Raw genomic sequence first — 57,671 nt, forward strand, 5'->3', positions numbered from 1 at the left:
CGGAAAAGAACTGCGCCTTCTGCTCCGGCGTATATTTCCTCCGGCCGACAGCTTCTTTCGTTAAAAACGACACGGTCGTTGCAACTCCCAAAAATTCTGGGTGTTGCAACGACCGCTAGAACCCGCCCTGTGAACGGGCCCTTCTGCTTGTCCCCGCTGTTCCTCCGCTTTCCGGCCGCACCTGAGTGCCTGGCGGGGTCCGGCGCACAGGTTTCGTCCAGAAAAGTCCGGAAGACTGGAAAGTTGCGGGCCTGGCGCCTGCCATCAGATTCATGTCAACAGACGAGGGCCGGTTCCTGCCTTGGTTCAGCCGAAGCGGGGAATCGGCCAGACGAAAGCCCCGGAGGTTATGTGACGTTGCTCATTGGTGGAACCGTGGAGACGGCCGCCCGGCAGACTACCGTGCGCCAAAGGCTGGACGGCCTGGATGTCCTCCGCGGGGCCGCCGTTGGCGCCGTTCTTTTGGGGCATTCCTGGCCCGGAGTCTTCCAGGGCGCCGGCATCGTCGGGGTGATTGTGTTCTTTGTGCTGAGCGGCTACCTGATCACCGGCGTGCTGATGAGGGATATCGAGCGGCACCGCAAGGTCCGGTACGGCCGTTTTTATGCGCATCGGGCCTTCCGCCTGCTGCCGGCCCTCATCGCATTCCTGGTCGTGTACGCCATCGTGGAGCTGACAGCTGACGTCCTCGGGGACCGGTCCAAGGGAATCATCGGGTATACGCTCCTTGCCGGTTTCGGCTACCTGAAAGACCTGCCGCTGCCGTTCGATGTCAGCATGGCCATCGGGCCGCTCTGGACGCTGGCGGTGGAAGAGCAGTTCTACCTGATCTGGCCGGCGCTGCTGGTGCTCGCCCTGCGGAAGAACCGGCAGGGACGGCTGGTTGGCTGGTCTGCCGCCGTCGTGGTGTCACTTATGACGGCGAGCGTCCTCGCGATGCTGATTCTTGCCCCGCACCTCCATTCGCTGGTTTATGCACTGCCGACCACGTGGGGACTGGCGCTGATCATCGGCTCTGCACTGCGCCTGTACCGGGTCCGGATGTTCAGCTGGTTCTCCGGTCCCAGGACCAGGCGTGCTGCCCTGCTTGGTGCCGCTGCGGTCCTGGCCTCGCTGATGTTCTTTCCCAAAGCCAACGAGACTCCCGCATTCTTCTTCATTGGCGGCCCGCTGGCCATGACTGCGGCCGCTGTCCTGGTGGTCCTGGCCGCCTCCGGGTCAGGCAGGATGCCGCAGTGGACGCGGCCATTGCAGCTGCTGGGCACGGTTTCCTACGCGGCATACCTCTGGAACTATCCGGTCATTCTTTGGCTCAACCACGGATCGACTGCCGACCTGCCGCCGCTTGTGGCTGTGTCCGCGATACTGCTGACACTGCTCCTGGCAGTGGTCAGCTGGCACACGGTCGAGAGGCTGGGCCGGATGGGACGGGAACGTTTCGACAAGTACTGCGCGGCTAGGGACTGGTGAGCCCGGTCGATGGCTTGGGCGAGGCGTTGGCTTCATCGGCCACGGCTGCCTGCCTCCGGCTGGCCAGCAGGAACGGAATGGCCAGCATCTCGATGACGCCGCCGATGGCCAGGGAGGCGGGGTAGCCGTACAGATCAGCTCCGCGGCCGAGCAGCGGCTGCACCACCACACCGCCGCTTGATCCCATGAGTGAATCGAAGCTGAGAACTGTGGCCCGCTGCTTCGACGGGATCATGTCGTTGATGTAGGCCTGCCGCACCGGTGCTGCCGCGGAGCCGATCAGTGCCCACACCGTCAGCAGCACCAGAGCCAGCCAGAACACGTTGGTAAACCCGAGCGCAAAGAGAATCACAGCGCCCAGGATGCCACTGACAATCAGCAACGACGTTCGCTTGCGGAACAGGCCGCGGGCATAGGGGGCGAGCCAGCCGCCGATCACCTGCGCGACGGCGACGATTGCCGCTGCCAGCCCCGCCACGGAGTACGCATGGGGGTCGCCGAAAAGCTCCAGAAGATAGGGCTGCAGGGCGTAAAAGACGTAGATTCCGACGCCGGCACTGAACGGCGCGGCCAGCATCACGTATCGCACAGGGGGATTTTTCAGACCGCCTTCGATGGACGCGGTAAGAACGGCCCGCGTCGCCCGGAGGGGATGCGTGGAGCGTTCCGGGGTGAACCCGACGTCGCGCATGAGTCCAAAAGCCACGCCGAACATCGCAAGCAGCACGCCCACCCGCAGCAGGAACGGCACGCCCAGGTTGGTGGCCTGGGCGATCACCCCGCCGGCCGACGAGCCGATGAACATGGCCACCCCGGACACCATCAGCCCGCGCCCGAATACTGCCTCCAGGCCGCCGTCGTACCCCGAGAACCGCAACGCATCCACCAGCCAGGCCTCGACCGCTCCGGAGAAGAACGTAAAGCCCAGGCCGAGCAGGACCGACACCACTGCCCAGGCCCAGAACGGGGCGTGCAGCTGCCAGAGTACATAGTAAAAGTAGGTTGAAACGGCAAGGGTCACGGTCCCGAGCAGGAACGATGCGCGGCGGCCCCAGCCGTCGGCCACCACGCCGGTGGGTACTTCGAACAGCACCATACCGACTGTGAAGAAGGCGTTGGCGGCGAAGGCCTCGAAGTTGCTGAGGCCGGCGTCCAGCAGGAACAGTGTGTTGACCCCCCAGATGAAGGAAGCCGCGAGGGTATTGCCCAGCGTCAAGGTGAGGTAGATGCGTTGGATTTTTCGGGCGGCAGCGTTCATCGTTTCGCCGTCCCCGCCACGGCGAGTTGTGACCACGAGGCCATTCTCGTCCTGTTCAGCGCCGTGTGCCAGAGCGCCGGACAGCCGGGCCGTCCGGGGGCAGCGTGGACACGTCTCCCGCTACGCTTCGTGGCTCATGGGAATTTCCCGCGACGCTGCCCATTCGCCCACGTCCCGGCGTTCAATGGCCGCCGCCATCAGATCCGGAAACAGGTCCGGTGTGCAGGCGAAGGCAGGTACGCCGATCCCGGCAAGGGCTGCAGCGTGGTTGGCGTCGAACGACGGATGGCCGCTGTCGCTCAACGCCAGGAGCGCGATCATGGTGGTCCCGGACCCCACGATCGTGGCCGCCCGCCGCAGCATTTCCTCCGCAATCCCGCCCTCGTAGAGGTCGCTGATCAGCACCAGGATCGTCTCGGCAGGCTGGGTGATCTGGTCCTGGCAATACGCCAGGGCACGGTTGATGTCCGTGCCGCCGCCGAGCTGTACACCAAACAGCACGTCGACCGGATCGTCCAGCTCGTCCGTCAGGTCAACCACCTCGGTGTCGAAAACCACCAGCCGGGTGCGCACCGACCTCAGCGAGCTGAGCACCGCCCCGAACACGCTGGAATACACCACGGATTCCGCCATCGAACCCGACTGGTCGATGCACAGGATGATCTCCCGCTGGATCTCGGTGCTGCGCCGGGCATGGCCCACCAGCCGCTCCGGCACGATCGTCCGGTATTCGGGCTGGTAGTGCCTGAGGTTGGCGGCAATCGTCCTGTTCCAGTCAATGTCCCGGTGCCGGGGCCGCCGCGTCCGTGCCGCCCGGTTCAACGCTCCAGAGACGGCCTGGACCGTCCGGGCGCGCAGGCGGTCCTCCAACTCGTTGGTGACCTGGCGGATGACCGCCCTCGCCGTCTCGCGTGAATGCTCGGGGATCACCCGGCCGAGGCCCACCAGCGTACTGACGAGGCCGACGTCGGGCTGTACAGTTCGCAGCATCTCCGGCTCAAGCAGCAACTGCCGCAGCCCGAGCCGGTCCATGGCGTCCGCCTGCATCACCTGCACCACCGTGGACGGAAAATAGCCGCGGATGTCACCCAGCCAGCGGGCCACCCGCGGACTGGACGCGCCCAGGCCGCCGCGGCCGTTCTTCTCCGCCCCGTACAGGTCCTCCAGGGCCTGGTCGCGGCGCGCGTCATCGGCAGCGAGCTCCACGCTGTGGCCGTCCGCTGTGGTGATGCCGTCGGCATCCTGCCCGCCGAGCACCAGGCGCCAGCGGCCCAGCCGTCCGCGGCGGTTGTTGCCATCAGGGTCCGTGTCCTTCATACCATCGCCTCCCAACCGAGGTAGCGGGCCATGGTCCGGACGGCGGGGCCCGCGGCCGCCAGGTCCAGTGTTGCTTCGCCGGCTATCTGGACGATGCCGCCTCTGCGGCTCACCTGCTCGCCGATTTCCCGCCGCTCCGGCCGGCTGAACGCCGAAAATGTCCTGCGCAGGAGCGGCAGCACGTCGTCGAAGATTTCGTCGTCCACGGCGGCGACCCAGTCGTCAACGATCTGCAACAGGCGCGGGTCGTAGATGAGCAGCGTTGCGTCGCCGGAGAGGAGTCCGTCGAGCCAGGCCGCCGCCTCGCGCGCCGGAGTGGCGACTGAGAGCCGGCGGCTGAGCCTGGCGGCGGCGTCGTTCCCGTCCACCAGGCCCGCGTCAAGGAGCAGCCTGGTGGCGCGCCCCGCCACGGCGCCATGGATCCGGTCCGAACCTGCGACGGCGGCGAGCGCCCGGTGCCAGTCGTCCAGCGGCAGGTCGGGCAGCAGGGACAGGCCCTGCTGGGCGGAGTCGACGGCGCGCCGCATAACGGCGGCGGCGTCGTCGTCCAACCCGGCGCAGGCCGTAGGCAGTCCCACGCAGGCCCGCACCACCGTGGTGTCCAGAATCTTCCGGACCCCGGTGACGTCAACGCCGCGCACGTTGCCGTACCGGCAGGTCCGGGCAAGCGGCGAAATGGTTTCCAGCAGCGGCGCCACGTCCTGCTGCAGGGCCGTCCGCTCGGCAAGTACCTGCACGACTCCGCCAATGCCGTCCGGCAGGTCGGCGAGCAGGCAGCCGGCGAGCAGGTTGCTGAGTTCCGTCAGGCTGCCGGCGTCCTGGGCGCGTTCGGACACGTAGGCTGCGGCGGCCGAGGCAACCGTAGTGCCGTAGCGGCTCGCTTCCACAAGTGCTATGGCCAGTTCCGGCTGCCACTGGAGTGTCCATACTTCCTTGAAGGTGCCCGTGGTCCGGCCCGTTTCGGCCTGGATGCCCCACTCGACGCCGAGCAGTGCCAGCCGGTGGAGCAGGACCGAGCGGGCCAGTTGGTTGGGCTTGCGCAGGTCAAGGGTGAGGACCTCCTCCATGGCGCCTGGTTTCCAGCGGAGCCTGCGCTGGGTGGCGGCGAGGTCGGCGGCCAGCGGGAGGGTCGGCGCGGACTCCGGCACGGTCCCCAGTTCGAGTCCGACGGTGAGTTCGCGGTGCACCAGGGCCAGCGGCAGGGGTGAACCGTCGCACAACACCGCCTGCGCAGCGTCGTCCAGTTCTGCCAGTCCGGGGCTCGGCCGCCCGCGGACGGCGGCCAGGGCGTTCGCCATCCGGGCTGCCTCGACGACGGATGCCGTCGATGCGTCGAGGTTTTCGCGGCGCAGGGCGTGGGCTACCCGGACCAGCCAGGTGGTGGACACCTCCGTGCCCGGATCCTGCGCCATCCAGTGGGTGAAGAGGTGCTGGTACCAGCCGGGCGCCGTGACGCCGGCCCCGTACCCGCTGCGCCGGCTGAGCCGGTTCGAGGTCCACGGCACCCAGGTGACGGCGACCTTGGCCTTCGGCAGGCCGGCGAGCACCTTGTTGTCGGCTGCCACGGGCGGAAAACCGGCGGGCATCAGCGCCGGGGCATGGTAGGCGCCGCACACGACGGCGATCCGCGCGTGCCCCTCCCGCATGGCGGCCCTGATCAGGCGCCGCATCGAGGCCTCCCGGCGGTTGTTCTCCATCACGTCCGGATGGTCGCCCGGCCTGTCGTCGGCCGCGCGGATCTCCGCAATGGCTTCGGTGAGCGCCGCGAACCGGTCGACGGGGTCCGTGTTCCGGTGCTCGACGGCGTCCTCCCACCAGCGCTCGGCGTCGCTGTATCCGGCGGCGTCTGCCAGCATCGCAATCGCGTCGGGGCGGTAGGGCTGCTGGGGCTGCGCGGGAGGTTCCCCGCCCCCGGTGGAGGGACCGCCGTCGGCCGCAGTGTCCTCCCCCTCCCCGTTCGACGGCGGCCCGGCAGCTTCCTCCGCCACGCGGAGCGCGAAGGTGTGCGCCGCCGGGAGGTCGATGGCCCGCACCTGGGCGCCGGTGGACAGCGCCCAGCGGATCGCCACCCATTCCGGCGAGAAGCTGGCCATCGGGTAGAAGGAAGCCAGCCGGGGCTCGTCGGCCGCGTAGATCAGCCCGGCGACAGGCGGCACCATGTCCGGATCGGACAGCAGGGGGATCACCTGGTCAAGTTCCGGCGGGCCCTCCACCAGCACCAAATCAGGGCGGAGTGCTGCCAGTGCTTCGGCGACCGAGTGTGCCGAACCGGGGCCATGGTGCCGGATCCCCAGGATGTGGACGTCTGTCATGGTTCAGTTGCCACAGATCAGTTCGGCGATTCAAGGTCGCGGCAGGCCCGGTACAGGTCCTTCCACTCCGGGCGGTTCCGGACCACGGTTTCCAGGTACTCCTGCCAGATGACCCGGTCCTGCACGGGGTCCTTGACCACCGCGCCCACCAGACTGGCGGCCACATCCTGGGCCCGGACCGTTCCGTCACCGAAGTGGGCGGCGAGCGAAAGCCCGTTGGTCATCACCGAGATGGCCTCCGCGGTGGACAGCGTGGCGGAAGGTGACTTGATGGTGGTGCGCTGGTCCTGGGTCACGCCCGAGCGCAGTTCCCGCATGACCGTGACCACCCGGCGGACCTCGGAGAGCGCAGCCAGGTCGGCCGGAAGCTCCAGGGCGGCGCCCAGGCTGCGGACCCGGCTGGTGACAATCTCCACCTCCTGCTCGATGCTGTCAGGCAGCGGCAGCACCACGGTGTTGAAGCGGCGGCGCAGTGCCGAGGACAGATCGTTGACTCCCTTGTCCCGGTTGTTGGCCGTCGCGATGATGTTGAAGCCCTTGCGCGCCTGCACCTCCTCGTTGAGTTCCGGGATCGGCAGGGTCTTCTCGCTGAGGATCGTGATCAGGGAATCCTGCACATCGGAGGGGATCCTGGTGAGTTCTTCCACCCGGACCAGGCTTCCGGTTTCCATCGCGCGCATCACGGGCCCCGGGACCATAGCCGCCCGGGACGGGCCGTCGGCGAGCAGCCGCGCGTAGTTCCAGCCGTACCGCAGCGCCTCTTCCGGTGTGCCGGCAGTGCCCTGCACCACGAGGGTGGAGGAGCCCGAAACGGCCGCGGCGAGGTGCTCTCCCAGCCAGGTTTTCGCGGTGCCGGGAACACCAAGCAGCAGGAGGGCGCGGTCAGTGGCCAGGGAGGCGACGGCGATTTCCACCAGCCGCTCCGACCCCAGGTATTTCGGCGTGATCTGCACTCCGTCCGGCAGTGTGCCGCCGAGGATGTACGTGGTCACCGCCCAGGGAGACAGCCGCCAGCTGGGCGGCCGGGGCCGGTCGTCGAAGGCGGACAGTGCGCTGAGCTCGTCGGCGTAGGCGTTCTCGGCGTGGGCGCGAAGAACGTCTGTACCGGTCTGGGCATCGGTCATTGAAAGGCCTCCGTCATTGAAAAGCGTCCGTCAGGGATTGTCGGAACGATTGGTACTGCACGGCATCACGAAGCACGCGGCGCCGGGCGGCGTCGTCGTCGGACCGCTCGAGGAGGCGCCGGGCCTGTCCGGCCGCCTCCGGCGGGAGCGCCGCCGGAAGGATGTCGGCCAGCAGGGCCGCCAGCTGGCCGCCGTTCTTGGCGGCGATCTGCCCGAGCACGGCGTCCGCCAGGTCAGGTCCCCAGGGTTTTGGCAGTTCACGCAGAGGTGTGGCCAGCGCGAACGGGTTGGACGTGCCGGCCCGTATGTGCCGCACGAGCGTATCTTCACGCTCGTCCGAGGGGAGGATACTGAGCAGCCGCAGGTCCGTGCGGACCTCCAGCAGCGCACGCACCCAGCCAAGGTCGGCCCGCTGGGCTGCCGTGGTGAGGATGGTTTCGAAGACGCGGGTTTCGCCCTTGAGCAGTGCCACGGTCGCTGCCGGGCCGCGGCCGGACACTGTCGTCCAGACATCGAGCGGGGCGCCGCGCACGACGGCGTCGAGCCGGCCCAGGCGGTCGGGTTCACCACTGCGGGGGTCTGGCTGGATCCCGTCCCGCAGGGCGGCCGCATCGGGCCCGGGCGGGAGGTCGATCTCGAACTGTTTGCGCAGCACGCCCTTGATGCGGAGCAGCGGAAGCAGCCGTGCGGCCATCCGTCCCGCGCGGGCACTGGCCGGAAGCCGGTCCAGCAGGCCGGCAGCGACCTCCCGCACGGTCTTGGCCTTGTCATCGAGTGCCAGCTCGAGCAGCTCCTCGTCGTCGTCCTGGAGGTTTGTGCCGAAGGTGGCCAGGTGGGCGGCGCGCTCCCGGGCCCCGAGGATCTCCCAATGCGTGCCCAGTTGCCCGCGGGCGGCGGCCGGGTCGGTGCGGCGGAGCCGTTCCAGCTCCGTGGTGGCGTCGGCGCTTTTCAATACGGTCCAGTCTTCCGCCATTCCCTGCCCGGGTTTGGAGGTGCCGGCCTTGAGGTCCTGAAGCCAGCGGCCCCGCGTTCCGATGGCGGGGTTCAGGTGCTTCGCCACGCCGGGTTTGGTGTCTGCCAGGGACAGCAGCAGGGGGAGCAGCCGGTGCGGGACACGCCGTCCGTACGCTCCGGCGGCCTGGAGCCAGTCCGTCACCAGTTGGCTGCGGAGCTCCAGTCCGACAGGCGGCTGGGTGAGCAGCAGGTCCAGCAGCCTGGATGCCTCACCGGATGCTTCGGGCGCATCGTCCGGCGGCGCGGGCTCCGGCAAGTCGGCAGCGTCCAGGGTGCTGCACGCACGGGCGGCGCGGGTGACGGAGTCGGCCAGGGCTGCCTGGTCCAGCAGGGACTCCTCACTGGACTGGCCTTCCGGCGGACGGACAGCCAGTTCCACGGGCGGGGGCGGTGCCGGGTGCCGGGCGGTGCCAACAAGCGCCGCCGTTCGAAGGTCCGGCAGCCATGTCATGGCGTCACCACCGCTCCACCGACGACTGCAGACAACGGCCGTACGCGGCCCTCTTCCAGCTCGCCGAACAGGTCCACGGCATGGCCGCCGGTCAGGGCCAGCAGGGAGTCCAGCGGTGCATCGACCAGGGGGAGGGCGTTCCCGGATCCGTCCCGCAGCCAGCCGTCGTCGCCGGGGGAGACACGCACCCCGGCGAGCAGCACGGGGTGGCGCCCACGCCACGGGGAAAGGGCCACGGCAGCCGATTCGGCTGCCAGCGCCTGCGGAATGCTGCCGCCCCCGCCAAGGCTGGTTGCCGTCCCCAGCGGGGCCACGGGACTGGTGAACATGGCGCGCTGCGGTGCGGAGCCGGGGTACCGTGCCACAGTGGCGTCCAGCAGCGCGCCCGCGAGCTGCGGGGTCGCCAGCGACTCGCTCTGCGCTGCAAAGTCGAGGACGACGACGACCGTTCCGTCGGGTGCGCGAAGCCAGGTCCGCTGCTGCTGGAGCCGTCCGTCGTCGCTGCGGTGGGCGCCCAGCACCAGCCACGGACCGGGCAGGGCCTCCGTGCCCTGGACGTCCGCCGTCGGAACCGCCCAGCCAACGGCCACCCGGAGATCGGCCAGCTCGTCCGGCATCAAAGTGTCCTTCATGCGCCAGGCCTTGGTGACGGCCCACCAGCGGCCGGCGCGGAGGAGCAGGTGGTCGGCCCAGTCGGTCCGGGCGTGCACGTCCGAACCCATGGCGCGCACCTGTTCGGCCAGACCCGGAAGCTGCGCATCAACCAGCCGGGCCGCCACGCCGTCCCACCAGGAATACGGCTGGGTGCGGGCGGATGCCAGGCCCGTGCGGACCAGATCCGTCAGCCAGCGGGCGAAGTCGTCGATCCCGGCATCCATCAGGGCCATCCGGTCGGCCAGCCGCTTGGCCTGTGCCGCCGGATCCGCAGGCAGGTCAGACGGGGGGCGTTCGCGCACGGTGGCCCGTTCCGCCCGCTGTGCCGCCCATTCCTGGGCGAAATCGGCGGTCTCCGTGCCGGCGTCGGCCGCTTCCCCGCGGGACCACAGAAGAAGCAGCGCCAGTGCGTGCTTGCACGGGAATTTCCGGCTGGGGCACGAACACCGGTAGGCGGGGGCGGCAGTATCCACGCTTACCTGGTAGGGAACCTTGCCGCTGCCCTGGCACTTGCCCCAGACCAGCACGTCGTTGCTGCCGGTATCGGACCAGGGGCCCGGATGTGCCAGCTTACGGGCGGCCGCCAGGGAGGATGCGTCGGGCGCGGCGCTGACCACCTGCTCCTCGCTCCATCGCCCCATGAAGCACATTGTGCCCGATGTCACAGGCGGCGCAAAGACAGGCAGCACGGAGTGAGCCGCAAGTTCTGCACAAGATTGCCTGAAATTGCTTCCTCGCATTGGCGTCTGCAGGTCAGGCCGGAGGGGGGATAGACGGCCTTCGTCGGTGTGGCTGGTTCCTGCGTACCCCGCGGAAGCGCCGTGCGCAAGGCGGTCCTGAACGCTGAGGGCTTAATTCCAAGGTCTTGCGTGCACGCCTTCGGCTAAGCGAGACTCATGAGGAACTTAATGCACCGATCAATGGGATTGCACAACAAGACCAACGGTAAGGGACGCAGTGTCGCGTCCCGTCAGCTCAGCGGCAAAGCCGCCGCAGGGTTTGGTCGCGGAGACTTTGAGGAGCGCCATGGCTGGCATGTTTGAACTTTATGTGGACCCGGAGTCCTGTTTCAGGTTTCGCCTCACAGCGCCGGATGGAACGGTAATGGCCGTTTCCAAGGCCTTCGACACCAAGACCGCCGCGGTTGCCGGCATCGCCGAAGTGCGTGAGTACGCCGGTATGGGACACATCACCGACCTCTGCCCGGCGGCCAGGAAAGCGGCGCAGCCGGAAATTCGCGACGTTCCGGTTACCCAGGGCCACGAAGTCCGGCGCATTCCGGCCGCCGACCTCCACGGCCGTGCCAGGCCACTCCGTCAGCCCGCCATCGGGCCCCGGTGGGCCGGTGTGGGCTAACGCGGCCGGGTGTCTTCGTGTCAGGATCAGTTATGCCAGATCGCCTGATGCTGCTCGATACCGCGTCCCTGTACTTTCGCGCCTTCTACGGCCTGCCGGACACCATCCGCCGGCCCGACGGCACGCCGGTGAACGCAGTCCGCGGCCTGCTGGACATGATTGCCAGGCTCACCACCGACTACGGCGCGACTCACCTGATTGCGTGCTGGGACGACGACTGGCGTCCGCAGTGGCGCGTGGATCTGATCCCGACCTACAAGTCGCACAGGGTCGCTGAGGTGGTGGCGGATGCCGCCGACGTCGAGGTTGTCCCGGATGCCCTCGAAGCCCAGATTCCGCTGATCCGGCACGTTCTCGACCTGGCCGGTATCGCCGTCGTCGGCGCTGCCGAACACGAGGCCGACGACGTCGTAGGCACCTACGCCAGCCACGCAGAACTTCCCGTCGACGTGGTGACCGGGGACCGGGATCTTTTCCAGGTCGTGGACGACGCCCGTCAGGTGCAGGTGATCTACACGGCGCGGGGGATGAGGAACCTCGAAGCCGTGACGGACGCTGTCGTCGTCGGAAAATACCGCGTGCTGCCGGAGCAATATGCCGACTACGCGACGCTCCGCGGCGACGCATCTGACGGGCTGCCCGGCGTCGCCGGCATCGGCGAGAAGACCGCGGCCTCGCTGCTGGGCGAGTACGGCACGCTCGAAAGCCTGCTCGCAGCGGCAGCCGACAGGGACGGCGGTGTCTCCGCCTCCGTGCGGTCAAAGCTCGCGGCGGCGGCCGACTACCTTTCGGTCGCGCCCACCGTGGTGAAGATTGTGCGCGATCTCAAGCTGCCCAGCCTGGAGGAGGCTGGGGCCCGGCTGCACCCCGTGGACGGCGCTGCGCGTGCTGAACTTGAGCGTCTCGCGGTCGAATGGAATCTGGGCAGCTCAGTCAAGAGGCTCCTCACTGCGTTTGACCAGCGTTAACGGATCGCGCTGTCGGTAGTTTGTGAACATGCCCAGTCCGGGATTGGGTCTTCGGGTAGGGAAGAGTCGTCGTAGGGTGGGCACTCCCCGGATCAGGGTCTGGTTCGTCGATGGGCCACGGCAGCCGGACCCACTCCGGCAGCGGATCTTCGGGCAGCGGATCTTCGGGCAGGAGATCTTCCGGCAGGGGATCTTCCGGCAGCAGTTCGCCGGGCAGGGGATCTTCCGGCAGCAGTTCGCCGGGCAGGATGTGTTCGGGCACGACTGGGCCACGTTCCCGGCGGCTGAGTTGGTCCAGGATGTGGGGTGGCCATTGTGGTGTTTCCCAGTCCTGGTGTTCGCTTTGGTAGTGGCGGCCGGTGGGTGAAATCCAGCCGGGCGGATCGTCTTTGGTGGCCGAGCAGGGCGTCCAGGCTGTGGTGTGTTTCAGCCTATGGTGTTTGCGGCACAGTGACTCGAGGTTGGTGATGCCGGTGTTCCCGCCGTCGGCCCAGGCGAGGATGTGGTCGGCTTCGTTGTCCAGGGACTGGTTGTTGCAGCCGGGGAAGGAACATTTCCCGTCGCGCATGCGCAGCCATTGCCGCATCGCTGCGGGGATGCGGTAGCTGGCCCGTCCGATTTCCGTTGGCGCCCCGTTGCGGGGGTCGGTGAGGACCCGGCGGAACGAGGACGCGCCGTCGGCTACGAGTTGGCGGGCCATGGAGGCGGGGATGGGTCCGTAGCCGTCGAGGTCGGCGGGTTCGTCGGTGAGGCCCATCAGGGCAAAGACCGGGACGGTCACCAGGACCTGCGCCGCCGGCGAAGGTACCCGGCCCGAATCGACCCCGCCAGGGGCAGGAACCAGACCGGGCACAGCATCATCGACCCCGTCAGGGGCCGGAACGCCTCCAGGCCCACCATCATTGCTGGTGCTGGTGCTGGTGCTGGTGCTGGTGCTGGTGCTGGTGCTGGTGCTGCCGGCTGTTAAGGCTGTGTTGGCGGCGGTTGGGTCTGTGCTGCCGGCCGTTGGGTTGCTGGTGGTGAAGCCGGCGCTGAGGAGTACTTTGGCGGCGACGTCTGCCCGGAGCTGGGTCATGGTCCGGTCCTCGGTGGGGCCTTGGAGTGCCCGGGCGGTGGCGGTGATGCCGTTCCAGATCCCGGCGGCCTGGTCCGCGGGGAGGTAGGCGGAGAGCCAGGCCATTCCGTCCCGGTCCGGGGCGTACTCCAGCCGCCGGTCCAGGAAGCTTTTGGCGTGGCGTTTTTCGATGCTGACAGGGTGGTGGCGTTCCCGCCACGTCCGGGCTTTGTGCCGGAACCGCGCCGGGACCATGTCCCCGGCCGGGCACCACCGGGCCGGGTGCGGCACGTCCGGGTCCAGGAAATGCGCCTCCAACGCCGCGGCAACGGTCGGATCAACGCTGGTGGTTTCGTCGACCATCACGCGGGCGTGCTGCCACGACAGGTCCCCGGCCTGCAATGCGGCGAACGTCAGCGGCAGGGTGGTAGTGAGTTCCTGGGATTGGGCCAGCAGGGCGGAGGCCGAGCGTTCGCTGACCGTCCGGGCACAGGCGACCTCGGCGACGACGCCCATTTCGCGGGCCAGGCGCTGATGCGGCTGCTCATCCGGCGCTGCCATGGCCTCGGACTTCTCGGCGAACCCGGAAGCCAGGCGCACCGTCAAGCCGGCCAGCATGGCATCAACCCGCGCCGATGCGCCGAGCCCGTCCAGGCACGCATCCGCCTGCTCCCGCAGCGGATCCGAACCGCCAGAGCCAGAAACCCCAGTACCAGGACTGCCTACCCCGCGTCGCACACAGTCAGCCAACTCCGCAGCGGACGCCAAAAAGGCCTCCACGGCCTCGTCCACTGCCACGTTTTCCATACCCAAATCATCCCGCGAAGGACCGACAAAAACGGGGAAGCAGAAGACCTATGTGGATAACTTCTTACCAGCAGAGATTCAACGCAGCGATGTTTGCCCGGCCGCTCTTCTCCGACGCCGTCGCTGCCCGTATCGTGGTGGGCGTCCCCCATAGAACGGACCGATTATGCGTGAACTGAACTTCATCAGCACCGGCAAGTTGGAGTGGATCGAACGGAACGACCCGAAACTGATCACGGGTGATGATGCGATTGTGCGTCCGATCGTTGTGGGCCGCTGCGACAGCGACACGGTGCCAATCCACCACCGTGTCACGCGGGTCATGCAGGCCGGTTTGAAGGCCGGGCTGATCGACCCCGCCGTCGGGAGCATCTGTGGACCGATGCCATTCCAGGGGCCGTTCGCGATCGGGCACGAAGCGATCGCGGAGGTGGTCGAAACGGGGCCATACGTGAAGAACCTCAGCGTTGGGGACAAAGTGGTGGTCCCCTGGTCCGTCTCGTGCGGGCGGTGCGGAATGTGCCGGCGGGGCCTGACCTCCAAGTGCAGCATTGCCCGTGACGGACGCGCCATTGCCGCGTACGGATTCGGACCGGCGTGCGGCCCCTATGGCGGAATGGTTGCGGACCTGGTCCGGGTCCCGTTTGCCGAGTACATGCTTGTCCCGCTTCCCGATGGTCTCGATCCGCTGCGCGTCGCCGCTGCCAGCGACAATCTCGCGGACGGTTGGCGCACTGTGGTGCCGCAGCTCCGGGCGCGGCCCGGCGCTAAGGTCCTGGTCCTCGGGGGCGGCGGCAAATCCATCGGCCTGTATGCGGCCGGCCTGGCCGTCGCCCACGGCGCCTCGACGGTCGATTATGTTGACACCAGCCACCGGCGCCTCGATGTCGCCCATTCCCTCGGAGCCGATGCGCACCAGCGGTCCGGGAAGGCACTGAGTCCCGGGACAGGTTACGACATCGTGGTGGAGGCTTCCAGCACGACCGCCGGGATCCGCCAAGCCATCCGCGCCACGGCACCAGGCGGGACCTGCACGGCCATTGGCTACTACCCCGGCACCAACACCGGTATCCCCCTGATGCACATGTACGCCAACGACATCACCTTGCGTGTGGGCGTCTCCCACCCCCGCGCCGTCCTGCCCGAACTCCTGGACTGGGTGCACACCAACAACTTCCCGGCGGAGAAGGTGACCAGCCACCTGGCGGACTTCGACGACGCGCCCACAGCGTATGCCGAACACGCTACGAAACTCGTCCTTCACCGCCCTGCCCTCAGTCAGAACAGTCGTCAGGATTAGATCCATCTCGGGGCAGCGGGCACCTCTTCCAGCACGTCCCTGTTCCGGGTGGCGGTGACGCCGCTGTGGCCGCGTCCGGTGGCCCATTGGACGACGGCGGGCAGGGGACCGGTGATGATCGTCGGGTCCGCGGTGTTGGTGCCGCCGAACGCCAGGTCCGTGCCGGTGGTTGTGCCGGTGGCGTTGATCCGGAGTCCGGTGTCGGTGCCGCGGGTGTGCCAGGTACCGGTGATGTCCGTGAGCAGCCGTTCCAGCACTGACGTGGGGATGTCGATGAAGGTGGCGCCGTTGTTGAGGTCGATGGCGTGGACCCAGACTTCGCGGGTGCGCATCCACACGGTTTCGGACGCGGGGACAACACGGCCCTGTGCGGTGCGGACCTCATGGTGCCAGGCCTCTTCGGGCAGGTCGCGCCATTCCACTGACAGGTGCACCGCGGAGTGGTCGAACAGGTTCCGCAGCGCAATCGGGGACAGCGTTGCCCCGAAGTTGATTTCCTGGTTCCGTGCTTCGGGCGAGGAGTACATGGGTGTTTCGACACCGGTGGCAGCCCACTCCACCAAACGGGCGATGGCGCGGGCGTTGTAGCCGATGTGCGCGGTGATGTGGCGGCGGGTCCAGCCCGGCAACAGCGAGGCACCGTCCAGGTCCGCGTCGGTGAGTTCGTTGAGTTTGCGGGCGAAGAACGCGGTACCCCGCCGGGCCTGCAGCAGGGACTGCAGGAGCGCCGGGTCGGTGGTCCGGTCGGCGCGGGCGGCCATCAGGCTTCCTTGATGACGCGGTTCTTCAGCTGGCCCAGGCCTTCGATGGTGGTGACCAGGACCTGGCCATCCTGCAGGTACCGTTTGGGGTCCTGGGCGTGACCCACCCCGCCCGGAGTGCCGGTCGCGATCACATCTCCCGGGTTCAGAGTGATGATCGTGGAGATGTAGGAGACCAGGAACTCCGGGGTGAACACCACGTCGTCGGTGGGGGTGCTCTGCTGGATCTCACCGTCCACCTCGGAGGTCATCAGGCCACCGGTGAACTCGTCCTTGGTGACCAGAGCGGGCCCGAACGGGGTGGACTTCTCCCAGGTCTTGCCCTGCAGCCACTGGACGGTCCGGAACTGGTAATCCCGCATCGACACATCGTTCAGGACCGCGTACCCGGCGATGTGCTCGGCCGCGTCGGCCTCTGCGATGCGCCGACCGGTCTTGCCGATAATCACGGCGAGTTCGGCTTCCCAGTCCACGGTCCCGGATTCGGGCGGCAACGCCAGGTCATCGTTCGGGCCGATCAGGGACTCGGCGTACTTCGCGAACAGGGTGGGGTACTCCGGGACGTCCCTCCCCATTTCCTTGATGTGGTTGCGGTAGTTGTGGCCCACGCAGATGATCTTGCCCGGGGAGGGGACGACGGCGGCAAGGTCCGCGCCGTCCAGGGGATGGGTTTCGCCGTTGGCCGCCTTGGCTGTGGTTTCCCAGTTGGGGTCCTGCAGGAGGGCGCCGACGTCGGCGAAGCCGTCAATTTCGGTGAGGGTTTCGCCGTCCTGGCGGACCGCCACGGTCCCGGCGGTAGCGGTAGCGGTGGCGGTGCCGTTAGGGGTGCGGAGGGTGAGGAGTCTCATGCGTTCTTGGGTCCTTCGGTGTAGGTGCGGTTGAAGCTCAGGCGCTCAAAAATGGGGGCGTCACTGAACCGGAACAGATCAAACTCGGTGCCGGCATCAGCGTCGGCGGTCAGGGACCATTCCTGCCAGGACGGGACGACGAACAGGTCGCCCTTGGCCAGGGCCTTGGCCTCGCCGTTGAGGACTACGGTGCCGGTACCCTCGAAGACCTGCCAGACACTGGAACCCACCTCACGCAGGGGTTCGGTGGTGGCGCCGGGGCGGAGGCGGTGAAATTCGGCCCGGATCGTGGGCATCACGTCCCCGCCGGTCGTCGGGTTCGTGTACCGGACGGCGGCGTGGCCCTGGGACACGGTGGCCGGGTGGCCCTCGTCCTCCAGGAGCAGCTGCTCGGTCAGGGCGGCGTCGGTGTGTTCCCACCGGTACGCCGCGATGGGGGAGTTGACCGTGTCCTGGAGCCCGGAGAGGGGTCGCAGGCCGGGGTGGGCCCAGAGCCGCTCGGACCGGGAAATGTCCGGGGTGGCCTCGTCGGTGACGCGTTCGGTGCCGAACTCGAAGAACCCGGCGTCGGCGTAATGCACAAACGGGATGTCCAGCCCGTCGATCCAGGCCATGGGCTGGTCGGTGTCGTTGTGGTGGCCGTGGAAGTTCCAGCCCGGGGTCAGCAGGAAATCCCCGCGGCGCATCGCCACCGGATCCCCGTTCACCACCGTCCACACCCCCTCACCCTCCACGACGAACCGGAACGCGTTCTGCGAATGACGGTGCTCCGGGGCCGTCTCATGCGCGCCGAGGTACTGGATCGCCGCCCACAACGTCGGCGTCGCATACGGGGTCCCGGCCAGGCCCGGGTTGGCCAACGCAATCGCCCGGCGCTCCCCGCCCCGCCCCACCGGCACCAGATCCCCCGCACGGGCGGCCAACGGATACAAATCACTCCACCGCCACACATGCGGCACCGCCTTCGGCGACGGGACCATCGGCATCAGATCCCCGATCTCCGTCCACAACGGAATCAGATTCTCCGCCTCGAAGTCCCGGTACAACTCCGCCAACGCCGCAGCCTCCTCCGGCGTCGGCTCCGGCAGCGCATGACTCGCAGCAACAGACTCGTGGGTAACGTTTTCAGTCATCGTCTTTCCTTGTCGTTCAGTTGGCGGATGCGGTCGAAGTCGCCCCTGCGGCGCCGGGTGCGGTTGCCCGGCCAAAGGTGGTTGAGACCTCGGGGCTTGGCTCAAACCCAAGCCGCCAGGCACGGACCCACACCGGGGTTCCTTCCTCCGCCTGGATGGCAGCCGTATACAGGTTCCAGCGGCGGCCGTCTTTCGGTGGCGCCCCGATGACCTCGTCCAGCGGACCGGTTGGCGGCACGTCAGTGCCCGGCGGGTCAAATGTCCACCCGATAGACGCCCCTGCCGTGGAGGATCGGGCCGCAAAACCCTCGGCGGTCAGCGAAACGTCCGGGGCCTCCGTGGGGCGCAGCTTTCCTTCTGGCCGCCACTGTTCGATCAGTTCACTTTCGGGAAGCAGCCCCAGATCTCCGTAGCGCTCCTGCCAGTCAGCCAGCGCCAAGCGAAGCCGCTGAAGGGCGGCCGCATGATCCGGATTGTCGGCCAGGTTGACCGTTTCGTACGGATCGGCAATGACGTCATACAGCTCCTCAGCCGGCCGTCCGGCCGCAACGACCGAACGCTGAAGATCCGTGAGCAGGTCCGGCTTCAGGCCGCGGCCCAGCTGTCCGGCTTCCCGGGAGGCCAGGGCCCGGAATTCCGCCCACGTTGCGAGCCCGTCCGCGTACTGCAGATGCTCCATCCCGGAACGGTCCGGGTGGTAATGCCGGATGTAGCGGTAGCGGACGTCCCGCACGGTCCGTGACATGTCCTCGGCCTCGTCCATCCGGTCACGTCCGGCATAGGCAAACTGGTTCGGCCCGTCGTCGAATCTGCCGTGGCGGTCGAAGAGCGCTGTGCCGTGCATGTGCGCGGGCACAGGCAGTCCACTTGCCGCCAGCATGGTGGGGGCGAGGTCCATGGTGTGGACGAGTTCTGTACGGACTGTTCCGGGCCGGATCGCGCCGGGCCAGCGGACGATCAGCGGTTCGCGGAGGCCTGCTTCGTTCGGCCAGCGTTTGGCCCTGGGCATTCCGGGCCCGTGGTCGCTCCAGAACACCACCATCGTGGATTCGGCCAGCCCGTCCTCCTCAAGCTGCGCCAGGAGCCCGCCCACCCAATGGTCCATCTCGGTGATGAGGTCGCTGTACCGTGCCCAGGCGCGGCGGAACACGGGTGTATCCGGGTGGTACGGCGGAAGCGGCGCCTTAGCGGGATCGTGCCTGGCTTCCGGCGGGACGTTCCGGGTGGTCTCGGCGAAGGCCTCGTCAGCGTAGTAGATCCGTGACTCGTGGGTTGCCATGCCATGGAAGGCGGCAAAGAACGGTGTTTCGGGGTCGGGGCGGTTGCGCCAGTGGGCAGTACTGCTGCAGTCATCGAACGTCGTGGGCGGTGTGGCCACCTGGAAGTCCGTGAACGCGTTGTTGGTGCAGTAGTACCCCGCTTCCCGGAAATATTCGGGCAACAGGCGGACTTCCGGCGGCGGGACCGCCTTGCTCCGCATATGCATGGTGCCGATCGACGTTGGAAAGCAACCGGTCATGATGGCAGAGCGGGCCGGAGCGCACACCGGCGCCGACGCGAAGGCGTTGTTATACCTGGCACCCTCGGCGGCGAGCCGGTCCAGGTTTGGCGTGACGGCGTACTCCGCTCCGGGCCAGATGTCCTTGTAGCACCCGAGGTCAGGATTGATGTCGTGCGTCGAGATCCATACGATGTTCGGCGGTTTCAACGGCAGTTCCTTGTCTGCTTGAGCCACCCGGAACCTTTAAGCTTCCGCTGCGGGGGGAACCGGAATGCCGGTGCGGGCATAGCTGTTCCAGAAAGCATCCAGGGTGCCTGCCAGGTCGATGTCAGGGTTGATGGCCCACTCCGCCTGCAGACCGTCCGAAAGCGCCAGGAGCATCCGCGAAATCACGTTCGGGTCTGCGTCCGCGGCGAACGTGCCGGATTTTTGGCGCTTCTCGATGTCCCGGCTGATCCGGCCATGGACCACCAGGTCGCGTTCACGGAAATAGTCATGGCAGGGGTGCTCGGGGTTCACCGCGGCCGCCTGCAGGCTGACGTACAGCTGGACGAGGCCGGGGACTTCCATGTTGTGGTGGGCCAGCTGGATGATCAGGGGCAGCTCGGTGACATCCGCGGGGCTGAAGTGCTGCCTGTCAACCTCGTCACGTTTGCGGAGAACCTCCGCCAGCAGGTTTTCCTTGGTGTCGAAGTGGTGCAGCAGCCCTGCCTGGGTCATGCCGGCCTCGTCGGCGATATCGCGCAGGGAGGTCGCTGTGTATCCCTTGCGCCCGATCACGTCCAGGGCGGTCTGCAGGATGAGCTCGCGGGCAGCCCGTCCTTTGGCATAGGACCCACGCCTGCGGGCAGGCAACTCCCTACTTGCGGCCATTTACAGCTCCAATCCGAACCCGCACTCGTAGAGCGCGTCTTTTGTGTCCCCGGGGACGTCCGGACGGGACGCTACCACGGCAGCCTCTGACCGGGGGAGTTGGAACGGCAGCCGGCCTTCGGGTGGCACAGCTCCCGTAAGCGCCTGGAGGACTGCGGTGTCCGACGCACCGTAGACGGCGGCGATGGCTGTGCAGTGCGGTTCCAGCGGGGCCAGAATTGCGGGGCGGTCCAGATGTGGAACCAGGATCACCGGAATCACAGCAGCCAGTTCCTCAATCCGGCTGATGGTCCCGCTGTCGAATTCGAGGCTCCCTGCGTGGAAGCTGGATTCCAGCATGTAATGGTCGCGGAGCTCGAACGGGGCCGCAACCCGGGCGATCGCGACGTCGGCGTCCGCGGGGTCGGCAGCCGCGGTGAAGCCGGCTTCTGCCAGTGCGTCGGCGCTCATCTCCCCAGAGTAGACGCGAAGCCCCGGAGCCAGTGGCAGCAGGGCCGCGCCGTTGTTTGATGCGTTCTTCAGTATGGTGACGGAGCGGGCCTGGGCCCGCTGGCCGGCCGCTACGTATTCGGGCAGGCCGGTCCGCTGCTCAGCCTGCTCCTCGTCGACGTAGGGGTTGTCAAAGAGTCCCAGTTCGAATTTGACCTTCAGCAGCCGGCGGGCCGAAATGTCGATGCGCTCCTCCGTGAGCTGTCCTTCCCGGACCAGCTCAATCACCAGCTCAGGGCATTCCTCGCCGCCGAACTGGTCACAGCCGGCTTCGATGACCTTCAGTACGCGCTCCTTTTCCGAGAGGTGCTCAACACCCCACGCGCGCGGCGGCAGCTGGCGGCCGTGCAGGCGGGATTCGGTGACGAGGCTCCAGTCGGTGCAGACGACACCGTCGTAGCCCAGTTTTTCGCGCAGGAGCCCGGTGATGACCTGACGGTTGAAGCCGAACCCGACTTCCTCGACCGGTTCGCCGTCCAGTTCCAGGCCGATGGGCATGCCGTAGTACGGCATGATGGCCGTGACGCCGTGGGCAATGACGCGTTTGAACGGTTCGAGGTGGTGGTCGAACATCCCGCCGGGGTAGACCTGCTCCCGGCCGTAGGGGAAGTGCGGATCTTCGCCGTCGCGCTGGGGGCCGCCGCCGGGGAAGTGCTTGGCCATGCAGGCGACGCTGCGGTCGCCCAGGTGCTGGTCTTCGAAACCGTCCAGGTAGGCGAGGGCCAGGCGGGCCACCAGCTCGTTGTCCTGGCCGAACGTGCTGTATTGCCGTGCCCAGCGCGGTTCGGTGGCCAGGTCGATGGTGGGATGAAGGGCGGCGCGGATGCCGATGGCGGTGTATTCGGCCCTGGCGATCGCGGCAAACTCACGGACCAGCTGCTCGTCCCGGACCGCGGCGAGGCCCAGCGGTTCGGGCCAGGCGGAGAAGTACTCCGCGGTAAAGGACGCCCCCCAGTTTTCGATGAACGAGTGGCGGGGGTCGGTGGACAGGGTGACAGGGATGCCATGCGGGCTTGAGTTCATCGCCAGCCGCTGCAGTTCATTCACCCAGCGCGAAGCGAGCCGCGGCTCGGGCACGAAGTGGAAATTCAGGTGGTTGACGAACTTGTCGGCGACAACCTCCTGGAGGGTGGCCCGGCCGGCCCGGGACGTCTCGTCGCCCAGGTTCCCGCTCTCGGCGGCACTGACCATGGTGTGGAACATCAGGCCGGCCTTCTCCTCGAGGGAGAGGCGGCTGAGGAGGTCCTCGACCCTTTCGGCGACGGGCAGGCCCGGGTTTTCGTAGGGGTCCATGATGCCGTTGCCGTTCAGGTCCCTGAATAACGTGCCGTCCGGAGCGCGCTGGAATTCCGGCGCCGTTTCCACGCTCATGCTGCTTGCCCTGTGGTTGCTGCGACGAGCTGGCGGCGGGCTTCACGGCGTTCGCGTTGCTGGGCGGGGTTGGGGACTGGGGCGGACATAAAGAGCCTTTGGGTGTAGGGGTGGACTGGCTGGGAAGTGACCTGGGCGGCGCGGCCCTGTTCGACGATGTGTCCCTTGTAGAGCACGATGACGTTGTGGCTGATGTGGCGGATCACGCTGAGGTCGTGCGAGACGAAGAGGTAGGCGACCTTGGTGGCTTCCTGGATTTCGACCAGCAGGTCCAGCACCGTTGCCTGGGTGGTGAGGTCCAGGGCTGAGACGGGTTCGTCGCAGACGATGAGGCGTGGTTTGACGGCTATGGCGCGGGCTATGGCGATGCGCTGCCGCTGGCCGCCGGAGAACTCGCGGGGCAGCCGGCCGCCGGAGTTGGCCGGGAGACGGACCCGGTCCAGGAGGCCGCGGACCCGTTCGAGGGCATCCTTCTTGTTTGTGCCCTGGATGGTGAGGGGTTCGGAGAGGATGTCCTCTACGGTCATGGACGGGTTCAGGGACGTGTAGGGGTCCTGGAAGACCACCTGGATGTCCCGGCTCAGGTTGCGCCGGTCGTGGCGGCCGGCGTGGGTGATGTCTTTCCCGTCGAACCGGATGTGCCCGGCGGTGGGTTTGACCAGGCCGAGGATGGCCCGGCCGATGGTGGTCTTCCCCGAGCCGGATTCGCCAACGAGGCCGAGTGTTTCGCCCGGCCGGATGGCGAAGGAAATCTCCTCCAGGGCCCGGAAGGCCGGCTTGCGGCCGTGTCCGGGGTATTCCACGGCGAGCTGGTCGACTTCCAGGAGCCGGGGTGTGTTCGTCATGGTTTACTCCTTGGCTTTCAGGGGCGACGCGGCGGAATCGTCGTCGTCGAAGGGGTAGGGGCGGGCCGGGCCGTCCTCAAGCATGGAGTCGAGGAGCTTCTGGGTGTAGGACTGGGACGGTGCAGTGAGGATCTTCTCTACGGTGTCCACTTCCACGAGGCGTCCGGACTGCATCACTGCCACCCGGTCGCAGATGTCGGCTACCACACCGAAGTTGTGGGTGACCATGACCACGGCCATGCCCGTTTCGCGCTGCAGGTCCCGGAGCAGGTCAAGCACTTCGGCCTGCACGGTGACGTCCAGGGCGGTGGTGGGCTCGTCCGCGATGAGGAGGCGGGGGTTGCAGGAGACAGCGCCGGCGATGAGGACCCGCTGGGCCATGCCGCCGGAGACTTCGTGCGGGTAGGACTTGAAGGTCTTTTCCGGGTCGGCGATCCCCACCCTGGCCAGCAATGCCAGTGCCCGGCTCCTGGCGTCGGCCTTGGAGAGTCCCAGCCTGGTCCGCATGGGGACGGTGAGCTGGTGCCCGATCCGGAATGCAGGGTCCAGGTTGCTCATTGGTTCCTGCGGGATGTAGGCGATGTCGGTGCCGCGCAGGGCGGTCCGGTCCTTGGTTCCGAGGGCAGTGAGTTCCTTGCCGTCGAAGAGGATGGAGCCGTCCGAGACGTGCCCGCCCTCGGGCAGCAGGCCCAGGACAGCGAAGGCGGTCTGGGTTTTGCCGGAACCGGATTCGCCCACGAGGCCCAGGACTTCGCCGGGCGCGACGTGGAGGCTGACGCCGTGGACCACTTCCTTTTGACCGGAACCGGTGCCATAGGCGACTTTGAGGTTCTGCACGGACAAGAGCGCATTGGCGGGGTGGGCCGGTGCGGGCGTGGCGGAAGGTTCGACGGCGGTGCGGGCCGGGAGCCGGACCGCACGTGTGGTGCCGTGGCCGCGGTCCTCCAGGGCATCGCGGAGCGCGTTGCCGACGAGGATGAGGGCCATGGAAACCAGCCCGATGGCAAGGCTGGGCCAGAGAATCAGCCCTGGGCTCAGCGCGATTTTGCGGAAGCCTTCGTTGAGCATGTTGCCCCAGGAGGGGACAGTGCTGTCGGTGATACCGAGGAGTTCCAGGCCGGCCTGGACGGAGATGGCGATGCTGGCCACGCGCGCGGCCTGGATGATGACCGGTGCCCGGACCACCGTGAGGATGTGGCGGGCGATGATCCTGGCATCGCTGAGGCCCGAGACACGGGCGGCGTCGACGTAGAGTTCATTGCGCACGGCCTGCACCGCCCCGCGGACCACCCGGAAGAAGGCCGGCGTGAGCAGGATGCCGAAGGTGGCCATCGCGATGTAAACGTTCGGTCCCACGACGGTGGTCACAGCAAGGAGCACGACGATGCCCGGAAGTGACATGGTCAGGTTATTGAACCAGGACGCCACGCTGTCGAACCAGCCGCCATAGTAGCCGGCCATCAGGCCCGTGGCCACGCCGATGGCCATCGAAATGGCCAGGGAGATACCGGAGCCGGCGAGGAGCACCTGCGTGCCCCACATGATGCGGCTGAAGATGTCCCGGCCTGAGCCGTCAGTGCCCAGCAGGTGAGCAGCGCCGGGCGCGCGGTTCGCTTCGCGCAGGTTCACGCCATTGGGGTCGGGCAGGCCCAGGAAGGGCACCACGACGGCGATCACAATGACGGCCAGGAGCACCAGCGTGGAGAGCAGCCCCAGGGGGTTGCGGAGGAACCGCCGGACCAGTCCTGAGCGGGGGACGACGGGTTCGACGTCGGTGGGTACTTCTGTCGCAAGTGTCATGACAGTCGGACTTTCGGGTTGAGCCAGGCGACGAGGATATCGACGACGAGATTGACGGTGACGACGATGAGCATCAGGGCCAGAACCACACCGACGATCAGGGGAAGATCGGTGCGGAAGGCTGCCTCGACGGCCAGCGAACCCAGCCCGGGCAGGGCGAACAACACTTCGATGAAGACGGCGCCGCCGAGGATGCCCACCACTTGGACTGCCAGGCTGGTCAGGCCGTTCGTGGAGGCGTTGCGCAGCACGGAGGTCAGGATGATCCTGCGCTCAGAGAGCCCGCGGCTGCGAACGGTTCGGATGTAATCGTGATGTAGCACGCCAAGGGTGGACGAGCGGACCTGCTGGGCCACACCGGCAACGCCACCGATGGCGAGGGCGATGACCGGCAGGGTGATGGTCCTGGCCCAGCCGGCCGGTGACTCAGTCAGGGGGATGAAACCCGTGGCGGGGAAGATCTTCTGCTGGATGGCAAAGAAGGTCACCAGGAACAGGGCCACAATGTAGGGCGGCAGCGCATCCCCGAGGGTGGCCAGGATCTGCAGCGTACGGTCCACCCAGCCCTTCCGCACTGCGGCGTAAATGCCTACCGCGAACGCGACGACCCCTGTCAGCAGGGTCACCACCACCACCAGGCTCAGGGTCACCGGGAGCCGGATCAACAATGTGTCCCACACAGACTGGCTGCTGAAGAAGGAGACGCCCAGGTCTCCGGAGATGGCGTTGGAAAGCCAGTCGAAATACTGGACTATCAGCGGCTGGTCCAGGCCGAGTTCCTGGTTCTTGAGTGCAACCTGCTCCTCCGTGGCGCTTTCGCCCAGAACATTGCGGGCGACATCACCGATGCCTTGATAAAGAAGCACCCGGGCCAGGAACGACACAACCACGAGCAGGACCACGGCGGAGAGTAAACGCCGCAGCAGAAAAATAGTCACTTGGGACTCCTATGTCCGGGATGTCGCGTGGGCCGGGGCACCAACCCCGGCCCACGCGGACTGCTACTTGCCGGTGGGCCTGTAGTTGTAGATGGACGGCACGGCCTGCTCCGTCTGTGGCTCTACCTCAACGCTGGCGTTGTGGTAGAAGTGGGACTCAAGCCGGTAGAGCGGGCTGAACCAGTAGTTGTCGACCATGTACTCATTGACGGCCTTGTCCGCATCCTTCTGTTCAGCCTCGGCACCCGTCTGGGCCTTGGTGAACAGGGCGCTGAGCTCCGGCGTCGTGACCTTGAAGGGGTTCCACGGAGCGTTGGGTGCTAGCTGGAAGAGGATGTGCCGCCAGTCATCACGCTGGCTCAGGGCCATGTAGGAGATCGGGAATTCGCCGCGCTGCATGGACGGGATCGCCTGGCCGGGTCCCCACTGGTGACGGTTCACGGTCACTCCGATGTCCTGCCAGTTCTGGATGATGGAATCGTAGATCGACGGGTCAAACACCTGGGTGATCGGGAACGTGAAGGTGAGGTTTTCCGCACCGGCCTCCTTCAGGAGTTCGCGGGCACGGTCCGGATCATAGGTGTACTTGCCGTCCAGGGCCTGGTCGTAGCCGGCCGTTCCGGGCCGGAACGTCTGGCTGGTGAGAGTGCCCTTGCCGAGGTGGACAGCCTGCAGGAGCGCTTCGCGGTCGATGGCGAGCGTCAGGGCCTCGCGGACCCGGACATCCTTGAGCTGCGGAAGTTTCGTTCCATCACGGTCGAAGAAGAAGATACCTTCCCAGTTCACCTCAAAGGGCTTGTGCAGGAGGCCTGCGCCTTCAGCCTCGACGGCCGTCGCGGCCCGGCTCAGGGTGGCGGCGTCGACCTGGCCGGATTTGAGCGCATTGAGGCGGGCTGTTTCATCCGTCAGGATCTGGAACTCCACCTTGTCGTACGGGAGCTTGTCGCCCCAGTAGTCCGCGTTGCGGACATAGGTGATTTTCGAACCTGCCACCGTGTTGGCGGAATCCAGGGTGTAGGGGCCGGAGCCTACCGGCTTGGTCTTGATCGCGTCAGTGCCAATAACCTTGGGGCTGGCCATAAGGCCTGCCGCGTTGGCCAGGGAGTAGGGGAGACCGGGATCAGGTTCGGACAGGCGGATCACGGCGGTGGTGGCGTCGGGGGTTTCAACAGTCTGGACGCTGCGGGCGGTACCGGCCAGGGGGCCGTTGGCCTTGGTGAAGTGCTCCAGGTTAGCTTTCACCGCTGCCGAGTCAAAGGCGGTCCCGTCGGTGAACTTCACGTCATTGCGGAGCTTCAGAGTGTAAGCCTTGTTGCCGTCGCTTGGCTCCCAGGAGGTGGCGAGCATCGGGCTGAGGGTGCCGTCCGGTTCCCGCTTGATGAGGGTGTCGTAGACGGCCTGGTAGATCGGCGCCTGATGGCCTTCGTTGGCCTGGGCCGGGTCGTAGCTGGTCGGCTCCTGCAAGGAACCGATCCTGAGCAGGGGAGCGGTCTCCGGCCCCGCCTGGGTGGTCGTGGACTCCTGGGGCGTGCTGCCACTGCAGGCAGTGAAGGCCAGGGATGCGACGACGGCTGTCACCACCGTCGAGAGAACGCGGCTTTTGGTGCTCATCATGTCTCTTCCTAAAACTCCGTTGTGGTAGGTGGGGCCGCGAAAGTCGTGTGCCCTGGATCACATACTAAACTCAGTTAGGTATTCGTGGCAAGGAATTCTTTTCGATAGCGCATGAAGGGGCTATCGCCAGCCACAACTCAATTCTCAAAGCCAAACGATCTTTGGTTTGGACACCCCTGAGGGGTCTTCCGCTAAGCGGCCATTGGGAAGGCACCGTCGGGCTGCCGATCGCACACACTATGCAACTATGCACATAGGAAAATGCCAGAGATAGCTATTTTTCAGTCTGGATTTATAGCCAAGCGTTCCACTAGTGTTATGACGACTACCAACACAGACAGGACGCGGTCAATGAAGATCATCTACGTGGACGTGGATTCGCTCAGGCCGGACCACACGGGTCCCTATGGCTACCAGCGGTCCATCACGCCGAACCTTGACGACATGGCCCGGAACAGCGTCATGTTTGACCGCTACTACTGCTCGGATTCCCCCTGCCTGCCGTCCCGCACGGCGCTGACCAGCGGCCAGCACGGAATCACCAACGGCGTGGTGGGCCATTTCGGCGACGATGCACGGTTCCGCCTGGATGCCGGCCACGGACCGCAGCCGGGCAGGCCGCTGCTGGGACAGGCCCTCAACGCCGCCGGTTACACCTGCGCCGCCGTATCGTCCTTCGCGGAAAGGCACCGCGCTTACTACTTCATGGGCAACTTCCGGGAAAACGTCCAGGTCACGCCGGACATCGGCGACGAGCCTGCGGACATGATCACCGACGCCGCCCTGGACTGGATCGGACGCCACCGGGACGAAGAGAACTGGTACCTGCACGTCACCTACTGGGACCCGCACACGGACTACCTGCAGGACCAGTCATGGACCGCCAAGGCCGCCGCCGCTGGTCCTGCCCCTGAATGGCCGGACCAGGCGGCAATTGACGGGCACGCCGAGGTGTACGGCGCCCGCAGCGCCCTCGACCTCCATTACTCCGGCGGCCCCCGCAAGTCAGGGGTTCCGCACAACATGCCCGACGAAATACGGACCCGGGCAGATTTTGAACACCTCATCAACGGCTACGACGGCGCGATCCACTTCTGGGACTCCGAATTCGGACGGCTCCGCCGTGCCATTGAGGCCATGGGACTGGCGGACGAGGTGGCCATCGTTGTCTCGTCCGACCACGGTGAGTCGTTCGGGGAAATGGGTCTCTACGCCGAGCACGGCCTGGCCTCAGAACCGGTTCACCGCCTGCCGATGATCGTGCACTGGCCGGGCATCACCGACCAGGAAGGTGTCGCAGCCACCAGGTGCGATGCGTTGCTCTACAACATCGACTACGCGCCGACCATCCTGGACCTGCTCGGCGTGGACAAACCCGAAAAATGGCAGGGCAGCTCCTACGCCGACGCCGTCCGGGGCAGCACCATCGAGAGCCGGCCGTACCTGGTGTGGGGCCATGGGGCACACACCTACCAGCGGGCTGTCCGGACTCGGGACCACCTGTACATCCGCACGTACCATCCGGGCTGCTTCCGTGCCGAATGGGAGTCCCTCTTCAACGTGACCGAAGATCCGTACCTGACCAGCAACCTCATTGCAGAAGACCCGGAGCTGGCGGCGCGGATGCGTTCCAACCTGTTCGAATGGCTCAGCTTCTATGCGGGCACTCCAGGCGCCCTCCCTGATCCGATGCAGGGCGCCCTCCAGGCCGGGCCGACGCTCTACAACCAGCCCGAGGTCTACATGGAGCATCTCCGCAGCACCGGACGACGGCACCTGGCAGACGACCTGGCAGCACGGCTCCAGCCGATCAACGGCGCCACCCAGGTGTCATGGCACGCCCAGGTTCCGGTGTCGGAGCAGGACCGGGCGGCCATGCGCCGCCGTCGAGAAGCCGCACTGAGCAAGAAGTGACGAAGCACGGAATGGAAGTGCAGGAAGCGACAGGGCAGGTGACCGGCAAAGCATCCCTCGCCCGGCTGGATGTGATTCTGTTGGGGCTGCTGTCCACGGGAGACCGGACAGGCTATGACGTCTGGAAGTGGTTCGAAGGGCGGGGGTCTTTCGTGGGGTACTCCGCCGGGACCTCGCAGATCTACCGGCAACTGGGCAGGCTGGTGGAGTGGGAATGGGCCGCTCCCGTCCCGGACCTGCCCCGGTCCGGCCCCGACACCAAACTGTACAGAATCACCGGCTCCGGGCTGAAAAAACTCGAGGACTGGATCGACTCCCCCTATGTTCCGACACGCCGCCCTTTGGACCCTGACTTCCAGGTCAGGCTTCGGTTCGCCGGAAGCAGGAGCCCGGAAAAGGCACTGGAGCTGGTCCGCATCGAACTGGAGTTCCGCCGGGAGGCGGAGGCCAGCCTGGACAGGTCGTTCGACGACGTGCTTGTCAGTGCTGACGCCGGTCCGGCCGAACGCCAGTGGCGCGGACAGTGGCACCTGATGCAGTCGGAGCGGGGCCACTACATGGTCTCAAACCTCATCGCCTGGCTCGAAGCGACCGAGAGGCGCCTGCAGGCCATCAGCCAGGCGTAGCTCAGGGGACTTCGGTTTCCGGCACGGTGCCGGCATCAACCACCTTCCCGACTGGGGTAAATGCCGCAAGCTCCTGCGCCAACCGCGTGAGGACAGCCTCGGAGATCGGTATGACCCTGGCCATCTGGTGCAGCGTGAGCTGGGCGCGGATGTTGATCAGTTCGGTGGAGACCAGCTGCGGCAGGTGCTTTGTCAGGATGGCCTCGCACCGGGGATCGCGCCGTAGTTCGAGGATCGGGATGTCCAGGCCTGCACCGCCGTCGGAAAATCCTGACAGCGGCGGCAGCGGCTCCAGGGCGGCTGCCGCGCGTGCGGCCTGTTTGCGGACCAGCAAGTGACCGGCATCCGGAATGGTGCCAAAGGGAATTCCCAGCCGGTCGAACTGGCTGGCGGGCGCTTCGGAATCGTGCATCAGGGTGGCCAGCAGGCGGAGCATGCGCAGTTCCATGTCATCGTCGGTGATGGGGGAGTTCTGGCCCGGGTCCGTGGCGAGGTCGAACAGCAGCGTTCCATGGGTCCAGGGATTCATCAGCGACCTGGCCTGGATTTTCATGCTGCGAAGGCCCTTGGTGAACCGGAACGGTTCTGCAGGTTGCCAGTCGGCGAGTTCCCCGACGGCGAACCGTGCGCGCATGTGGGTGGGCATCAGCGTGAAGTCCTCCAGCGGCGCGTTGGAGGACTCCGCGGAGGCGCGCATGTAGACATACCTGCCGTCCGTGACGTTGACGTGTCCTCCGTGGATGCCGAAGAGCGCGCCGCGATGCACCTCCGCGTCATCGTCAAGTACGGCGGCGAGGTCCTGGCCCTGCATATCCGGCGTCGGCTCCAGCCCGAAGTACCGCAGCAGGGTGGGCGCGATGTCGATGGTCTGGGTCAGGGCGCCGCGGCGGGTTTCCCGGCCTCCCGTACGTGGATCCCAGAGGAACATCGGCAGATGCACCAGTTCGTTGAACCACGGCATGACTGACTTTGCCCACCAGCCGTGCTCGCCGAGCAGGAAGCCGTGGTCTGTATTGACCACCAGCATGGTGTCTTTCCACAGGTCGTGCCGGTCCATGGCATCCAGAACACGTCCCAGCGACTTGTCGCACATCGACACCAGGGCAGCGTATTCGTAGCGGGCGTGGTCCACCTGTTCATCCGGCTCCGAGACCTTCTGGTAGCTGGGCCAGTCGAACTCGGGCCCCGCGTAGTCGTGCGGATACTTTGCCTTGTAGGTGTCATGGGTGAAGAAGGGTTCGTGCGGATCAAAAAGCTCGAGCTGGAGCATCCATTGGTCCGCCGCCTGGTTGGTCTCAATGAACTCAAGCCCGGCGTCGACCGTCCGGGTCTGCGGGTGATCGGCCTCTGTGGGCATATAGCTGCGGTTGATGGCATCCTGCCGCCTCGTCCGCGTCATTGCCGTGCCAGCGCTGCCCTGCGGTGTCACCACGCCCTTCCAGGGGTCACCTTCCTGGCCGCGGAAAAACTCCCACGTTGTGTAGCGGGGGTGATACGTGGCGCCGCCGTCCTCCCAGTAATGCGGGTGGTCCGAGACCAGGTGGGTGTGGATGCCCGCCTGGCCCAGCATCTCGGGCATGGAGTCATCGAACGGCTCCAGCGGGCCCCAGCTGCGGTGCAGGAAGTTGTAACGGCCGGTGTGCATCTCGCGCCTGGCCGGCATGCAGGGCATGGAGCCGGCATAAAAGTTATCGAAGGTGACAGACTTTTCGGCCAGCCGGGCAAAGTTCGGGGCGTCGACGATGGTGTCGGCGTAAGGCGCCAGCATGTGCCGGTTCAGGCTGTCGAACATCAGGATGATGGCCTTCATCAGGGTCCTTTCAGGATGGGCGCGGAGTCCAGGACTCCTGCGCGGACTTCGGCGCGGAGTTCGGTCAGCGCTGCCACGTGGGCGTCCATGCCGGCGGACCCCATCCGGTGGAGCCGCTCCTTGACTGATTCGGCGAGTTCTTCGTCGAAGGCGATGGCGGGATCCCAGTCTTCGCGGCGGTCGCGCTGCCGGTATTGGGCAATCTCGTCCTGCCTGGTCCGGATTTCGACGTCGAGCAACGAGGCAAGCTCTTCGCGGCCCATAAACCCGGCAAAGCTGAGGCGGACAGTGAGTTCCGGGTCCTGGAAGCGGGTCGGCGGTGTATAGGGGCCGGTCAGCCAGTCGAGGAACATGGCGGTGCCCTCGTCGGTGACGCGGTAAGTTTTGGCGTCCTGCGCCCCGGGCCGGCGGTCCACCGTATGGGTTACCAGCCCCTGCGACTCCATCAGTCCAAGCGACCGGTAGACCTGGCTCATCTGGGTATTGGACCGCATGAACCGCCCATGGTTGTCGAGGAATTTTTTCAGGTCATAACCCGTGCTGGGATGTTCCAGCAACACGCCAAGAAGGATGTGCTCAAGCTTCATCGCGCCGCCTCCTGTGAATGCGCGTCAAGGCTTCGGTTCGGCCTTGACAAACAAAACCATGACACAATTGGAATAGTCGGGTCAATGGCACAAGTGGAATGGTTTTGGTAAAGTCGCCGGGACCGCCCTATTTCCGGGAGACAACGTGGAGCAATCAGACCGTCCCGAGCCGCGCAGCTGCTGTGCGCCGTCCAGGGCTGCCGGGAGCGGACAGCGGCAGGTGATTGACGCCGTCGGCCGTTCCTCGCATGAGGACGTGCCACTGGCAGGGGGCGGCTTCCAGATGGGCGACGCCTTCGGCGAAGGGTATCCGTCCGACGGCGAAGTGCCGGTGCACGAAGTCCGCCTGCCGCCGTTCCGCATTGACGCGACGGCGGTGACCAACCGGATGTTCGGCGCGTTCGTCGCTGACACGGGGTACCGGACCGAAGCCGAGCAGTTTGGAACGTCCGCCGTTTTCCACTTGCTCCTGGAGGCTCCCGCGAATGACGTGCTCGGGGCCGCGGAGCGGGCACCGTGGTGGCTGAACGTGCGGGGAGCGGACTGGGCGCACCCGGGCGGCGCGGACTCCCATTGGGCTGACGTGCCGGATCATCCGGTGGTCCACGTCTCCCACCATGACGCACTTGCGTATTGCTCGTGGGCCGGACGGCGGCTGCCAACGGAAGCCGAATGGGAGTTCGCGGCGCGGGGAGGCCTGGCTGGAAAACGCTACGCCTGGGGAGATGAGCTCACGCCCGGCGGCGGGCACCGGTGCAATATCTGGCAGGGCACTTTCCCCGGCACAAACACCGCGCAGGACGGATTCTCCGGGACCGCTCCCGTGAAGTCGTTCGCGCCGAACGGGTACGGCCTGTATGAGACCGCCGGGAACGTCTGGGAGTGGTGCGCCGACTGGTTCCTGCCGAAGTACTACCGCAACTCGCCGGTGGACAACCCGCAGGGGCCAACCATCGGCGCGGGCAGGGTCATGCGCGGCGGTTCCTACCTTTGCCATGACTCCTACTGCAACAGGTACCGGGTGGCCGCACGGACGTCGAACACACCCGAATCCTCGAGCGGGAACTGCGGTTTCCGCACTGTCGGACTGGAAGCTGCCGCCAGCTAGCTGATGGGGCCGTCGACCATGTCCAGGCGGATGGCCATGTACTGCCGTGCCGGAAGTTCAACGCGGAAGATTCCGCTCCGCTGGCCGTCCAGGCGCTCGACGGTCATGTTCCAGGTGTCGATGACGTCCACTGTGCACGCCTTGCCCGGCGGCAGGAAGATGGTCCGGTAGCTGGGCCGGTTGAACCCGAAGTAGATCAGCTCCTGGACGCCGGGCACCCCTCCTCGCGGGGCATCCCAGTCTCCAGGCAGCGGGTCCAGCACGCCGCCCGGAGCCTGCCGCAGGATCTCCGCCAGGAACCCGATGCGGGCGGGGCTGTCGCCCACCAGGCTTCCGCCTTTGGACCACCAGAGTTCCTCGGCTTCGTTGAGGTAGGTCTCGCCGTGCCCCACGTAGCCGCCACGGACGGCGCCTTCCCAGAAGCGGCGCACCATTTCTTCGCCGGTGATGTTGCCCCAGCCCTGGTCGATGTCCCCCTCGTAGGCGCACTCGTCTATCACCACCGGCTTGCCCCAGGCTTCCCGCCAGGCGTCGGTGTTTTCAGCAGTGCGGTAGACATCGATCCGCTGGACGCTCGCGTGCGTGATCCATGGCCTGTTGTAGTCGTAGAAACCGAAGCAGTTGTGGATGGACAGCAAGTGGCCGGACGGATCGTTGGCCGTGACGACCCCGGCGATGCGCTCCCAGTCTTCAACCGACTTGGCACGCAGGAGGTCGTACTCGTTGGCAACCGACCACCACACATTCCGGTAGGCGGAGAGCCGGCGCACCAGGTAGGAGACGAACAGGTCGTCCGCAGCGGCACCCATGTCCGAAAATCCCCACCGGTCATAGGCGTGGAACAGGATCAGGTCCGCTTCGATGCCCAGCTCTGCCAGCTGACCGATCCGAAGCTCGAGCTGGCGGAAGAATTCGGGGTTGAACCGGGTGAAATCCCAGTCATCCCCGGAGCGCTCGAAGGCAAACAGGTCCGGTTCGTTCGTGTTGAAGAGATATGACTTGGGAAAGACGCACATCCGGATCTTATTGAAAGGGGACCCGGCCAAGGCCTCCAGGGTGCGCTCCTGGACGGACTGCGGCTGGTGCGTCCAGGCGTAGGCAGTGGTGCCGATGGGGCTGTAGCGTGTGCCATCGGCGTGCGCAAAATGAAAACGGTCGGCAACGCGTACAGGCCCATGGTTGACCGGAGTCGGGGCGGAACAACGGAACGCCCCCTTGAGCCCGTCCAGGGAACGCGCATTCGAGCGGGTCGTGAACGTCCATTCCCCTTGCCGGTCGGGCATGAACCGGACTTTGTAGGTACCGCCGCCGTCGTAGAAACCGCCAACCGGCTGTTCTGCCCGCCCGTCGGCATCGGCGTGGACAAAGACCGCTGTGAGCTCAACATCGGTGAACGGGTTCCCCAGTGCAGGACCGTCCATGGTGACCTCGAGAATGTCCCAGCATCCGACGTCGACGGCGTGACTTAAGGCGGCGGAACCCCGCGCCACGGATTCGGGCTCATAGTCGTTGGCGGGCGCCGCGTGGCGCGTTTGCGGCATCTGGCGGTGGTCCTCCCGGGGAAGGGCGCCCAGCAGTTGCCAGAGTTTCGCCAGCTCATTTTCGTTACTGCTCAGGGTGGCGTTCATTCCGAGGACCTGGCCCACCGGCAGGTCCTTCAGCTGGGGCAGCATTGGCGAATTGACGATGCCTGGGAGGTAATTCTGCACCACGGCCCGGGCTGCCCGGTTTGCGAGTACTTCGTGGAGGGGACTGTCCGGGTTCAGCGTCATTGGTAAGTTCCTCGGGATCGAAAGGCGGCATCGGCCGCGTCTGACATCACCCTAAGGGCCGCACCTAAATTGGTCAACCGGTCGATGTGTTGGCCCGTTAGCCTGCGGGCATTGCTGCTGGCGCTCCCGGAGGTGATGCTGGCATCCCACCTCATAGGCCTCCCGCAGCCAGCCCGCCAGCTCTTCGTCGACATCGGCAGGTCCGGTGAGGCGGACGGTATGGATGTGCGTGTAGGGCGTTAGCGTTTCAACCTTCCGGAACCGTGGAGATTCGATCCCGCGCGTGAGCGAAACGAACCAGTTCGCGCCGCTCCGCAGCCGGCAGTCGGCGCCATTGTTCAGCGGCGCCCGCTTCATGGTGGAGCGCCAATGCTAGGTCGCCCGGCGGAGTGACCTGCCCGGCAGGTTCCGGCTGGACATCAACAACTACGGAGTCGCCGGCGCTCAGGCCTGTTGCCGCACGCAGGCCCCCGGAGAGATACAGGACATGCCCGGCCGGCCTGACCGGCATCAGGGTTGCGTTGAAGTCCGCTCCCTCAAGGCGCCCGGCGACCCTGATGCGGCCCCTGTCCGCAAAGGGCACCAACTCAATCCTTGCCGCATCCGGGATGTCGAGGAAATGATTGCGCCCTCGCACACGCACTACGCCCGCCGAAGCGGACCATGCGGCCATTATTTCGCCGCATCAGCAGCCCTGCAAGGACCGGGGAACCTCCTAGTGCGACCTCGCCATGGCGAGCCGGTTAAGGGCCAACGCGCCAACCAGGAGCCCGAAGTCCCGGAGGGCAACGTCATAGAAGCTGCCAAGGATGAGGAGGTTGACGATGATCCCCAGCAGCCAGACGGCCACAATCAGGGACCCGATGCGCGGGCGGACCGCCACGAGGATGCCTGCGATGATCTCGACCACGCCGACCACGTACATGATGGTCTGCGCGGGAAGCGGCACCAGGCTCGTTGCCACCGGTGCCAGGTAGACGGTCCAGTCGGCAAGAATGTTAGTGAACTTGTCCAGCCCGAAAAGTATGGGGGCAACGGTGAAGACGGTGCGAAGCAGGACGAATGCCTGGCGGTCCGGCTCTGCAGCCTGGGATCGGCCGTTCGACCTCTCCGCAACGGTGGCTTTCATGGTGATCTCCTTCTAAAAGTAGGTAGCATCATTTTAGAACCGCTAGGATGATAAATCAACGGTTCTTGTTTTTAGAGAGGGGCATCCATGCGCAGGCTTCCGTGGCCCGGCCGGCTGGCCGCCGTCGCATCCCTGGGGGATGAAAAGCGCCGGCAGCTCTTTGAAGTTGTGTCGTCGTCGGAAGCGGCTGTGGGCCGTGACGAGGCGGCACTGGCCGTGGACCTGCCCAGAAGCACGGCGTCGTTCCACCTTGACCGGCTGGTAAAGGACGGTCTTCTGTCGGTTGAGTTCCACAAACCCGCGGGCAAAGCCGGTCCGGGATCGGGACGCCCCGCCAAGATGTACAGGACCGCGGAGTCAGAGGTTGGGGCGTTTGTGCCGGACCGTAACTACGATCTCGCCGGGGAGCTGCTGGCTGCTGCCATAGAATCCTCGTCAGCGGGCGGCATGCCCGTGCGTGTTGCACTCCTGGCCACGTCCCGTGAAGCCGGGCGCGCGGCAGCCGCGGGAAACGGAACGCTGGAAACCTTCCTTGCCGCCGAGGGCTACCAGCCTGAACCGGACGGCTCCGGCGGCCTGACGCTGGTGAACTGCCCGTTTCACCGGCTGGCCGCTAAGTTTCCGGAGACAGTCTGCACGATGAACGGCGCTTTCCTCCGTGGCGCAGCGTCCGGATGCGGCGATTCCGAGGAACGGGTGCACGGAAACAACACTCCCGGGCAGTGCTGCGCCAGGATCGCCCCGCCCGTACCGGGAGACTCCGTACCGGGAGACTCCGTACCGGGCGACGCGACACCGGGCGACGCGACACCGGGCGACCCTGAACCCGAAGACCCGGGACCCGATGGCCTCAGTCAGCCGCCGGCAGGAACTGCCCGTTCCTGATCCGCGATGCACCGAAGGTGACCGTGACCGGCGGAATGCTGACGGGCTCGCGGGACCGTGACCTTGGCCGGCCCACGGCAACGTGCGGAACCCAGTGCGGGTACCTGAACCCAAGAGCCTGCGAACCGAGGATGAAGTCGTCCACGTTGTCCACGAGCAACCGGTCCAGCAGCCCGCGCAGCCCCTCCACCAGGGAGACCTGGTAGTCATGCACCTGCTGTGGCACATCCACTTCCAGTCCTGAGATTCCCCCACCGCCGAGCACAATGAGTCTTTCCGCCGTTCCGGGAAAGCCGTCCAGAACGGGCAGCGCCTGCAGCCACCGGACCGTCTCCCGGGTCGCAACAGCTGCAGGGGTGATGCCCTTGGTCCATTCGGTGACGTCGCGGGAGAAGTCTGCCAGGATGCCGATGTGCAGCAGTGTCAGATGCAGCCCGTTCGGCCGGCGCAGGGCGTCGACGTGCTGCCCCAGCTCTTCGTAGTCCGCCGGCCCTGCCCCCACGCCCAGCACGGGAACCTCCACCGTAATGCGCGGAACCGCCTGCATCCGGACCTCCTTCCACCTGCACGGACAGTTGGGCTTTGCTGCAATTGTCCTCCAGCCCATGAATAGGCGGCGGTGCTCTTGCCGTTCCGCCCGCCAGGGTGTCGAATCGAGTAACACGTTCGGCCCGGGTGGCATGGCAAAGACGCCAGGAGGTTCCAATGTCGGTAAAAGGCACGAAGGACGCAGCGAGGACGCCCGGCCGCGGCGGACCGGAGGCACGACGGTCGGACGCTTCCGCCGGAAGCCCTGCCCAGGGTCCGGCGCAGGTCCGGAACGTGGCGCTGGTGGGCCACTCCGGCGCCGGCAAGACCATGCTCATCGAGGCGCTGCTCGCCGCGAACGGCATGATTACCCGCAAGGGCTCCATCGCGGACGGGACGACGGTCAGCGACTCCGATCCCTCCGCCGTCCACCAGCAGCGCTCGGTCACCCTGTCAGTGGTCCCGTTGCTCCTCGGAGACACCAAGGTCAACCTCCTGGACACACCGGGATATCCGGACTTCATCGGCGAGCTCCGCGCAGGGCTGCGGGCCGCGGACTCCGTCCTGTTTGTTGTGTCGGCAGTCGACGGCGTCGATGCGACCACCACCGCCCTGTGGGGCGAGTGCGAACATCTGGGGCTGCCCCGTGCCGTGGCCATCACCCGTCTGGACCACCCGCGTGCGGATTACGACGGCGTCCTTGCCGCCTGCCGTGCGGCGTTCGGGGATTCGGTGCTGCCGCTCTACGTCCCGGTCCGGTCCGGCGGTGACGTCACCGGCCTGCTGGGACTGCTGTCGGGAACAGTCACCGAGTACGCGCCGGGGGAGGTGCGCCCCGCCCCGCGCGCAGGCACGGCAAGCGAGCTTGGCGAATCAGAACCTGCCCGTGCCGAACTCATCGAGGGGATCATCGCCGAAAGCGAAGACGAGACGCTGATGGACCGCTACCTGGGCGGTGAGGACATCGATACCGCCGTGCTGGTGGAGGACCTGGAAACCGCCGTCGCCCGCGGGTCCTTCTTCCCGGTCCTGTCGACGTCGGCCGTCACCGGGGTGGGAGCCGCCGAACTCTTGGAGGTCCTCACGAAGGCCTTCCCGTCGCCCCTCGAGCGCGGCCTGCCCGACGTCACCGACCTTGCCGGCACTGCGCTGGGTGCCTTGGCGTGTGACCCGGCGGGGCCTCTGGCGGCGGAGGTTGTACGGACCAGCATTGATCCTTTCCTGGGCCGCGTCTGCCTGGTCAGGGTCTTCTCCGGGGAGCTGCGGGCGGACACGCCGGTGCACGTGGCCGGCCACGGACTGGCAGACCGCGGGCACCAGGACCACGACACCGACGAACGCGTTACCCACCTCTATTCCCCGCTGGGTGCCAACCTGCGTCCGGTCTCCAGCTGCGTCGCAGGGGACATCTGTGCGGTGGCCAAGCTCGGAAGTGCCGAGACCGGGGATACGATCTCCGGCCGCGAGCAGCCCCTGCTCCTGGCCACCTGGGAGATCCCCGAGCCGCTGATGCCAGTGGCAATCGAGGCCGACTCCCACAGCGACGAGGATGTCCTGGCACGCAGCCTCGGAAAGGTGGCCGCCGGTGATCCCACCCTGAGGGTGGAACGAAACGCCGAGACCCACCAGCAGATCCTGTGGTGCATGGGGGAGGCCCATGCCGAGGTGGTGCTGGACCGGCTGCGTGACCAGGGCGTCAAGCTGCACACCGTCAGTGTGGTTACGCCCCTCCGCGAGACCTTTGCGGCCCCGTCCGCCGGCCACGGGCGGCACGTCAAACAGTCCGGCGGCCACGGGCAGTACGCGATCTGCGACATTGAAGTGGAACCCCTCAGCCGGGGCGGCGGCTTCGAATTCGTGGACAGGACGGTGGGCGGGGTGATCCCCGGAACGTTCATCTCTTCCGTCGAAAAGGGAGTCCGGGCACAGATGCAGAAGGGAGTCTCCGCCGGATTCCCGGTGGTGGACCTGCGGGTGACCCTGGTGGGCGGAAAAGCGCACAGCGTGGACTCCTCGGATGCGGCGTTCCAGGCTGCCGGGGCCCTGGCGCTGCGGGAGGCGGCGGCAGCGGGACGCATCCAGCTGCTCGAACCTGTTTCCTCAGTCATCATCAGCGTGTCAGATGAGCATGTGGGCGCCGTGATGAGTGACCTTTCCGGCCGCCGCGGTCGGCTGACCGGGACCACGTCATCCGGCTCGGATCTGACCGAAATCAGCGCTGAGGTCCCGGACCAGGAACTCCTGAAGTACGCCGTGGAGCTGCGGGCCCTGACCGCCGGCACGGGACGCTTCCGCCGCCGCTACCTGAGGCACGATCCGGTACCAGGCAACACGGCCTCTGGCGCCTGAACTGCGCCTCCGGGAAGCTTCACTGCATGCATGGCCGCGGCTTTCCAACCACCGTTGAATGTCATGGTGCCGCGGAGTAGGCTGACGCCCACCTCAACCCGCACCACCCTCCCAGGGAGCGACCATGCCAACCTTACGACGTCGACTGGCTGCCATTACGGCGGTTCTGGCTTTGAGCGTGACGGGCGGGGCGGTGACCAGTCCCGCGCTCGCCGATCCCCGGGAGAACGTCAAGGTTCCGACGGCGACCGGGTATGGCGGGGCGGTCAGTACAGTCGACCCCGAGGCGTCAGCGGCGGCGATCGAGGTTCTGCGCGACGGAGGCAACGCGGCGGATGCCGCCGTCGCCGCAGCTGCGACCCTGGGCGTCACCGAGCCGTACAGTGCCGGGATCGGCGGCGGCGGGTACTTCGTGTTCTATGACGCGAGGACCGGCAAGGTGGGCACCATAGACGGCCGCGAAACGGCCCCGGCAACGATGCCGACCAACGCCTTCATAGATCCCACCACCATCACACCCGCAAATCCGGCAGGCAGTCCCTACCCCTTTGCGCAGCTTGTCTCAAGCGGCGTCTCTGTAGGTGTCCCGGGGACGCCGGCCACCTGGGTCCGTGCTCTTGAACGATGGGGCACTCTGGACCTCGGCGAAGCCCTCGAGCCCGCGATCAAGGTCGCAAACCGGGGCTTTGTGGTGGACGAAACGTTCCGCCAGCAGACCCTGGACAACAAGGTCCGCTTCTCGGCGTTCACACCGACTCGTGAACTGTTCCTGCCCGGCGGCGATGCGCCCGCCGTCGGCAGTATTTTCCAAAACAGAGACCTCGCCAAGACGTACCGGCTCCTCGCGAAGGAGGGAACGGATGCCTTCTACGGCGGCCCGCTCGCGGCTGAGATCGCGGGCACCGTCCAGGCCCCGCCGAAGGACCCCACGTGGGTGGGTCCTGACCCAGTGCCTCCTGCCCCGCGGGTGGTGATTCCAGCTTTTCCGGGCTACTTGACGACGGCGGATCTCGCCGGCTACGAGACGATTGACCAGGCCCCCACGCACGTGAACTACCGCGGCTACGACGTCTACGGCATGGCACCGTCCAGCAGCGGCGGCACCACAGTAGGCGAGGCCCTGAACATCCTGGAGCCATTCAACCTTTCCACGATGACCCGGCCCCAGGCCCTGCACTACTACCTTGAGGCGAGTGCGCTGGCCTTCGCTGACCGTGCCAGGTACGTGGGCGACCCTGCGTTCGTCGATGTTCCCACCAAGGACCTCACCGATCCGCAGTTCGGAAAGGAACGGGCGTGCGAAATCGATCCGCTGCTGGCCGCGACACCCAAACCCGTCCCGGCAGGGGACGTTGCAACGTATGACGGAGCGTGCGACCTTCCGCCCGCTGCCGCCGCCAATGAGTCGGACACCGAAAACATCTCAACCACCAACCTGACCGTGGCTGACAGGTGGGGCAACGTGGTGGAGTACACCCTCACGATCGAGCAGACCGGCGGCTCCGGCATGGTGGTGCCAGGCCGCGGGTTCCTGCTCAACAATGAACTGACGGACTTCTCCTATACGTCCACCAGCCCGACCGAACCTAACCAGATCGAACCCGGCAAGCGTCCGCGCTCGTCGATGTCGCCCACCATCATCCTCGATGAAGGCAAGCCCTTCCTGGCGCTCGGTTCCCCCGGCGGGTCGACCATCATCACGACGGTGCTGCAGACCATCCTGAACAGGGTGGATTTGGGCATGACCGTTTCCGAGGCTCTTGCGGCGCCTCGTGCGTCCCAGCGGAATACGGCAAGTATCAGCACCGAGCAGGAGTTCATTGACGCCCCGTACTTGGACGAGCTGGAGGCTCTAGGACACGTGTTCACGAAAGCTGGTGACGGCCTCACCTCATTGCCGGAAATCGGCGCCGCGACAGCCATCGAGTTCGGCCCCGAAGGACAAATGACCGCCGCGGCCGAGCCCGTGAGGCGTGGCGGCGGTTCGGCGATGGTGGTCAGTCCGGGCTAAGTAAGTCGTGGAAAGGATGGCGTCGTAACGCCACCGTAACGCCGCCTGTCCATACTGGGGGCTCGGGAAGGGCTGGCCGGATTCCCGGTCAGCCATGCGGCGGAAGGCAACCGGAATGAGTGATCCAACCGAGGAAGGGACAGCCCACCCTGGCCGGATACGCCACAAGAACCGAATCTGGGCGGAGCAGGTCCTGACGCGCTCTACCCGGCTGCGGGCCTTGTCCGTATGGATGCAGTCCCGCAGCAACGACGAATTCCTCGCCCTCCTCGACGAGGGGATCAGCAGGCACCTCGATATCGCCGAGACCTCAGCCGGGGGCCGGAACCACCGCGGTTTCACCGATTTCGGCGGGTCCGCCATTGAGTGCGCCGTCAGCAACCTGGACGCCGCCGAGTCACTGCTGCTGCTGCGCGCGCCGGACGACTACATCCAGGGGCATTTCCCGGGCATCCACTCGGACGTCCGCCGTTACCTTGAGGCCGAGGATCCCCGGAGACGCCGGATTGAGGCGCTGTCAAAGCAGATCCTTGACCAGCCGGTCACCATCGACACGAGGGAAAGCCTGGGCATAGCCCTCACGGCGGCGCGGTCGCACTCCCGGCAGCAGTACATCAAGGTGCGGAACTTCCGGAACGCGGTGGTGGTGGCCACGGTGGTGCTGTTTTCCGTCGCCGTGGCATTGGGGATCTGGGGCCTGAGCGCCCCGCAGTCCATTCCCCTCTGCTTTAACCCGGACGAAAAAATCGTCTGCCCGGCCGCTGAATCGCTGTACCGCCCCGGCAACGGGGACGACAAGAACCTGGTGATCCTCCGGACAGCGATGCCCTTTGACATCTTCCTGATCCAGTTCGTCGGCCTGGTGGCAGCGGCGGTGTCCGGAGCAACGTCCCTGCACCGGATGGAGGCCACCCCGGTCCCGTTCAGCCTGCCGATTGCCCTGACCGTCCTCAAACTTCCCACCGGTGCACTGACCGCTGTCCTGGGCCTGATTCTGATGAGTGGCGGGTTCGTTCCGGGCCTGAGTGCGCTGGATTCGGCGCCCCAAATCCTGGCCTGGGCCATCCTGTTCGGGGCATCCCAGCAGCTTTTGACCGGCCTCGTGGACAGGCAGGCGCGAGGGGTTTTGGAGGGTGTCGGGGGAAAACCGCACGGATCCAGGATCTAGCGGCACTATGGCCCGCCGTCCGGAGAAGCATAAGCCGCAGGAATTCGTGGAAGCCCTCGTGGTGCTGGAAGCAGACGATGCCTCCGGCAGCCGGCTCGAGCAGGTGCGCCAGCACGCCGTCGTGCTTCAGTGGCTGCCGCCGCGGATAGCGGTCGTCCTGGTGCCGGCTCACCGTGCATTGCCCGACGCAGTGCGCTGGACCAGCTGGTACGCCGGTGACGTTCCGGCGGATGTGACGGCAGGCTTCACCCCGACGGAGCGCCTGTTTGTGGACGCCTGGCAGTCCCGCCGCGAAGCCAAGACCCGCCCGGGGGACGGCCTGCCGTGGGACGCCGCCGGGAGGGAGCCCCCTGACTGGCCGGACGAACCTCCGCACCGTCAATAACACTCCAGTAACGCCCTGCGGTGCATAGTCCTTGCTGTACGCCTGGGTGAGGAGAGGGCAATGTCTGGAGATTTGAATGTCAGCGAGCAGGCCGTCCTGGACGATTTTCCGGGGCTGAGGAGCGGTGCCGATCCGAACCCGCCAATCCACCAGTACGGGCGGATCCGGATCGCCGTGGTGCCCGATGGGGGCGGGCCGCTGCGGAACGGCCTGGCGCCGGACGCGCCCCCGGAGGACCTCACCGAGACGGAGCGGCTGGGCCTGGACGCGCTCCGCCTGCGCGACTCGCAGGAGTTCAGGACCGCGAAGGAGAACCGTCCCCGGCAGGGTGAGCCGTGGGACATGACCGGCTGCACCGACGTCGTGCCGGTGGGGCAGGCAGAGGCCGGAGCCGACAGCCAGGCCTTCGCCGCCGCGCCAACCAGCAGTTACCTGGAGGGCACCGTTGCGGTGGGCATCGTGATCGTCCAGGGCCCGACGGCGGCGCTTCGGTTTTCGGACGCTGAGATCCTGAAGGTGGTGGCTGAGGTCCAGAACGGCCTGGGGTACTTCGCCACGGCCAACCCGATCGCGGGCATCAGCTTTGCGTATGACATCCAGAACGTCACGCTGGCCACGCCGGCGGACCCGGCCAACGCCGACCTGGAAGGCCTGTGGCGGAATCCGGCCATGGGCGCCATCGGCTACAGCGCCAACTGGAGCGGCGTCACCGCCTACGTGGAGGACCTGCGGACCCGCTTTGGTACCCGCTGGACTTTCTGCGGCTTTTTCACCAAATACCCGCTCGGGCACTTCGCCTACGCGTCGATCGGCGGCCCGCGGATCGTGATGGACTACAACAACGACGGCTGGGGCCCGGACAACATCGACAGGGTCTTCGCCCACGAAACCGGACATATCTTCGGCTGCCCCGACGAGTACGCGGTCAGCGGCTGCAACTGCGGCGGAAGCTGGGGCAGGTACGGGACCACCAACGGCAACTGCGAAAACTGTACTTCCGGCGGTGGCGTCCCCTGCCTCATGAAGGGCAATACCTTCACCCTCTGCGGCTACACCCCGGCCCATCTGGGCTGGTCCCCGCAGCTCCTGGTCCGCAACTACGGGGCCTCCGCGGGCGGCTGGCAGGTGGGCCGCCATCCGCGCATACTGGCCGACACGACGGCGGACGGCCGGGCGGACATCGTGGGCTTCGGGGAGGCCGGCGTCTACCTTTCCCGTGCCCAGGCGGATGGGCGCTTTGAGGTTCCCCACCTTGCCGTGAACAACTTCGGCTACGTGGCCGGTGGGTGGCGGGTGGAGAAGCACCCGCGGTTCCTGGCCGATACCACCGGTGACGGCCGTGCGGACATCGTGGGCTTCGGGGAGGCCGGCGTGTACGTCTCACGGGCACAGGCGGACGGCACCTTTGATGCCCTGCGGCGGGTGGTGGACAACTTCGGCTACGTGGCGGGCGGCTGGCGGGTGGAGAACCATCCGCGGTTCCTGGCCGATACCACCGGTGACGGCCGGGCGGACATTGTGGGCTTCGGCAACGCAGGAGTCTATGTTTCCCGGGCGCAGGCGGACGGCAGTTACGACGCCCTGCGGCTGGTGGTGAGCGACTTCGGCTATGTGGCCGGGGGCTGGCGGGTGGAGAAGCACCCACGGCTCCTGGCCGACACCACCGGTGACGGCCGGGCGGACATTGTGGGCTTCGGCGAGGCCGGGGTGTACGTCTCCCGCGCCCAGGCGGACGGCAGCTACGATGCCCTGCGGCTGGTGGTGACCAACTTCGGCTATGTGGCCGGCGGCTGGCGGGTGGAGAAGCACCCACGGTTCGTGGTGGACCTGACCGGCGACGGGCGGGCGGACATCCTGGGCTTCGGGGAGGCCGGGGTGTATGTCTCCCTCGCGCAGGCGGACGGCAGCTACGGCCCGGTGACGCTGGCGGTGGCCGACTTCGGCTACGTGGCCGGCGGCTGGCGTGTCGAGCGGCACCCCCGCCTCCTGGCCGACACCACCGGCGACGGCCTGCCGGACATCGTGGGCTTCGGCGAAGCCGGAGTCTATGTCTCCCGGAACCTGGGCGGCGGTGCCTTCGAACACCCTGGGCCGGTTGACACGCACTTCGGGTACGCAAACCCCGCCGGCGGCTGGCGGATCGAACGGCATCCCCGTTTCGTGGTGGACGTGACCGGGGGCGGCAAGGCAGACATCGTCGGCTTTGGCGAAGCCGGGGTCTACGTCGCCCGGGCCTAGCCGGGTCTGGGTCGGGAAGGCACGGAGATGGCCACCGTCTACTTCGATATCGGGGCGACGCTCGCGGATGTGAGCGCTGCCCCCGACGGTTCGCTGACCTTCCGGCCGCGGCCCCGCGTCCACGAGGTCCTCGATGCGCTCGCCGCCACGGACGTGGGGATCATTTCGAACCCGGGGCCGGGTGAGCGCGCCCGGGCACACGCTGCGGCTGCCCTTGGTGCGGCGTTCCCGGGGCGGTTCACCGACGGCGCGCTGATCCGCTGGGGACCGAAGGATTCACGCGCGATCTTCGACGGCGCCGTGGCCGCTGCGGGCGCTGACGCGGAAGGCTGCGTTTTCGTCGGTGAAGATCCTGATGAGCGGGCGTTTGCCCGCGAGGCCGGACTCCGCACTGCTCCGCATCCCGTCTTTGCCGGTGCAGCCGTCGAAGGACGCCCGGTCCTGTGGATCCGCATCAGCCTTCCCGAGGACCAGAGCCTCACGGACCTCGGGGTGGTGGCCAATGCTGCCGAAGTTGTCCCCGTGCACGTCCCGTCAGCCCGGCTTGTCCTCGCCATGGCCACTGCCTCCGGCGTGGAGCACCTGGTGGACGCCGGCTTCGCCGTGGACCAGCAGGCACCGGTGGATGACACGGTGGCGTTCCTGGTGCGGGACGACAGGCCCGCCCCGCCGCCGTCGGGCATTCCAGCGGCGCCGACGCCTGCAGCAGCACCTGCAGGAGGGCCGGCCGACGGCCACGCACGCGCTTCCTCTGCATTTGCCTTCATGGCGGGCGGGCTGGCCGGACTGACGCAGACGGTGGTTTCCCTCGGTCCGGCACCCGGCGGCGTCTACATCGCGGCCGCTGCCGGCACCCCGCTGGAGGAACTGCATATCCCCGGCGCGCGCCACGGCCATACGGAACGTCTGCTTCCCGATCCCGGCCTGCTCGCCCGTCCGGGAGAGCTCGACGCCATGGCGCTCGCCGCCGGGTTCCCCCGCCCCGGTTTTGCGGCCGCTGGGCCGTCACCCGAAACCGTCGACGCCGTCCGCGCGGCTGTCACATCGTCCGCGATCCGCGGGCACACCGCACGCCTCTCTGGCGCAGCGCCGCTGGTTGACGGAGAGCCGCGGGTGGTCACCAGCCGCGACGTCTCGAACCCCGGGAACATGGTGGTTGTGGATACCCTGGCGGCACAGTTCCATCGCCTGGGCTTCACCGTCACATTGCAGCCTTTCACTTGGCGCGGGCACCGCCTCGCCAACGTGGAGGCCGAACACCGGGTCGAGGGATCGGACGGGGCAGTCCTGGTCACGGCCCACCTCGATTCGACAGCGGCATACGGCGAATTCGCCGATCCTGCCGGCAGGCCCCGTCCCTACGATCCCGGCACCGACCCGGCCCCGGGAGCCGACGACGACGGAAGCGGCACGGCCGCGGTCCTGGCGGCGGCAGAGTGCCTCAGCACCATGGTGGCGGCGGGGAGGACGCCGGCGCGGACCGTCCGCTTCGTCCTGTTCAACGCCGAGGAGCAAGGCCTCATCGGCAGCAAATACTACGCGCGCGCCGCGGCCGCCAACGGCGAGGCCATCGCCGCCGTGCTCCAGATGGACATGATCGCCGGCCTGCAGGACGGTCCCCGCAGGGTGGAAATCCATGCCGGTACGGCCGTGACGGGCCCTGTGGCGGCTGCTTCCAACGCCCTGGGCGACCGGTTGGCTGAGGCAGCGGCGGCGGTTGAGCCCGGCCTGGAGGTTCAGAGGCTCACCGGGAGCGCGGACCCGGCCGCCGGCCGCAGCGACCACGCGAGCTTCCACGAACGCGGCTGGGCGGCGGTTGCCGTCTCCGAGAATTTCTTCGCCGACACCTCGCCCGCCACCGGCACCCGGCAGTACCACCTCCCCGGGGACATACTCGAGGACGCCGACCACAACACCGAATACGCCGCAGAGATCGCCCGGGCCGTCACCGTGGCGGCACTGACACTCGCAGGACTCTGAACAACCACGGGAGGACCACCGTCATGGGCAAGATCATTGATCAACGCAACCTGGACCACGACCGCTTCGCCGAGGGTGGCGAAGCACGTCCTCCGCGGGAAAGCGCCGGCAGGGCTGCGCCCAGGGCCGATGGGGAACCGGCCGGCGGCCCGGCTGGCGGACCCGGCAAGGTGAACCGCTTCACCGGGCACCGTTCGGAACTGAGGGCCGCCAATGCACCCGGTTTCGAAGCCGGGGCGCAACCTTCCGAGTCGGAGTTCATCGCCAGGGCCAAGTCCTACGCCATGTCCGTGGCGGAAGCCGTCGGGTTCGAGGCGGCCGTCCCGCCCGAGTTCGAGGCGGATCCCACCATCACCACCACCTCGGAAGGACTGCGGGTGGTCAGCCTGCAGCAGATGTCGAACGGCATCGAGGTGTGGTCCATGTCGCCGAAGGTCTGGCTGCACAGCGACGGCGCTGTGGACCGGCTGGTCGGGGATACGGTCAGCGTGCCCGCGGACCTCCCGGCCAAACCCGCAGTCGCAGCAGAAGCGGCCCTGCTGGTGGCCGTCCGGGAAGCGGCCAAGGCGCGGACCCTGAGGGGAACCTTTGGCGACGACGAGCTGCCGCAGCTCGATGTCGCCGACGCAGACTTCAGGCGCCTGTCCTTCCAGCCCCTGCCGTCCCGGCCCATGACGTTCAGCCGGGGAGTCTTCGCGGAAGACATTCCCGCCCGGCTCGTGTACCTGGACATGGGCGGCAGCTTCAGGCTCACCTGGTTCTTCACGATCTCCCGCGAGGACCTGATCGTCCAGTACAAGGCCTTCGTCGAAGCCGATGGGCGTACCAGGGACCCGGAAGCGCCCGAAATCCTGTACTTCTACGACTCCACCAGCCACGCTGTGGGCGGCCGCGTCTTCACACGCAACCCCGCCCAGACCGGCTTCCAAGAAGTTCCCTTCCCCCTGCCCGCAACCGAATACCCCGTCGAACCGCCCGCCGGCTTCCCGGCCTTCGGAGCCTGGACCGGCACAGTGAACGGGAAGCTGGCCACGGTGGGCAACAATGTGCGTGCCCTCAACGGGACCACCAGGAAGCCGTTCGAGATCACTGCGCCGGCCAGCGGCGGCGTTTTCGCCCCCGCACCTGAGAGCCCGGAGCAGTTCATCACCAACATTTTCTTCTTCTGCAACTACATGCACGACTTTTTCCTGATGCTTGGCTTCACTGAGGAGGCAGGAAATTTCCAGGCCATTAACCCCAGCGGACTGGGACGGGGCGCGGACCCCGTCGACGCCCTCGCCCACCCCGGCCGCGTAGTCGGCACGGCCAACATGAGCACCCGCGCCGACGGGGTGGCCGGCCTGATGAACATGGGCCTGGTGACCTCCACCGGCCGGCACACCGCCAACGACTCCGACGTTGTGTTCCACGAGTACGTCCACGGCGTGAGCAACCGGCTGGTGGGCGGCATGCTGGACGCCGAAGGCCTGGACGAAGACCAGTCCGTGTCCATGGGGGAGGGCTGGAGCGATTTCTTCGCACTCACCATCAACAACTTCCCGGGCACCACTGAGCGCCTGGTCACGGGAAGCTGGGTGACGGGGCGGGAGTCCGGTATCCGGCAACGGCCCTACGACCCGCAGTACCCCGGGACCTTCGGCGACATCGGCAAGGGGACCGGACAGGTTGACGGCCCGGCGAACGCCGACCTTTCCTACCAGGAGGTGCACGACGTCGGTGAGATCTGGTGCGCAGCCCTGATGCAGCTGACCCGCGGCGTCGGCGCCGCCCTCGGAAGTAAGGAGCGCGGCTACCGGCTCGCGTGGCAAGCCGTGGTGGACGGCCTCAAACTGACCCCGAAGAATCCGTCCTTCCTGACAGCGCGCGACGCCGTCCTCCGCGCCTTCAGGTCCATGAAGGGCACCGGCCGGCTCACCGAAGAGGAGTACGCCGCTGTCCGGCGCGCAGCGTGGGAGGCCTTCGCCCGGTTCGGCATGGGCTTCGACGCCTCGTGCCCGAACGCCACGTTCAGCGGCTGCCGCGGCGGTACAGCGATCCCCCCGGACGGGGTGGATGACTGAACGGGCGCCTGACTGAAGGGATGGACGACGGCGGGGCTCACCACTGGATATCGGCCGGGGAGCCGAGGGGCTCACGGTCGCCGGGCCCGGGGAGAGGCACGAAGGCATCCGCGCCCCGCAGTGCGTCCGCAAACTGAAGGCCCGTGCGCTCCTCCAGCTCGGCCGTGCTGACCTGGAAAGCCCGGAACTCATCCAGGTCCAGCGCCTCGAACGGGTTGAGGTTCTGGCTCAGCAGGAAGGCGTCGCTCTTGAACAGGCCCTGCTCCACATAGGCAAGGATCTTCCAGTACTCCCGCGGCAGCCGGACTCCCCGGTATTCGCGGTCATTGTCCTGGAACACGGGCCCGCCAAAAACACTGATCTTCAAGTCCTGCACGTCGACGTCGGCGAAGACCGCTTCCTCGAGCTGCCCCCAGACCCCGTTCTTGCTGCTTTGGTTGAAGTCGTCCATGTGCGGGGCGATGTTGGTGAAGAAAAACGAGTCGTTGTTGGCGCTCTCCGCCTCGGACAGGTCGCCCCAGACAAGGTCCGCGCGCCGGGCGAGGTGTCCACGGTCCAGGCGGTTGCCGCTGTAGAGCTCGTCGCCGTTCTGGAAGGGTGCAGGGATCCGGGGATCCTTGACGAAGGAGATGCCCTTGCGGCTGACCCGCTTGAGGTTGCCGCCGTCGATATTCCAGGCCACCCACCGCGCGAACCGCCGCGACTTGCTCAGGGCGAGTGAGAAGTGGGTGTAAGGAATGATGACGGACCCGTCGAGCTGGACGGTGTCGTCCTCAATTGCCGTGCCGATCGCCGGCGGTCCGAGAGGCTCACCGAGGAAGTCGGGAGAATATCCGCCGCCGTGGAGTTCCTGGTTCTGGCCCATGCTTCGGACACTAGCCCGGGGACCGTTATCCGGGCGTTACGGCGCCCCACAGCGGATCAGTTGCAGCGGCTCCCGCATACGACACGGGCAGAATGTCATTGACATGCCACGTCAAACTGCGGATCGTCATTGCTACATAAGTTCCAGCTCATCAGACCCAGACTGAATTGGGGGGAACCCATGGGCGAAGACGGCTATGGCCATTTTCAGTTGCGCCTGCTTCAAACCTGGCAGCTCAGCCGTGATGCCGACGTCGTGCATGTCGCGGCCCGGCAGCAGCGGCTGATTACTGCCCTGGCGATTACCGGCCCCCGCCCCCGGAGCTTCCTCGTTGGCCTTCTCTGGCCGGACAAGGCTGAAGCCCGCGCCCTGGAGAGCCTGCGGGTCAGCGTGCACCTGGTGACCCGGCAACTGCCGGGCCTGCTGGTCAACGACGGCGCCGTGCTGTCGCTGAACGGCCAGGTGGAGGTGGACCTCCACCGCGTCCGGGCCGGGATCCGGACGCTGGGCCAACCAGGGCTCAACGGAAACGTTGCCTCCTGCCTGGCCCTGCTCCGGGACGCCGAACTGCTCCCGGGCTGGTATGAGGACTGGGTGCTGTTTGAACAGGGCCGGCTGAGCCAGGAGCGGCTCCACGCGTTCAACATCATCGCCCGCGAATCCCTGGCCCGCGGTGACTATGAGACTGCCCTGGAAGCATCCCAGGCGGCCCTGGAGGTGGAGCCCCTCTACGAAAGCGCAGTTGCGCTGCTGATCCGGTCCGAAAGCCGGCAAGGCAATACCGTCGCCGCGCTGCGTGCGTTCGAGAAGTACCGGACCAAGTTGCAGGAGGAAATGGGCCTTTCGCCGTCGGAGGCCATCCTCCGGCTCGTCAACGAGGTCCGGGAGAGCCAGTCCTCACGGCCGGGCGACGCCTACTGATTGTCGGTTCCCGGCCGGGCGAGGAGCCAGCGGCGCACAACAGCCAGGACCTCTTCAGGATCTGCGGTGGTGACCGTTGTTTGCCCGGCCTCCGGAAGCTGGGACGTGACCCTGGCACGGAAGCCGTGCACGTGGTCCGGTTCCCACCACGTGCGGATGACCAGGGTGCCCTGGGTGTGGGACGGCGCACCGGAATCCGTGCCGTCGCCGGCGCTTCCCGGCTGTCCGTCCCCGTGTGCCATGGCATTCCACCTTTATCCCAGCCGGTTGCCTCTGCTGGCTTGCACCCCCCGGCTGCCTTGATGGTCCAGTACGAGAATCAGGAATCAGCGTGGTTAGGCATAAGGTTTGCTCAAGATTGGGCCCTTGGAGCTGCTACCAGTACATAACAGCTGTCTGGCCCGACTCGCCCGCCCAGTACAGGCGGACGCGCACCACATAGTTGCGGCCCTGGAACAGTTTCGCGCTGACGCGGGAATTCCGGTCCTCGCCGCTGTCGTCGTCGCCGGCCACAAAGCGCAGCTCGCCGTCGATCTCCTCGAAGAGCACCAGCACGGTATCCGAGGTGCCAAACGTGGCGATCTCGTACGTGCGCGAAGCCTGCGGCTGGATGGAGAAGTCCGCCTGGCCGGCCGGGGACAGCGACAGCGGAACCGACTGGAACGGCAGCAGGACGGGCACTGTGGGCTCCAGCGTCGGGAAGAACCTGCGCACCCACTCCTTGTCGGCGTCGGACAGCCCGCCCGGGGGCTTGAGGCCGGTCTTGAACCGTGCAGGCTCCGTGATCAGTCCCGCGGGGAACCAGTACTCCATCACCGAATCCGGATCCCAGGGGGACCCTTCGACTTCGCTGACGTCGATCTTCCGCAGCACGTTGTGCAGTGTCTGCTCGGGCGTCCAGTGGTTGGGGGCGCCGGTGAAGTACGCATATACCTTGGGCTCGTCCCAGACAATGCCGGCGAACGGGTTCTGGTGCTCGTGCGGCATGCCCAGCGTGTGGCCTATCTCGTGCAGTGCGGTGGTCCGGCCGTAGTCATCGGTCAGGTCCCAGCCGAAGTTCATGGTGGGTTCGTTGGCGCTGATGCTCAGGACATCGCGCCCCACGTAGGACCACGAGCCGTCCGCCTGGTCAAAGGCGATCCGCACTTCGGATTCGCTGCGGTCCGCCACCTCCGTGAAGACCAGCCCGATCCCCAGGTCCTTCCACTCCTTGAAGGCTTTCCGCACCGCTTCCTTCTGCGGCGCAGGGCCGTCGAGGAACCAGTAGTGCAGCACCGTGCCGTTGACCCATTTCAGCCGCAGCAGCCGTATAAGGCGGTCCCTGGCGGGGGAAAGGTCCGGCCGGAGCAGCGGCCTTGTTTGCGGCCGCACGTCACAGTGCGGCTGGGGGACGGTCTTGGTCATGGCGGGCTCCTTCGGTGCGGCGGCTCCTTGATCCAGTAGAGCGGCGGACCCGTTACTGCCGCGTTATCAGCGGCGGTAACACCGCAGTAACGCTTTGGGTGCTCTACTGCCCGCACGAGTGTGCCTCCGGTCCCTGGCGGGTGCGGGGGCGCCCACTTACTGAAAGAGGCTGCGAGATGGGCAATCCCGGCGACGACGGCAGGCTACCGGTCATCTACGTCCGCGGGTTCGCGGGCAACGGCTCAGCGATCAACAGTGCGGTGGACGATCCGTTCTACGGTTTCAGCCAGGGATCGGTGCACGTCCGGGCCGACAGCAGCGGCCGGGCGAAGTTCCATCAGTTCGAGTCCCCGATGCTGCGGCTGATCACTGACCACAAATACGAGGTTCCCGTCCACGGCGACCAGTGGGCTTATCTCCAGAGCGTCGACCCCGGCTCGGTGAATGCGGCCTCCGTCTGGATCCACCGGTTCTATGACGACGCCGCCGCAACGTTCTCGGAGGATCCGGAGAACTTTTCCTTCGAACGGGCAGCCGCGGATCTGTTCGAACTCATCAAGCTGGTACTGGAGAAGACCGGCGCGCCCAAGGTGTTCCTCGTGGCCCATTCCATGGGCGGCCTGATCTGCCGTTCGCTCCTGCAGCGCGTGATCCCCGAACAGCTGGCCGCGGACGGCGGCGGCGCCATCGACCCCGCCGCCGGTGCCAACTACGTGGCCCGGGTGTTCACCTATGCCACCCCGCACGGCGGCATCAGCTTCGCCGTCGGCTTTGGCCTGCTGGAGCGTATCCGCGACGCCACCGGCTTCCAGGGCGCGGACATCTTCGGGCCGGACCGGATGTATGAATACCTCACCGCGCCGGCGCTGCGGGCCCGGCGGACCCGCGAGGACTTCAGTGGAACCAGCATGCCGGACGACGGGTTCCCGGTGGATGAGCTGTTCTGCCTGGTGGGGTCCAACCCCGAGGACTACGACGTGGCTTTCGGCCTCTCGTCAAAGGCGGTGGGGGCCCGCAGCGACGGGCTGGTGCAGATCGAAAACGCCGCCGTCCGGGGTGCGCCCCTGGCCGTGGTGCACCGCAGCCACAGCGGCCGCTACGGCATCGTCAACTCGGAAGAGGGATACCAGAACCTGCAGCGGTTCCTTTTCGGCGACCTCAAGATCGAGGTCGAGCTGATGGGGTTCACGGTAGGCCGGGACGCCCCCAGCGACATCGAATTCCAGCTTGACGTGGGCCTGGCGATCCGCGGGCTGCCAGTGCTGGTCCACGAGCAGAGCGCCGCCCACTTCTGTCCCGTGCAGATCGAGCACTGGAAGGAAGGGAACCCCATTGATACGCCCGTGCCGTTGCTGACCACCTTCCTGTCGTCGCGTGCACCCCGGCCGAGGGTCGCCGGCAAGGAGGTGCCCCGGCTGCGGCATGCGCTCAAGCTGCGGCTCATGTCCATCAAGGAACGGCAGGGCAGGTTCTTCTTCGACGACCACATGGAGCAGACCGAGGACTGGATGGATGCCCTGCTGGTGGACATCGAACCGCCCGGCCCCGACGGCGGGCTGCCCCGGGCCTGGGCCGCCTGGACAAGCACGGTTCCCTCAGCCATCAGGGACTGGAACCCCGAAGAGAAGGACTTCATCGCGGACACGGAAGCCACGCCGAGGTTCTGGCGCGGGCGCATCGGCGTCCCCGGGTTCTCCCGGGAACTGCTGGGCGCGAACGCCGGCATCCGGCTGACTGTCACGCCCCGGACGGTGTCCGCCTGATGGCGCCACGGGGTGAAGAACCACCCGTCGAGGTCCGCCTGCTGCGCACGCATGACCTCATCGACCTGCGGCTCGAGGCGCCGGGCTGCACCATCGAACCCACCGAGGGCGGTGCAGAGCTGGTTGCCGGTGCGGATGCGTCCCTGGTGGTGCATTTTCCGCCGCAGCACGTGGGGGAGGAAGTGTGGCAGGCCGGCGCGCCGCCACCCCCTCCCGCGCAGCCACCACGCCCGTCGGATCACGTGGCGGCCGGTCGGAGCCGCCTCGTCTATGAGGTTCCCGAAGGCACCCGCATCACGTACACCCTGGAGAGCGTGCTGGAGGCCCTGCGGAGCCTCACCCTGCGGGTCTCACCGAACGCAACGCCGGCGGGCGAAGCCGGGTACCGCGGCATCCACAGGCCGGGAGACCTGGAGACGGCCATCGAGGCCCCCTACCGCCTTATTGTCTCGCCCAGCAGGCTGGGCGCCTTCCGGCACTCCAGCACGCCGGTGGGCCCGCCAAGCCGTGCAGAACTCTGGCGCACGCACCTGACGGTCCGTACGGATACCGGAACGGACGACGGCGACACGGACCAGCGCATCGTCCGTGCCCTGTGGACCCGCGACAGTGAGCTGCCCCCGCCGGGTTTCGACCAGCCGCTCATCCCGTTCGACCGCACCGCGATCGTTGACCAGACCAGCGGCGGGGACCCCGCCAACGCCAACACGCCGCTGCTGGTCAGCAACCTGTCGCTTTCCAGCCTGGGCGCGTGGTTCGACTGGAAGCAGTCGTGGGAGTTTCCCTCGAACATCGTCGACTACCGCCACCAGGCGTTTATGGGCCGGGACGGGTACGTCCGGGTGGCCTATCCCGGGATCCTCTTCCCGTTCGGGCACCGCTGCTTCCTGGTGAAGATCACCGAGCGCGAGGTCAAGCACCGCGACCGGCCGGTCGCCTACCTGTGGCAGCGCTGGTTCATCATCGTTCGCCAGCCCACCCGCACCTATCCGCCCGCTGACAGGGACAACCCCTTCGGCCAGGTCACGGTCAGCCCCCTGGTCACGCCCGATATCGACAAGCCGCCCGGGGACCAGCAGCCGTTTGTGCCCACCCGCAACGGGGTTCCGTTCCCGTTTACGCTGACCACCGTCGACCGCGGAGGAGGGACACGCAGCTGGGCCGCACCGCTGGTGTTCGTCCAGGCCGGCAGGGACGGACCGCAGACCTTCATCTTCCACGCCGAGGACGCCTCCCCACGGTACTTCCCGGTGCGGCAGATCCAGGGACGCGGCCAGGCGCTCGCGGTCGCCGCGCCGGTGAAGGCCGGGGACACCTCGGTGGACGTCGCGCACCTGGTCTTCGACGGGGAGATCGACCAGGCGAACGTCACGTCGCGGCCGTTCCTGACCGAAGCGCGAGCCGTGGTGCCCTCCATGCGGCACCTGGCACCGCAGGCGCCGGCGGTCGACCTTGTGTACGCCAAGCCCTACCTCGCCGACGGCCTGCCCGCGCGGGGCCCAGACGACAAACCGGTGCCGGGGACGCCCAACGCCGGTGAGCTGGTCCTCGCCCTGAAAAGCCCGCCCGCCGCTGTCGACTTCACCACCGGCTCCGACCGGGCCGGCGGGTTCATCGCCCCCAACCTGTCCGTCAAGGGGATCTCCCGCGCCCTCGGCGCGATCGGCGAAAGCGGCAACGCGCCCTCTCCGTTCGACGCCGGCACGTTCGATCCCGCGTCGTTCCTGTCCGGTGCCATGCCCAAACTGTTCGGCCTCTTCAGCCTGCTGGACCTGCTCAAGGTGGCCGCTTTCGACGAAGCCCCGGCGTTTGTTTCCGACGCCCTGGACGCCGTCACCAGGCTGCTCACCGAAGCACAGCGCCTCCGGGATGCGCTGGACGACGCCGGCACGCGGCTGGCCGGCGAGGTCACGGAGGCCGCCCACGATGGCGCCAGGGCGGTCGCGCAGCACGCCAAGGACCGGCTCGACGCGCGGACCGCTGTGCTGGACGCGCGCCTCGACGCGCTGATCACCGCCGTCCGGGGCCTGCCCGGCAGCCCGGACGCCGTCAGCACCGCCGCCGTCGCCCTCGCCGGGGAACTGCAGCCGCTCCTCGACGCCATTGGCGTGCCGGGGGTTCCCGCCGCCGTCCGCTCAGCGCTGGAAAAACCGGTGCAGGCGCTGAAAACCCTCACCGGCCTCGCCAAGGACGCCGCCGGCCTGGCGCAGCTGCTGCAGGGTGCCGCTGGCGGACAGGTCACCGCGCAGCTGCGCTGGCGCCCGGCAATCAAGCCATGGGGCCTTCCGGGGGTTCCCAACATCTTCAAGCCCAGGGACGAGCACGCACTGCACGTTGACGTCGAAGTCCGGGCGTCGGCGAGTGCCCCGCCGGCAGTGGACATCGTGGCGGAGATCGTCGACTTCGACCTGAACCTGATCGGCGACGGGTCCGCGGCCCTGATGAGGCTGATGTTCCGGCGGATCGGGTTCCACGCCGGATCGGCCGGCAAGCCCGAGGTGGACGTGGTCTTCGGCGGCATCGGCTTCCTCGGGCCGCTGTCCTTCGTTGACCGGCTGCGCGAACTCATCCCGTTCGACGGGTTCTCCGACCCGCCCTACGTGGACGTCACACCGTCCGGGGTTACTGCCGGCTTCGACCTGACGCTGCCCAACGTGTCCGTCGGAGTCTTCAGCCTCGAGAACATCTCACTCGGCGCCGATGCCCGGGTCCCGTTCCTCGGCGAGGCACTGACGGTGGGATTCAACTTCTGCTCCAAGGAGGCACCGTTCCGGCTCACCGTGATGTGCATCGGCGGCGGCGGGTGGCTGGTGCTGCGGGCGTCGCCGAAGGGCCTGGTGCTCCTGGAGCTGGGGCTGGAGGCGTGCGCGTGCCTGTCGGTGGACCTGGGTGTGGCGTCCGGCTCGG

Annotated in this window: 44 protein-coding genes (1 of these 44 running past the window's edge); 18 read left to right on the forward strand and 26 right to left on the reverse strand. The window is 67.0% G+C overall.

Annotated elements, in window-relative coordinates:
- The first annotated feature begins 351 nt into the window (after positions 1-351).
- Positions 352-1,470: an acyltransferase gene (locus EYS21_RS20640; RefSeq protein ID WP_242633539.1), complete on the forward strand. Its 1,119-nt coding sequence runs from the start codon at positions 352-354 to the stop codon at positions 1,468-1,470.
- Here the strand turns inward: EYS21_RS20640 and EYS21_RS20645 are convergent.
- The 6 genes from EYS21_RS20645 to EYS21_RS20670 form a co-directional block, all read right to left on the reverse strand.
- Positions 1,457-2,728, reverse strand: a complete 1,272-nt coding sequence (locus EYS21_RS20645) for an MFS transporter (RefSeq protein WP_207307841.1) — start codon at positions 2,726-2,728, stop codon at positions 1,457-1,459. The two genes, EYS21_RS20640 and EYS21_RS20645, sit on opposite strands and share 14 nt — an antisense overlap.
- Positions 2,729-2,848: 120 nt before the next feature.
- Positions 2,849-4,045 (reverse strand): VWA domain-containing protein, encoded by a 1,197-nt coding sequence (locus EYS21_RS20650; protein ID WP_131135120.1) that lies wholly within the window; start codon positions 4,043-4,045, stop codon positions 2,849-2,851.
- Positions 4,042-6,357, reverse strand: a complete 2,316-nt coding sequence (locus EYS21_RS20655) for a DUF5682 family protein (RefSeq protein WP_131135121.1) — start codon at positions 6,355-6,357, stop codon at positions 4,042-4,044. Before EYS21_RS20655 ends, EYS21_RS20650 begins: the two co-directional genes overlap by 4 nt.
- Positions 6,358-6,374: 17 nt before the next feature.
- Entirely contained in the window at positions 6,375-7,481 is a 1,107-nt protein-coding gene (locus EYS21_RS20660; protein WP_131135122.1) for an AAA family ATPase, read from the reverse strand.
- A 13-nt stretch (positions 7,482-7,494) separates the two neighbouring features.
- The gene (locus EYS21_RS20665; RefSeq protein ID WP_131135123.1) at positions 7,495-8,946 is read right to left on the reverse strand and encodes a DUF5691 domain-containing protein; all 1,452 of its coding nucleotides are present in this window, start codon (positions 8,944-8,946) and stop codon (positions 7,495-7,497) included.
- Entirely contained in the window at positions 8,943-10,241 is a 1,299-nt protein-coding gene (locus EYS21_RS20670) for an SWIM zinc finger family protein (RefSeq protein WP_131135124.1), read from the reverse strand. The genes EYS21_RS20665 and EYS21_RS20670 overlap by 4 nt, the downstream gene beginning before the upstream one ends.
- Positions 10,242-10,635: 394 nt before the next feature.
- Here EYS21_RS20670 and EYS21_RS20675 point away from each other — a divergent pair, with 394 nt between their 5' ends.
- On the forward strand, positions 10,636-10,956 hold the full coding sequence (locus tag EYS21_RS20675; protein ID WP_347559585.1) for a YegP family protein: 321 nt from the start codon (positions 10,636-10,638) through the stop codon (positions 10,954-10,956).
- 32 nt (positions 10,957-10,988) lie between these two features.
- Positions 10,989-11,924: a 5'-3' exonuclease gene (locus tag EYS21_RS20680; protein WP_207307840.1), complete on the forward strand. Its 936-nt coding sequence runs from the start codon at positions 10,989-10,991 to the stop codon at positions 11,922-11,924.
- Here EYS21_RS20680 and EYS21_RS20685 read toward each other — a convergent pair.
- Entirely contained in the window at positions 11,902-13,785 is a 1,884-nt protein-coding gene (locus EYS21_RS20685; protein ID WP_131135127.1) for an HNH endonuclease signature motif containing protein, read from the reverse strand. The two genes, EYS21_RS20680 and EYS21_RS20685, sit on opposite strands and share 23 nt — an antisense overlap.
- A gap of 166 nt (positions 13,786-13,951) precedes the next feature.
- On the opposite strand from EYS21_RS20685, the gene EYS21_RS20690 reads away from it, so the two are divergent.
- Complete coding sequence (locus tag EYS21_RS20690) at positions 13,952-15,085, forward strand: alcohol dehydrogenase catalytic domain-containing protein (protein ID WP_131135128.1); 1,134 nt, start codon at positions 13,952-13,954, stop codon at positions 15,083-15,085.
- On the opposite strand, the gene EYS21_RS20695 is transcribed toward EYS21_RS20690, so the two are convergent.
- From EYS21_RS20695 to EYS21_RS20740, 10 genes are all read right to left on the reverse strand, one after another.
- The gene (locus tag EYS21_RS20695; RefSeq protein ID WP_131135129.1) at positions 15,082-15,846 is read right to left on the reverse strand and encodes a maleylpyruvate isomerase family mycothiol-dependent enzyme; all 765 of its coding nucleotides are present in this window, start codon (positions 15,844-15,846) and stop codon (positions 15,082-15,084) included. The genes EYS21_RS20690 and EYS21_RS20695 overlap by 4 nt on opposite strands.
- On the reverse strand, positions 15,846-16,694 hold the full coding sequence (locus EYS21_RS20700; RefSeq protein ID WP_131135130.1) for a fumarylacetoacetate hydrolase family protein: 849 nt from the start codon (positions 16,692-16,694) through the stop codon (positions 15,846-15,848). Before EYS21_RS20700 ends, EYS21_RS20695 begins: the two co-directional genes overlap by 1 nt.
- Positions 16,691-17,827, reverse strand: coding sequence for a cupin domain-containing protein (locus tag EYS21_RS20705; RefSeq protein WP_131135131.1), 1,137 nt, complete (start codon positions 17,825-17,827; stop codon positions 16,691-16,693). The genes EYS21_RS20700 and EYS21_RS20705 overlap by 4 nt, the downstream gene beginning before the upstream one ends.
- Before the next feature lie 16 nt (positions 17,828-17,843).
- Positions 17,844-19,562 (reverse strand): sulfatase, encoded by a 1,719-nt coding sequence (locus EYS21_RS20710; RefSeq protein WP_242633540.1) that lies wholly within the window; start codon positions 19,560-19,562, stop codon positions 17,844-17,846.
- A gap of 9 nt (positions 19,563-19,571) precedes the next feature.
- Positions 19,572-20,201, reverse strand: a complete 630-nt coding sequence (locus EYS21_RS20715; protein WP_131135132.1) for a TetR/AcrR family transcriptional regulator — start codon at positions 20,199-20,201, stop codon at positions 19,572-19,574.
- The gene (locus tag EYS21_RS20720; protein WP_131135133.1) at positions 20,202-22,061 is read right to left on the reverse strand and encodes a glycoside hydrolase family 3 N-terminal domain-containing protein; all 1,860 of its coding nucleotides are present in this window, start codon (positions 22,059-22,061) and stop codon (positions 20,202-20,204) included.
- Positions 22,058-22,906, reverse strand: a complete 849-nt coding sequence (locus tag EYS21_RS20725; RefSeq protein ID WP_131135134.1) for an ATP-binding cassette domain-containing protein — start codon at positions 22,904-22,906, stop codon at positions 22,058-22,060. Before EYS21_RS20725 ends, EYS21_RS20720 begins: the two co-directional genes overlap by 4 nt.
- A 3-nt stretch (positions 22,907-22,909) precedes the next feature.
- On the reverse strand, positions 22,910-24,706 hold the full coding sequence (locus EYS21_RS20730; protein WP_131135135.1) for a dipeptide/oligopeptide/nickel ABC transporter permease/ATP-binding protein: 1,797 nt from the start codon (positions 24,704-24,706) through the stop codon (positions 22,910-22,912).
- Positions 24,703-25,644, reverse strand: coding sequence for an ABC transporter permease (locus EYS21_RS20735; protein WP_131135136.1), 942 nt, complete (start codon positions 25,642-25,644; stop codon positions 24,703-24,705). The genes EYS21_RS20730 and EYS21_RS20735 overlap by 4 nt, the downstream gene beginning before the upstream one ends.
- Positions 25,645-25,707: 63 nt before the next feature.
- Positions 25,708-27,258 carry an ABC transporter substrate-binding protein gene (locus EYS21_RS20740; RefSeq protein WP_131135137.1) on the reverse strand — a complete coding sequence of 517 codons (1,551 nt, stop codon included), beginning with the start codon at positions 27,256-27,258 and terminating at the stop codon, positions 25,708-25,710.
- Positions 27,259-27,609: 351 nt separating this feature from the next.
- Between EYS21_RS20740 and EYS21_RS20745 the strand changes: the two genes are divergently transcribed.
- Together EYS21_RS20745 and EYS21_RS20750 are read left to right on the forward strand one after the other, a co-directional pair.
- Complete coding sequence (locus EYS21_RS20745; protein ID WP_131135138.1) at positions 27,610-29,172, forward strand: sulfatase; 1,563 nt, start codon at positions 27,610-27,612, stop codon at positions 29,170-29,172.
- Positions 29,169-29,798, forward strand: coding sequence for a PadR family transcriptional regulator (locus EYS21_RS20750; protein ID WP_242633541.1), 630 nt, complete (start codon positions 29,169-29,171; stop codon positions 29,796-29,798). Before EYS21_RS20745 ends, EYS21_RS20750 begins: the two co-directional genes overlap by 4 nt.
- Before the next feature lies 1 nt (position 29,799).
- On the opposite strand, the gene EYS21_RS20755 is transcribed toward EYS21_RS20750, so the two are convergent.
- Positions 29,800-31,608 (reverse strand): sulfatase, encoded by a 1,809-nt coding sequence (locus tag EYS21_RS20755; RefSeq protein WP_131135139.1) that lies wholly within the window; start codon positions 31,606-31,608, stop codon positions 29,800-29,802.
- The gene (locus tag EYS21_RS20760) at positions 31,608-32,195 is read right to left on the reverse strand and encodes a PadR family transcriptional regulator (protein ID WP_131135140.1); all 588 of its coding nucleotides are present in this window, start codon (positions 32,193-32,195) and stop codon (positions 31,608-31,610) included. The genes EYS21_RS20755 and EYS21_RS20760 overlap by 1 nt, the downstream gene beginning before the upstream one ends.
- 220 nt (positions 32,196-32,415) lie before the next feature.
- Here EYS21_RS20760 and EYS21_RS20765 point away from each other — a divergent pair, with 220 nt between their 5' ends.
- Positions 32,416-33,303: a formylglycine-generating enzyme family protein gene (locus EYS21_RS20765; protein ID WP_242633544.1), complete on the forward strand. Its 888-nt coding sequence runs from the start codon at positions 32,416-32,418 to the stop codon at positions 33,301-33,303.
- Here the strand turns inward: EYS21_RS20765 and EYS21_RS20770 are convergent.
- The 3 genes from EYS21_RS20770 to EYS21_RS20780 all read right to left on the reverse strand — a co-directional run bounded on the left by EYS21_RS20770 (position 33,300) and on the right by EYS21_RS20780 (position 36,204).
- A complete protein-coding gene (locus EYS21_RS20770) occupies positions 33,300-35,075 on the reverse strand; it encodes a DUF5605 domain-containing protein (RefSeq protein ID WP_131135142.1) in 1,776 nt (591 codons plus the stop codon). The two genes, EYS21_RS20765 and EYS21_RS20770, sit on opposite strands and share 4 nt — an antisense overlap.
- Positions 35,076-35,322: 247 nt before the next feature.
- The gene (locus EYS21_RS20775) at positions 35,323-35,748 is read right to left on the reverse strand and encodes a DUF1905 domain-containing protein (protein WP_131135143.1); all 426 of its coding nucleotides are present in this window, start codon (positions 35,746-35,748) and stop codon (positions 35,323-35,325) included.
- Between the two features lie 42 nt (positions 35,749-35,790).
- Positions 35,791-36,204, reverse strand: coding sequence for a hypothetical protein (locus EYS21_RS20780; protein WP_131135144.1), 414 nt, complete (start codon positions 36,202-36,204; stop codon positions 35,791-35,793).
- Positions 36,205-36,291: 87 nt separating this feature from the next.
- Between EYS21_RS20780 and EYS21_RS20785 the strand changes: the two genes are divergently transcribed.
- Positions 36,292-37,089, forward strand: a complete 798-nt coding sequence (locus tag EYS21_RS20785; RefSeq protein ID WP_242633542.1) for a transcriptional regulator — start codon at positions 36,292-36,294, stop codon at positions 37,087-37,089.
- Here the strand turns inward: EYS21_RS20785 and EYS21_RS20790 are convergent.
- Complete coding sequence (locus EYS21_RS20790) at positions 37,055-37,636, reverse strand: hypothetical protein (protein WP_131135145.1); 582 nt, start codon at positions 37,634-37,636, stop codon at positions 37,055-37,057. The genes EYS21_RS20785 and EYS21_RS20790 overlap by 35 nt on opposite strands.
- 158 nt (positions 37,637-37,794) lie before the next feature.
- On the opposite strand from EYS21_RS20790, the gene EYS21_RS20795 reads away from it, so the two are divergent.
- The 7 genes from EYS21_RS20795 (at position 37,795) to EYS21_RS20825 (ending at position 49,811) form a co-directional block, all read left to right on the forward strand.
- Positions 37,795-39,966 (forward strand): elongation factor G-like protein EF-G2, encoded by a 2,172-nt coding sequence (locus tag EYS21_RS20795; RefSeq protein WP_131135146.1) that lies wholly within the window; start codon positions 37,795-37,797, stop codon positions 39,964-39,966.
- A gap of 124 nt (positions 39,967-40,090) precedes the next feature.
- A complete protein-coding gene (locus EYS21_RS20800; RefSeq protein ID WP_131135147.1) occupies positions 40,091-41,977 on the forward strand; it encodes a gamma-glutamyltransferase family protein in 1,887 nt (628 codons plus the stop codon).
- A gap of 115 nt (positions 41,978-42,092) precedes the next feature.
- On the forward strand, positions 42,093-43,145 hold the full coding sequence (locus tag EYS21_RS20805; RefSeq protein WP_131135148.1) for a hypothetical protein: 1,053 nt from the start codon (positions 42,093-42,095) through the stop codon (positions 43,143-43,145).
- A gap of 7 nt (positions 43,146-43,152) precedes the next feature.
- Positions 43,153-43,530, forward strand: a complete 378-nt coding sequence (locus tag EYS21_RS20810; protein WP_131135149.1) for a hypothetical protein — start codon at positions 43,153-43,155, stop codon at positions 43,528-43,530.
- 60 nt (positions 43,531-43,590) lie between these two features.
- Positions 43,591-45,768 (forward strand): VCBS repeat-containing protein, encoded by a 2,178-nt coding sequence (locus EYS21_RS20815; RefSeq protein ID WP_131135150.1) that lies wholly within the window; start codon positions 43,591-43,593, stop codon positions 45,766-45,768.
- Positions 45,769-45,795: 27 nt separating this feature from the next.
- Positions 45,796-47,748 (forward strand): M20/M25/M40 family metallo-hydrolase, encoded by a 1,953-nt coding sequence (locus EYS21_RS20820; RefSeq protein WP_131135151.1) that lies wholly within the window; start codon positions 45,796-45,798, stop codon positions 47,746-47,748.
- A 23-nt stretch (positions 47,749-47,771) separates the two neighbouring features.
- On the forward strand, positions 47,772-49,811 hold the full coding sequence (locus EYS21_RS20825) for a M36 family metallopeptidase (RefSeq protein WP_131135152.1): 2,040 nt from the start codon (positions 47,772-47,774) through the stop codon (positions 49,809-49,811).
- Positions 49,812-49,848: 37 nt separating this feature from the next.
- On the opposite strand, the gene EYS21_RS20830 is transcribed toward EYS21_RS20825, so the two are convergent.
- Entirely contained in the window at positions 49,849-50,676 is an 828-nt protein-coding gene (locus EYS21_RS20830) for a DNA/RNA non-specific endonuclease (protein ID WP_131135153.1), read from the reverse strand.
- A 180-nt stretch (positions 50,677-50,856) separates the two neighbouring features.
- Between EYS21_RS20830 and EYS21_RS20835 the strand changes: the two genes are divergently transcribed.
- Positions 50,857-51,597, forward strand: a complete 741-nt coding sequence (locus tag EYS21_RS20835) for a bacterial transcriptional activator domain-containing protein (RefSeq protein ID WP_131135154.1) — start codon at positions 50,857-50,859, stop codon at positions 51,595-51,597.
- On the opposite strand, the gene EYS21_RS20840 is transcribed toward EYS21_RS20835, so the two are convergent.
- Both EYS21_RS20840 and EYS21_RS20845 read right to left on the reverse strand, forming a co-directional pair.
- Positions 51,591-51,839, reverse strand: coding sequence for a hypothetical protein (locus EYS21_RS20840; protein ID WP_131135155.1), 249 nt, complete (start codon positions 51,837-51,839; stop codon positions 51,591-51,593). The two genes, EYS21_RS20835 and EYS21_RS20840, sit on opposite strands and share 7 nt — an antisense overlap.
- A 133-nt stretch (positions 51,840-51,972) precedes the next feature.
- On the reverse strand, positions 51,973-53,001 hold the full coding sequence (locus EYS21_RS20845; protein WP_131135156.1) for a M12 family metallopeptidase: 1,029 nt from the start codon (positions 52,999-53,001) through the stop codon (positions 51,973-51,975).
- Positions 53,002-53,177: 176 nt separating this feature from the next.
- Between EYS21_RS20845 and EYS21_RS20850 the strand changes: the two genes are divergently transcribed.
- Together EYS21_RS20850 and EYS21_RS20855 are read left to right on the forward strand one after the other, a co-directional pair.
- The gene (locus tag EYS21_RS20850) at positions 53,178-54,764 is read left to right on the forward strand and encodes an alpha/beta fold hydrolase (RefSeq protein ID WP_131135157.1); all 1,587 of its coding nucleotides are present in this window, start codon (positions 53,178-53,180) and stop codon (positions 54,762-54,764) included.
- Positions 54,764-57,671, forward strand: partial view of a hypothetical protein gene (locus EYS21_RS20855; protein ID WP_131135158.1) — the 5' portion only. 350 nt of this gene lie beyond the right edge of the window; the window shows 2,908 of its 3,258 coding nt (coding positions 1-2,908); it begins with the start codon at positions 54,764-54,766; the stop codon falls past the right edge of the window. Before EYS21_RS20850 ends, EYS21_RS20855 begins: the two co-directional genes overlap by 1 nt.

Source organism: Arthrobacter sp. S39 (genome assembly GCF_004320525.1).
Lineage (GTDB): Bacteria > Actinomycetota > Actinomycetes > Actinomycetales > Micrococcaceae > Arthrobacter.

Excerpts from the sequence above, each read along its gene's own strand:
- EYS21_RS20645 (WP_207307841.1), bottom strand. The coding sequence starts at position 2,728 with ATGAACGCTGCCGCCCGAAAAATCCAACGCATCTACCTCACCTTGACG.
- EYS21_RS20650 (WP_131135120.1), bottom strand. The coding sequence starts at position 4,045 with ATGAAGGACACGGACCCTGATGGCAACAACCGCCGCGGACGGCTGGGC.
- EYS21_RS20655 (WP_131135121.1), bottom strand. The coding sequence starts at position 6,357 with ATGACAGACGTCCACATCCTGGGGATCCGGCACCATGGCCCCGGTTCG.
- EYS21_RS20660 (WP_131135122.1), bottom strand. The coding sequence starts at position 7,481 with ATGACCGATGCCCAGACCGGTACAGACGTTCTTCGCGCCCACGCCGAG.
- EYS21_RS20665 (WP_131135123.1), bottom strand. The coding sequence starts at position 8,946 with ATGACATGGCTGCCGGACCTTCGAACGGCGGCGCTTGTTGGCACCGCC.
- EYS21_RS20670 (WP_131135124.1), bottom strand. The coding sequence starts at position 10,241 with ATGGGGCGATGGAGCGAGGAGCAGGTGGTCAGCGCCGCGCCCGACGCA.
- EYS21_RS20675 (WP_347559585.1), top strand. The coding sequence starts at position 10,636 with ATGTTTGAACTTTATGTGGACCCGGAGTCCTGTTTCAGGTTTCGCCTC.
- EYS21_RS20680 (WP_207307840.1), top strand. The coding sequence starts at position 10,989 with ATGCCAGATCGCCTGATGCTGCTCGATACCGCGTCCCTGTACTTTCGC.
- EYS21_RS20685 (WP_131135127.1), bottom strand. The coding sequence starts at position 13,785 with ATGGAAAACGTGGCAGTGGACGAGGCCGTGGAGGCCTTTTTGGCGTCC.
- EYS21_RS20690 (WP_131135128.1), top strand. The coding sequence starts at position 13,952 with ATGCGTGAACTGAACTTCATCAGCACCGGCAAGTTGGAGTGGATCGAA.
- EYS21_RS20695 (WP_131135129.1), bottom strand. The coding sequence starts at position 15,846 with ATGGCCGCCCGCGCCGACCGGACCACCGACCCGGCGCTCCTGCAGTCC.
- EYS21_RS20700 (WP_131135130.1), bottom strand. The coding sequence starts at position 16,694 with ATGAGACTCCTCACCCTCCGCACCCCTAACGGCACCGCCACCGCTACC.
- EYS21_RS20705 (WP_131135131.1), bottom strand. The coding sequence starts at position 17,827 with ATGACTGAAAACGTTACCCACGAGTCTGTTGCTGCGAGTCATGCGCTG.
- EYS21_RS20715 (WP_131135132.1), bottom strand. The coding sequence starts at position 20,201 with ATGGCCGCAAGTAGGGAGTTGCCTGCCCGCAGGCGTGGGTCCTATGCC.
- EYS21_RS20720 (WP_131135133.1), bottom strand. The coding sequence starts at position 22,061 with ATGAGCGTGGAAACGGCGCCGGAATTCCAGCGCGCTCCGGACGGCACG.
- EYS21_RS20725 (WP_131135134.1), bottom strand. The coding sequence starts at position 22,906 with ATGACGAACACACCCCGGCTCCTGGAAGTCGACCAGCTCGCCGTGGAA.
- EYS21_RS20730 (WP_131135135.1), bottom strand. The coding sequence starts at position 24,706 with ATGACACTTGCGACAGAAGTACCCACCGACGTCGAACCCGTCGTCCCC.
- EYS21_RS20740 (WP_131135137.1), bottom strand. The coding sequence starts at position 27,258 with ATGATGAGCACCAAAAGCCGCGTTCTCTCGACGGTGGTGACAGCCGTC.
- EYS21_RS20745 (WP_131135138.1), top strand. The coding sequence starts at position 27,610 with ATGAAGATCATCTACGTGGACGTGGATTCGCTCAGGCCGGACCACACG.
- EYS21_RS20755 (WP_131135139.1), bottom strand. The coding sequence starts at position 31,608 with ATGAAGGCCATCATCCTGATGTTCGACAGCCTGAACCGGCACATGCTG.
- EYS21_RS20760 (WP_131135140.1), bottom strand. The coding sequence starts at position 32,195 with ATGAAGCTTGAGCACATCCTTCTTGGCGTGTTGCTGGAACATCCCAGC.
- EYS21_RS20770 (WP_131135142.1), bottom strand. The coding sequence starts at position 35,075 with ATGACGCTGAACCCGGACAGTCCCCTCCACGAAGTACTCGCAAACCGG.
- EYS21_RS20775 (WP_131135143.1), bottom strand. The coding sequence starts at position 35,748 with ATGGCCGCATGGTCCGCTTCGGCGGGCGTAGTGCGTGTGCGAGGGCGC.
- EYS21_RS20780 (WP_131135144.1), bottom strand. The coding sequence starts at position 36,204 with ATGAAAGCCACCGTTGCGGAGAGGTCGAACGGCCGATCCCAGGCTGCA.
- EYS21_RS20785 (WP_242633542.1), top strand. The coding sequence starts at position 36,292 with ATGCGCAGGCTTCCGTGGCCCGGCCGGCTGGCCGCCGTCGCATCCCTG.
- EYS21_RS20790 (WP_131135145.1), bottom strand. The coding sequence starts at position 37,636 with ATGCAGGCGGTTCCGCGCATTACGGTGGAGGTTCCCGTGCTGGGCGTG.
- EYS21_RS20795 (WP_131135146.1), top strand. The coding sequence starts at position 37,795 with ATGTCGGTAAAAGGCACGAAGGACGCAGCGAGGACGCCCGGCCGCGGC.
- EYS21_RS20800 (WP_131135147.1), top strand. The coding sequence starts at position 40,091 with ATGCCAACCTTACGACGTCGACTGGCTGCCATTACGGCGGTTCTGGCT.
- EYS21_RS20805 (WP_131135148.1), top strand. The coding sequence starts at position 42,093 with ATGAGTGATCCAACCGAGGAAGGGACAGCCCACCCTGGCCGGATACGC.
- EYS21_RS20810 (WP_131135149.1), top strand. The coding sequence starts at position 43,153 with ATGGCCCGCCGTCCGGAGAAGCATAAGCCGCAGGAATTCGTGGAAGCC.
- EYS21_RS20815 (WP_131135150.1), top strand. The coding sequence starts at position 43,591 with ATGTCTGGAGATTTGAATGTCAGCGAGCAGGCCGTCCTGGACGATTTT.
- EYS21_RS20820 (WP_131135151.1), top strand. The coding sequence starts at position 45,796 with ATGGCCACCGTCTACTTCGATATCGGGGCGACGCTCGCGGATGTGAGC.
- EYS21_RS20825 (WP_131135152.1), top strand. The coding sequence starts at position 47,772 with ATGGGCAAGATCATTGATCAACGCAACCTGGACCACGACCGCTTCGCC.
- EYS21_RS20830 (WP_131135153.1), bottom strand. The coding sequence starts at position 50,676 with ATGGGCCAGAACCAGGAACTCCACGGCGGCGGATATTCTCCCGACTTC.
- EYS21_RS20835 (WP_131135154.1), top strand. The coding sequence starts at position 50,857 with ATGGGCGAAGACGGCTATGGCCATTTTCAGTTGCGCCTGCTTCAAACC.
- EYS21_RS20840 (WP_131135155.1), bottom strand. The coding sequence starts at position 51,839 with ATGGCACACGGGGACGGACAGCCGGGAAGCGCCGGCGACGGCACGGAT.
- EYS21_RS20845 (WP_131135156.1), bottom strand. The coding sequence starts at position 53,001 with ATGACCAAGACCGTCCCCCAGCCGCACTGTGACGTGCGGCCGCAAACA.
- EYS21_RS20850 (WP_131135157.1), top strand. The coding sequence starts at position 53,178 with ATGGGCAATCCCGGCGACGACGGCAGGCTACCGGTCATCTACGTCCGC.